Annotated in this window: 58 protein-coding genes (2 of these 58 cut by a window edge); 40 read left to right on the forward strand and 18 right to left on the reverse strand. The window is 52.2% G+C overall.

The window, feature by feature from the left end; all coding sequences use genetic code 11:
- Positions 1-39, reverse strand: the beginning of a protein-coding gene (gene ilvN / locus ACT53G_RS12780; RefSeq protein ID WP_018987330.1) for an acetolactate synthase small subunit. The gene continues 453 nt to the left of window position 1, outside the view; only the first 39 of its 492 coding nucleotides appear in the window; it begins with the start codon at positions 37-39; its stop codon lies beyond the left edge, outside the window.
- The gene (ilvB, locus tag ACT53G_RS12785) at positions 39-1802 is read right to left on the reverse strand and encodes a biosynthetic-type acetolactate synthase large subunit (protein WP_194749236.1); all 1764 of its coding nucleotides are present in this window, start codon (positions 1800-1802) and stop codon (positions 39-41) included. Before ilvB ends, ilvN begins: the two co-directional genes overlap by 1 nt.
- A 198-nt stretch (positions 1803-2000) precedes the next feature.
- On the opposite strand from ilvB, the gene ACT53G_RS12790 reads away from it, so the two are divergent.
- The 20 genes from ACT53G_RS12790 (at position 2001) to ACT53G_RS12885 (ending at position 20862) form a co-directional block, all read left to right on the forward strand.
- Positions 2001-2309 (forward strand): hypothetical protein, encoded by a 309-nt coding sequence (locus tag ACT53G_RS12790; RefSeq protein WP_194749237.1) that lies wholly within the window; start codon positions 2001-2003, stop codon positions 2307-2309.
- Positions 2310-2393: 84 nt separating this feature from the next.
- Entirely contained in the window at positions 2394-3011 is a 618-nt protein-coding gene (gene rpsD / locus ACT53G_RS12795; protein WP_275356595.1) for a 30S ribosomal protein S4, read from the forward strand.
- Between the two features lie 183 nt (positions 3012-3194).
- Positions 3195-3413 carry a hemin uptake protein HemP gene (gene hemP / locus ACT53G_RS12800; RefSeq protein WP_476169602.1) on the forward strand — a complete coding sequence of 73 codons (219 nt, stop codon included), beginning with the start codon at positions 3195-3197 and terminating at the stop codon, positions 3411-3413.
- 103 nt (positions 3414-3516) lie between these two features.
- Entirely contained in the window at positions 3517-4383 is an 867-nt protein-coding gene (locus ACT53G_RS12805) for an energy transducer TonB (protein ID WP_476145208.1), read from the forward strand.
- A 27-nt stretch (positions 4384-4410) separates the two neighbouring features.
- Positions 4411-5154, forward strand: coding sequence for a MotA/TolQ/ExbB proton channel family protein (locus tag ACT53G_RS12810; RefSeq protein ID WP_194749241.1), 744 nt, complete (start codon positions 4411-4413; stop codon positions 5152-5154).
- Positions 5151-5570, forward strand: a complete 420-nt coding sequence (locus tag ACT53G_RS12815; protein WP_379073468.1) for an ExbD/TolR family protein — start codon at positions 5151-5153, stop codon at positions 5568-5570. The genes ACT53G_RS12810 and ACT53G_RS12815 overlap by 4 nt, the downstream gene beginning before the upstream one ends.
- Positions 5571-5599: 29 nt before the next feature.
- On the forward strand, positions 5600-6736 hold the full coding sequence (locus tag ACT53G_RS12820) for a PepSY-associated TM helix domain-containing protein (RefSeq protein WP_476156543.1): 1137 nt from the start codon (positions 5600-5602) through the stop codon (positions 6734-6736).
- 103 nt (positions 6737-6839) lie between these two features.
- Entirely contained in the window at positions 6840-7079 is a 240-nt protein-coding gene (locus tag ACT53G_RS12825) for a hypothetical protein (protein WP_476156545.1), read from the forward strand.
- A 109-nt stretch (positions 7080-7188) separates the two neighbouring features.
- Entirely contained in the window at positions 7189-7704 is a 516-nt protein-coding gene (gene azu, locus ACT53G_RS12830; RefSeq protein WP_379073471.1) for an azurin, read from the forward strand.
- Between the two features lie 139 nt (positions 7705-7843).
- On the forward strand, positions 7844-8392 hold the full coding sequence (locus tag ACT53G_RS12835) for a HugZ family pyridoxamine 5'-phosphate oxidase (RefSeq protein ID WP_194749245.1): 549 nt from the start codon (positions 7844-7846) through the stop codon (positions 8390-8392).
- Positions 8379-9323 carry a heme/hemin ABC transporter substrate-binding protein gene (locus ACT53G_RS12840; RefSeq protein ID WP_476156547.1) on the forward strand — a complete coding sequence of 315 codons (945 nt, stop codon included), beginning with the start codon at positions 8379-8381 and terminating at the stop codon, positions 9321-9323. Before ACT53G_RS12835 ends, ACT53G_RS12840 begins: the two co-directional genes overlap by 14 nt.
- Positions 9320-10393 (forward strand): FecCD family ABC transporter permease, encoded by a 1074-nt coding sequence (locus tag ACT53G_RS12845; RefSeq protein ID WP_476169603.1) that lies wholly within the window; start codon positions 9320-9322, stop codon positions 10391-10393. The genes ACT53G_RS12840 and ACT53G_RS12845 overlap by 4 nt, the downstream gene beginning before the upstream one ends.
- A complete protein-coding gene (locus ACT53G_RS12850; RefSeq protein WP_476169604.1) occupies positions 10390-11223 on the forward strand; it encodes an ATP-binding cassette domain-containing protein in 834 nt (277 codons plus the stop codon). The genes ACT53G_RS12845 and ACT53G_RS12850 overlap by 4 nt, the downstream gene beginning before the upstream one ends.
- 56 nt (positions 11224-11279) lie before the next feature.
- The gene (locus ACT53G_RS12855; protein ID WP_476169605.1) at positions 11280-13442 is read left to right on the forward strand and encodes a TonB-dependent siderophore receptor; all 2163 of its coding nucleotides are present in this window, start codon (positions 11280-11282) and stop codon (positions 13440-13442) included.
- Between the two features lie 154 nt (positions 13443-13596).
- Positions 13597-15753, forward strand: a complete 2157-nt coding sequence (locus ACT53G_RS12860; protein ID WP_476169606.1) for a TonB-dependent siderophore receptor — start codon at positions 13597-13599, stop codon at positions 15751-15753.
- A 339-nt stretch (positions 15754-16092) separates the two neighbouring features.
- Complete coding sequence (locus ACT53G_RS12865) at positions 16093-18288, forward strand: TonB-dependent receptor (RefSeq protein ID WP_476169607.1); 2196 nt, start codon at positions 16093-16095, stop codon at positions 18286-18288.
- Between the two features lie 8 nt (positions 18289-18296).
- The gene (locus tag ACT53G_RS12870; RefSeq protein WP_476169608.1) at positions 18297-18977 is read left to right on the forward strand and encodes a Fe2+-dependent dioxygenase; all 681 of its coding nucleotides are present in this window, start codon (positions 18297-18299) and stop codon (positions 18975-18977) included.
- Positions 18978-18981: 4 nt separating this feature from the next.
- Entirely contained in the window at positions 18982-20028 is a 1047-nt protein-coding gene (locus ACT53G_RS12875; RefSeq protein ID WP_476169609.1) for an alpha-hydroxy acid oxidase, read from the forward strand.
- 13 nt (positions 20029-20041) lie between these two features.
- Complete coding sequence (locus ACT53G_RS12880; protein ID WP_275356608.1) at positions 20042-20320, forward strand: PepSY domain-containing protein; 279 nt, start codon at positions 20042-20044, stop codon at positions 20318-20320.
- A 26-nt stretch (positions 20321-20346) separates the two neighbouring features.
- Positions 20347-20862: a cytochrome b/b6 domain-containing protein gene (locus ACT53G_RS12885; RefSeq protein WP_476169610.1), complete on the forward strand. Its 516-nt coding sequence runs from the start codon at positions 20347-20349 to the stop codon at positions 20860-20862.
- Positions 20863-20877: 15 nt separating this feature from the next.
- On the opposite strand, the gene tfpB is transcribed toward ACT53G_RS12885, so the two are convergent.
- Together tfpB and nadC are read right to left on the reverse strand one after the other, a co-directional pair.
- Positions 20878-22668 (reverse strand): type IV pilus assembly ATPase TfpB, encoded by a 1791-nt coding sequence (gene tfpB, locus ACT53G_RS12890; protein ID WP_476169611.1) that lies wholly within the window; start codon positions 22666-22668, stop codon positions 20878-20880.
- Between the two features lie 958 nt (positions 22669-23626).
- Positions 23627-24496 (reverse strand): carboxylating nicotinate-nucleotide diphosphorylase, encoded by an 870-nt coding sequence (gene nadC / locus ACT53G_RS12895; protein ID WP_476169612.1) that lies wholly within the window; start codon positions 24494-24496, stop codon positions 23627-23629.
- Positions 24497-24660: 164 nt separating this feature from the next.
- Here nadC and ACT53G_RS12900 point away from each other — a divergent pair, with 164 nt between their 5' ends.
- The 4 genes from ACT53G_RS12900 to ACT53G_RS12915 all read left to right on the forward strand — a co-directional run bounded on the left by ACT53G_RS12900 (position 24661) and on the right by ACT53G_RS12915 (position 29008).
- Complete coding sequence (locus ACT53G_RS12900; RefSeq protein WP_275356612.1) at positions 24661-25284, forward strand: glutathione S-transferase family protein; 624 nt, start codon at positions 24661-24663, stop codon at positions 25282-25284.
- A gap of 244 nt (positions 25285-25528) precedes the next feature.
- On the forward strand, positions 25529-25726 hold the full coding sequence (locus tag ACT53G_RS12905; RefSeq protein WP_194749262.1) for a hypothetical protein: 198 nt from the start codon (positions 25529-25531) through the stop codon (positions 25724-25726).
- Positions 25727-25902: 176 nt separating this feature from the next.
- Positions 25903-26559, forward strand: a complete 657-nt coding sequence (locus tag ACT53G_RS12910) for a PEP-CTERM sorting domain-containing protein (protein WP_476156563.1) — start codon at positions 25903-25905, stop codon at positions 26557-26559.
- Positions 26560-26809: 250 nt separating this feature from the next.
- Positions 26810-29008 carry a TonB-dependent receptor domain-containing protein gene (locus ACT53G_RS12915; protein ID WP_476156565.1) on the forward strand — a complete coding sequence of 733 codons (2199 nt, stop codon included), beginning with the start codon at positions 26810-26812 and terminating at the stop codon, positions 29006-29008.
- 33 nt (positions 29009-29041) lie between these two features.
- Here ACT53G_RS12915 and ACT53G_RS12920 read toward each other — a convergent pair whose 3' ends face one another.
- From ACT53G_RS12920 to ACT53G_RS12940, 5 genes are all read right to left on the reverse strand, one after another.
- Positions 29042-29371 (reverse strand): hypothetical protein, encoded by a 330-nt coding sequence (locus tag ACT53G_RS12920; RefSeq protein ID WP_194749265.1) that lies wholly within the window; start codon positions 29369-29371, stop codon positions 29042-29044.
- Between the two features lie 94 nt (positions 29372-29465).
- On the reverse strand, positions 29466-30560 hold the full coding sequence (gene mnmA / locus ACT53G_RS12925) for a tRNA 2-thiouridine(34) synthase MnmA (protein ID WP_313985930.1): 1095 nt from the start codon (positions 30558-30560) through the stop codon (positions 29466-29468).
- Positions 30557-31012 (reverse strand): NUDIX hydrolase, encoded by a 456-nt coding sequence (locus tag ACT53G_RS12930; protein ID WP_379073765.1) that lies wholly within the window; start codon positions 31010-31012, stop codon positions 30557-30559. Before ACT53G_RS12930 ends, mnmA begins: the two co-directional genes overlap by 4 nt.
- Before the next feature lie 115 nt (positions 31013-31127).
- Complete coding sequence (locus ACT53G_RS12935) at positions 31128-31769, reverse strand: YchE family NAAT transporter (protein ID WP_379073488.1); 642 nt, start codon at positions 31767-31769, stop codon at positions 31128-31130.
- Between the two features lie 47 nt (positions 31770-31816).
- Positions 31817-33751: a peptidase U32 family protein gene (locus ACT53G_RS12940; RefSeq protein ID WP_476145189.1), complete on the reverse strand. Its 1935-nt coding sequence runs from the start codon at positions 33749-33751 to the stop codon at positions 31817-31819.
- A gap of 74 nt (positions 33752-33825) precedes the next feature.
- On the opposite strand from ACT53G_RS12940, the gene bioA reads away from it, so the two are divergent.
- The 5 genes from bioA to ACT53G_RS12965 all read left to right on the forward strand — a co-directional run bounded on the left by bioA (position 33826) and on the right by ACT53G_RS12965 (position 38016).
- Positions 33826-35142, forward strand: a complete 1317-nt coding sequence (gene bioA / locus ACT53G_RS12945; RefSeq protein WP_476156567.1) for an adenosylmethionine--8-amino-7-oxononanoate transaminase — start codon at positions 33826-33828, stop codon at positions 35140-35142.
- Entirely contained in the window at positions 35142-36551 is a 1410-nt protein-coding gene (dacB, locus tag ACT53G_RS12950; RefSeq protein ID WP_476169613.1) for a D-alanyl-D-alanine carboxypeptidase/D-alanyl-D-alanine endopeptidase, read from the forward strand. Before bioA ends, dacB begins: the two co-directional genes overlap by 1 nt.
- Positions 36552-36668: 117 nt before the next feature.
- The gene (locus ACT53G_RS12955; protein WP_412011208.1) at positions 36669-37082 is read left to right on the forward strand and encodes an FKBP-type peptidyl-prolyl cis-trans isomerase; all 414 of its coding nucleotides are present in this window, start codon (positions 36669-36671) and stop codon (positions 37080-37082) included.
- A 52-nt stretch (positions 37083-37134) separates the two neighbouring features.
- Positions 37135-37560 carry an OsmC family protein gene (locus tag ACT53G_RS12960; RefSeq protein ID WP_338656475.1) on the forward strand — a complete coding sequence of 142 codons (426 nt, stop codon included), beginning with the start codon at positions 37135-37137 and terminating at the stop codon, positions 37558-37560.
- Positions 37561-37608: 48 nt separating this feature from the next.
- Entirely contained in the window at positions 37609-38016 is a 408-nt protein-coding gene (locus ACT53G_RS12965) for a VOC family protein (RefSeq protein ID WP_275356625.1), read from the forward strand.
- A 47-nt stretch (positions 38017-38063) separates the two neighbouring features.
- Here the strand turns inward: ACT53G_RS12965 and ACT53G_RS12970 are convergent, their stop codons facing one another.
- From ACT53G_RS12970 to ACT53G_RS12980, 3 genes are read right to left on the reverse strand one after another with little or no spacing between them, the layout of a single operon-like run.
- Complete coding sequence (locus tag ACT53G_RS12970; RefSeq protein ID WP_194749278.1) at positions 38064-38381, reverse strand: DUF2322 family protein; 318 nt, start codon at positions 38379-38381, stop codon at positions 38064-38066.
- A 26-nt stretch (positions 38382-38407) separates the two neighbouring features.
- A complete protein-coding gene (gene coq7 / locus ACT53G_RS12975) occupies positions 38408-39049 on the reverse strand; it encodes a 2-polyprenyl-3-methyl-6-methoxy-1,4-benzoquinone monooxygenase (RefSeq protein ID WP_275356626.1) in 642 nt (213 codons plus the stop codon).
- 54 nt (positions 39050-39103) lie between these two features.
- Positions 39104-40531, reverse strand: coding sequence for a S41 family peptidase (locus ACT53G_RS12980; protein WP_194749280.1), 1428 nt, complete (start codon positions 40529-40531; stop codon positions 39104-39106).
- A 172-nt stretch (positions 40532-40703) separates the two neighbouring features.
- On the opposite strand from ACT53G_RS12980, the gene ACT53G_RS12985 reads away from it, so the two are divergent.
- A complete protein-coding gene (locus tag ACT53G_RS12985; RefSeq protein WP_275356627.1) occupies positions 40704-40991 on the forward strand; it encodes an Rdx family protein in 288 nt (95 codons plus the stop codon).
- 44 nt (positions 40992-41035) lie between these two features.
- Here ACT53G_RS12985 and ACT53G_RS12990 read toward each other — a convergent pair whose 3' ends face one another.
- Positions 41036-41590, reverse strand: coding sequence for a C40 family peptidase (locus ACT53G_RS12990; protein ID WP_194749282.1), 555 nt, complete (start codon positions 41588-41590; stop codon positions 41036-41038).
- A 174-nt stretch (positions 41591-41764) separates the two neighbouring features.
- Between ACT53G_RS12990 and ACT53G_RS12995 the strand changes: the two genes are divergently transcribed.
- Positions 41765-43711: a DNA repair helicase YoaA gene (locus ACT53G_RS12995; RefSeq protein WP_338656481.1), complete on the forward strand. Its 1947-nt coding sequence runs from the start codon at positions 41765-41767 to the stop codon at positions 43709-43711.
- Between the two features lie 19 nt (positions 43712-43730).
- A complete protein-coding gene (gene arfB, locus ACT53G_RS13000; RefSeq protein WP_194749284.1) occupies positions 43731-44132 on the forward strand; it encodes an alternative ribosome rescue aminoacyl-tRNA hydrolase ArfB in 402 nt (133 codons plus the stop codon).
- A 116-nt stretch (positions 44133-44248) separates the two neighbouring features.
- On the opposite strand, the gene argJ is transcribed toward arfB, so the two are convergent.
- Together argJ and cysS are read right to left on the reverse strand one after the other, a co-directional pair.
- A complete protein-coding gene (argJ, locus tag ACT53G_RS13005) occupies positions 44249-45475 on the reverse strand; it encodes a bifunctional glutamate N-acetyltransferase/amino-acid acetyltransferase ArgJ (RefSeq protein WP_476169614.1) in 1227 nt (408 codons plus the stop codon).
- 37 nt (positions 45476-45512) lie between these two features.
- A complete protein-coding gene (cysS, locus tag ACT53G_RS13010; protein ID WP_476169615.1) occupies positions 45513-46874 on the reverse strand; it encodes a cysteine--tRNA ligase in 1362 nt (453 codons plus the stop codon).
- 255 nt (positions 46875-47129) lie between these two features.
- On the opposite strand from cysS, the gene ACT53G_RS13015 reads away from it, so the two are divergent.
- The 5 genes from ACT53G_RS13015 (at position 47130) to ACT53G_RS13035 (ending at position 51499) form a co-directional block, all read left to right on the forward strand.
- Positions 47130-48287 (forward strand): nuclear transport factor 2 family protein, encoded by a 1158-nt coding sequence (locus tag ACT53G_RS13015; RefSeq protein WP_275356632.1) that lies wholly within the window; start codon positions 47130-47132, stop codon positions 48285-48287.
- A gap of 112 nt (positions 48288-48399) precedes the next feature.
- A complete protein-coding gene (locus tag ACT53G_RS13020; protein ID WP_313985977.1) occupies positions 48400-49647 on the forward strand; it encodes a L,D-transpeptidase family protein in 1248 nt (415 codons plus the stop codon).
- Positions 49648-49673: 26 nt separating this feature from the next.
- Positions 49674-50210: a peptidylprolyl isomerase gene (locus ACT53G_RS13025; RefSeq protein ID WP_476169632.1), complete on the forward strand. Its 537-nt coding sequence runs from the start codon at positions 49674-49676 to the stop codon at positions 50208-50210.
- A gap of 44 nt (positions 50211-50254) precedes the next feature.
- Positions 50255-50749 (forward strand): peptidylprolyl isomerase, encoded by a 495-nt coding sequence (locus ACT53G_RS13030; protein WP_313985980.1) that lies wholly within the window; start codon positions 50255-50257, stop codon positions 50747-50749.
- Positions 50750-50752: 3 nt separating this feature from the next.
- A complete protein-coding gene (locus ACT53G_RS13035; RefSeq protein ID WP_476169616.1) occupies positions 50753-51499 on the forward strand; it encodes a UDP-2,3-diacylglucosamine diphosphatase in 747 nt (248 codons plus the stop codon).
- Between the two features lie 99 nt (positions 51500-51598).
- On the opposite strand, the gene nusB is transcribed toward ACT53G_RS13035, so the two are convergent.
- From nusB to ACT53G_RS13050, 3 genes are read right to left on the reverse strand one after another with little or no spacing between them, the layout of a single operon-like run.
- Positions 51599-52069, reverse strand: coding sequence for a transcription antitermination factor NusB (nusB, locus tag ACT53G_RS13040; protein ID WP_194749292.1), 471 nt, complete (start codon positions 52067-52069; stop codon positions 51599-51601).
- A complete protein-coding gene (ribH, locus tag ACT53G_RS13045) occupies positions 52066-52515 on the reverse strand; it encodes a 6,7-dimethyl-8-ribityllumazine synthase (protein WP_194749293.1) in 450 nt (149 codons plus the stop codon). The genes nusB and ribH overlap by 4 nt, the downstream gene beginning before the upstream one ends.
- Before the next feature lie 60 nt (positions 52516-52575).
- The gene (locus tag ACT53G_RS13050; RefSeq protein ID WP_476169617.1) at positions 52576-54234 is read right to left on the reverse strand and encodes an OFA family MFS transporter; all 1659 of its coding nucleotides are present in this window, start codon (positions 54232-54234) and stop codon (positions 52576-52578) included.
- Positions 54235-54405: 171 nt separating this feature from the next.
- Here ACT53G_RS13050 and phoB point away from each other — a divergent pair, with 171 nt between their 5' ends.
- From phoB to ACT53G_RS13065, 3 genes are all read left to right on the forward strand, one after another.
- Positions 54406-55113, forward strand: a complete 708-nt coding sequence (gene phoB, locus ACT53G_RS13055; protein WP_194749295.1) for a phosphate regulon transcriptional regulator PhoB — start codon at positions 54406-54408, stop codon at positions 55111-55113.
- Between the two features lie 112 nt (positions 55114-55225).
- Positions 55226-56854, forward strand: coding sequence for an ArnT family glycosyltransferase (locus tag ACT53G_RS13060; protein WP_476169618.1), 1629 nt, complete (start codon positions 55226-55228; stop codon positions 56852-56854).
- A 45-nt stretch (positions 56855-56899) separates the two neighbouring features.
- Positions 56900-57171: the start of a glycosyltransferase family 2 protein gene (locus ACT53G_RS13065; protein ID WP_275356638.1), read on the forward strand. The gene runs 706 nt beyond the window's last position; the window shows 272 of its 978 coding nt (coding positions 1-272); the start codon lies at positions 56900-56902; its stop codon lies off the right edge, out of view.

Raw genomic sequence — 57171 nt, forward strand, 5'->3', positions numbered from 1 at the left:
TGCTTCGTTTTCCATCAGCAGTGAAATAATGTGACGCATTATTCTTCCCCTTTCAGGCGGCTGGCCGTGCGTGGGCTCAATACCATTTCTGACAGGCCCTTGCCGTTTTCAACCATCGGGAAGACGTTTTCTGTTTGGTCGGTTAAAAAGTCCATAAATACAAATTTGTCTTTTCTATCAAACGCTTCTTTAAGGGCGCCTTCTACATCCGCCGGATCGGTGATGCGCATGCCAACGTGGCCATAAGACTCGGCCAGTTTGACAAAGTCAGGCAGGCTATCCATGTAGGATTCTGAGTAGCGGTTCTCGTAGAAGAACTCCTGCCACTGACGCACCATGCCCAAGTAACGGTTATTCAACAGAATGACCTTGATCGGCAGGCCGTATTGCGCACAGGTGGACAGCTCCTGGATGTTCATCTGGATACTGCCTTCGCCGGTCACACAGGCAACTTGTGCATTTTTGTCGGCAAATTGGCAACCCATGGCGTATGGCAAGCCCACGCCCATGGTGCCCAAGCCGCCGGAGTTGATCCAGCGACGTGGCTTGTCGAACTTGTAGTATTGCGCCGCCCACATCTGGTGCTGGCCCACGTCAGAAGTCACATAGGCTTCGCCTTTGGTGACTTCCCATAACTTCTGGATCACGTACTGTGGTTTGATCACGGTGTCTGAATAGGCGTAATCCATCGACTGGATGCCGCGCCATTCATTGATTTGGGACCACCAGTCGGCGGTGTCTGTACTCTGGTTTTCTTCTTGCGCCAAAATTTCGTTCATGTCAGACAGCACGGATTGCACGTCGCCAACAATCGGCACGTCTACCTTGACGCGTTTGGAGATGCTGGATGGGTCGACATCAATATGAATGATGGTGCGTTTGTGGCTGCTAAAATGTTTGGGATTGCCAATCACGCGGTCGTCAAAGCGCGCGCCAACGGCCAGCAACACGTCACAGTGCTGCATGGCCATATTGGCCTCATAAGACCCGTGCATGCCCAGCATGCCGACAAACTGTTTGTCAGTGGCAGGGTAGCCGCCCAACCCCATCAGGGTGTTGGTAACAGGGAAATTCAACGCCTTAGCCAGTTTTACCAGCTCAGCCGCACCATTACCCAATACCAGGCCGCCGCCGGTGTAAATCATCGGACGTTTTGCACCCAGCAGCAGCTTGACCGCTTTTTTGATCTGGCCGCTATGGCCTTTCAAAATCGGGTTGTAAGAACGCATCTCTACCGTTTTTGGGTAGATAAAGTCAGCCACGTGCGCCGTGATATCTTTAGGGATATCCACGACCACTGGACCGGGACGGCCGGTTTTGGCGATGAAGAATGCTTTCTTGATGGTCGGCGCAATGTCTTTAACGTGCTTGACCAGGAAGTTGTGCTTCACGCACGGGCGAGTCACCCCCACCATGTCGACTTCCTGGAAGGCGTCCATGCCAATCGCTGGCACAGGGACCTGACCACTGATCACCACCAGTGGAATTGAATCCATATAGGCCGTGGCAATGCCGGTTACCGCATTGGTCGCACCTGGACCGCTGGTGACTAAGGCGACGCCAACATCCCCTGTTGCACGTGAGTAAGCATCTGCCGCATGCACAGCCGCTTGCTCGTGACGCACCAGAATGTGCTTGAAGCCATTCTGTTTATATAAAGCATCATAGATATGCAAGACCGCACCACCTGGATAGCCAAAGACGAATTTGACTTTTTCTTCATTCAGGCAGGAGACAACAATGTCCGCACCTGTCATGGATTTGGCGTGGGTGTCTGTCGCAGAGTGGGCTGAGGCGTCCATAAAACCTTGATTTTTCGGCTAATAAATGTTGAACCCTATACATTAACTTGCTTTACTAATTTGGTCAAGATTTCGCACTGACCGAGCCCGACTTTCAGTGATGCCGGGTTCAATATTGCAATCCCTGCAATCAATAGTTGACTTTATAAATGAGAAACATTATCATTTGCATAACAGTTAACGAGAGGCATACACGCCATGCAGAGTTTACAAGGCGCATCACCCAGCCAGTTGTTCGATCCTGACCTGCCGACCGCAAGTGCGGTGCTGGTTTCGCTGAGTTGTGTGGCAACGCGCTATGCCATGAATCCTTCGGAGGATTTGGCCTTGTTGGGTTGCAGTCTGGCCCAAACTTTGAATGCGCCTGAGTATGCAGAGAGTGGTTTGATTACCTCGGCGGCCAGGCAATTGTTGCGTGAATGGCAAGAGTTGTTGCAAGCGCATCAAACCTTTGCCATGCAGCAGGCGGTGTCTGAGTTTGTGACCCCGTCGGCCACCATGCAATGATAGGCGCAAGGGCGCAGGCGCTCGTTGCATTAAGTAGAGTACATCGCATACAAAAAACAAAAGATTAAGAAAGGCAGTATTGAAATGGCAAGAACCACCGGACCTCGACTCAAGATTATGCGCGCCCTGGGCGTGGAGTTGCCAGGGTTGTCACGCAAGTCGATTGAAGATAGACCCAATCCGCCTGGCCAGCATGGTCAGCAGGCTTCGCGTCGTCGTCGCTCGGATTTTGCCGTGAAGTTGGTGGAGAAGCAGAAGATCCGCTTTAACTATGGTGTGAGCGAGAAGCAAATGCGCAAGCTGATGCTGGAAGCGCGTAAAGGTTCGGAGCCTACCGGTGACAAATTGATGTCTTTGCTTGAGCGCCGTCTGGATAACGTGGTGTTCAGGGCTGGTTTTGCGCCTACGGGCATTGCTGCGCGCCAGTTGGTCAATCATGGGCATGTGTTGTTAAACGGCAAGTCTGTCAATATTGCTTCCGTGCGTTTGAAAGTGGGTGATGTGGTCACGCTCAAAGAGAAAAGTCGCAAAATTCCGATGGTGGCCGAGTCGATGGCGACGCCCAGTCTGACCATCCCCGAGTGGTTATCTGTGGATACGACGACCGCCTCGGCAAAAATTGGTCACTTGCCATCCATTGAGGATGTGCCGTTCCCGATTGAAGTGCAGCAAGTGGTTGAATACTACGCTAACCGCGTTTAATTTCGCGTGCAGGTGCAAGCCTGCAGGCCAATGAATTTGAGTGGTGCTCCTAACCCCAACATGTCACTGCTCAAATAGGCGTGTTTTTAATGCGCCAAATTACCCCTGGTAAGGGTGTTCCTTGAAATCTGATGCCGCAGTGCGCAAGCATGTAAGTCGGCTTTTTTTTGGACTGGATTGTAGATGATGAATCGCTTGCAGCCTGAGTTGAATCAAGGGCAAAATGCCGCCAACGCGACTCAGACCGGCGTGCCTGTGGTGGATGCCAATGAATTGCTGGGGAAGCGCGGCGTGGTAGCCATTATGCATGGTCGTGATGAGTACCGACTCACCCGGACCAGGCAAAATAAATTGCTGCTGACCAAGTGTCAGGACAATATAGGGCATGGCGTCTCTTCATGATTAAGAGCGCGTTGGGTGTGGTGAAATATCAATGTGAAGCAGGCAACCAGCAGGTTGCCTTCAGCACTTTAATAAACAGTCTTTTTGTAGGAGATGGACGCTAATGGCGCAACGTGAGTCTTTGCGTGGGTTGTCGTTGAAGCCCGCCCGGATGTCGGCTACCAGCTTGCCTGAGTTGAGTTTGCATAAGCGGCAGTTGGGCGAGCTGGCGGGGGTGTTCCGCTGGTCAGTATTGGCGACTGAACAGTTGCTCATGCGTGACCGCCGCCAGGGTTGGCATGCAGTGGGCATGCTGCTGGTGGTCGCGCTGCATGCGCTGGTGATCGCCAGTTTTCTGCTGTTTGAAGAGGAACTCATTGAGTTGCCCAAGCCAGAGCCGATCACGGTATCGTTGATTACCTTGCCTGCAAAAAAAGAGGAGGCGCCTGCGCCAGAGGTGGTACCCATCATCAAGCAGCAGCCGGTGGTGAAACCGGTGATCAAACCAAAAGAAACGCCAGTCAAGCCCATAGAGCGCCCGGCACCAGTGGTGGAGCGGATCACGGAAACCACGCCAGATCAGCCCAAGTTTGAAGCCAGCACCCAGCCTGCCGCGCCGCCGCTGGAAGCACCGCAAGCTGCTGCCCCTAGCAAGCCCGCACCTGCGCCTGCTGCGCCACCCAAGCACGAGGTGGAAGAAAAAGAGGAGCCGCCAAAGTTTGGCGTGGCTTACCTGAACAACCCGGCGCCGGAATACCCGCGGTTGTCACAGCGCGCCGGTGAAGAGGGGCGCGTGTTGCTCAGGGTGCTGGTGTCGGCAGAAGGTCACCCGGAGTCGGTAGAGATTTTTAAAAGCAGTGGCTATGAGCGGCTGGACAAGGCGGCACTCAATGCCGTCAAGCAATGGCGGTTTGAGCCAGCCCGCAAAGGCGGCAAGGCGCTCAGCGCTTTCGTCAATGTGCCATTGTCTTTCTCACTCACACAAAATTAAATCAGTTTTTATTGAAAGGAACGTTTGATGCAATCAACTAGTGGTTTGGCATTTATTACCGAGGGTGGGGTTGTCTCGGTCATCGTGGCGCTGGTGCTGCTGACCATGTCGGTCATGAGCTGGTATTTTATTGTGGTCAAGGCTTGGCAAGTCTTCAAGCACAAGCGCGAAGTCACGGCTTATGTTAAGCAGTTCTGGCGCAAAGCGACTTTGCAAGAGGCCCTGCAGGATACGCAGATGCAATCACCAGCGTTCCGCCTGGCGCTGACTGCCGTGGAATCTACCCAGCACCATCAGCAGCATGCCAGCCAGTCTCTGGGCGCGGCTTGCAGTCAAGATGAGTTTGTTGCACGCCAGTTGCGCCGTACCTTGTCGCAAGAGCAGGCAGGCATGGAGAGCGGGTTGTCTGTGCTTGCTTCTGTGGGCAGCGTGGCACCGTTTGTTGGTTTGTTTGGGACGGTGTGGGGGATTTACCACGCGCTGACCGCGATTGGCCAATCCGGCGTGGCGACCATCGACAAGGTGGCCGGCCCGGTTGGTGAGGCTTTGATTATGACGGCGATTGGTCTGGCGGTGGCGATCCCGGCTGTGTTGGCCTATAACGCCTTTATCAAGGCGAATCGCAGTGTCATGGCCGAGCTCGAGAATTTTGCGCAAGACTTGCATACCTTGCTGACTACGGGTGCGCCATTGATGATCAAGCAAGGTCAGAAACCTGCCAATGTGACTGAGCTGCACGCTAAAGTCGCAAGCAAAGGTGGCAACCTATGATGGGGCAAAATCCTTTTAGCGCGGGTGAACACACCCAGCCCATGAGTGAAATCAACACCACGCCACTGGTGGATGTGATGCTGGTCTTGCTGGTGATTTTTATCATTACTGCGCCCTTGCTGACGCATGCGGTCAAGATTGATTTGCCTCAGGCCACCTCGCAGCCACTGGAGGAAAAGCCGGAAGTCATTGATCTGGCGGTGGATGCAGACGGTAAGCTGTTCTGGAACGATAGCGAAATCCAGGCGCCAGAGTTGGCTGCCAAGTTGCAGGAAGAAGCAGGCAGGCAGCAACAGTCCGAGTTGCAGATTCGCGCCGATAAAAACACCCGCTATCAGGTGCTGGCCGAAGTGTTGGCCAAGGCGCAAACAGCGGGCATGAAAAAAATTGGCTTTGTCAGCCAGCCGCAACCTTGATTCAAATTCATCTGAGTTAACCATCGCATATGAAACAGCAAACCATCCGCCGCTGGGCATGGATCCATAAATGGAGCAGTCTGGTCTGTACAGCATTCATGTTGCTGTTATGCCTGACCGGCCTGCCCCTGATTTTTATGCATGAGCTGCATCATCTGCTGGGTGACCAGATTGAAACACCCGTGATCAGCCATGCCGGGCCCAATGCCAGCATGGATAGCCTGATGGTGGCGGCCAAAGCCCGTTACCCCAAGCTGGTGCCGCAATATATGTACCGCGAAGACGACGAGCCATTGCAGTGGGTGGTCCGCTTGGGTGCGACGCCGACTGACATCACGAATACCCACAACGTGGTACTCGATGCGCGTACGGCACAGGTGCTGGGTGAGCCCAAGGATGACGAAGGCTTTTTATATGTGATGTTCAAGCTGCATGTTGATCTGTTCGCGGGCTTGCCTGGCATGTTGTTCCTGGGTTTGATGGGCTTTTTGCTGTTGATTGCCCTTATTTCCGGCGTGGTGCTGTATGCGCCTTTCATGCGCAAACTGCCGTTTGGCGAGATCCGTCACCAGCGTGGCGACAAGCTCAAGCGCCTTGATATCCATAACTTTCTGGGCATCGTCACGCTCTGCTGGTTGCTGGTGGTGGGGGCGACCGGCGTGATCAATACCTGGTCGGATTTGCTGATTAAATACTGGCAATTTGACCAAATGGCGCAAATGGTCGCGCCCTATAAAAACCTGCCTCCACCGACAGCGTTTGCCTCACTGCAGCAGTCTTTGCAAGTGGCGCAGCGTGCCGAACCCGAGATGGAATTAGGCTTTATCGCTTTTCCCGGCACGCCTTATACCAGCCAGCATCATTATGGCATTTTCATGCGTGGCGATAGCCCGCTGACCAAGCGCCTGTTCAAGCCCGTGCTGATCGATGCACAGACCGCACAGCTGACCGATAGTCGCCCGTTGCCCTGGTATCTGGTGGGCTTGCTGGTGTCGCAGCCGCTGCATTTTGGCGATTATGGCGGCATGACCTTGAAGTGGATTTGGGCGGTGCTGGATATATTAAGTATTGTGGTGTTGTGGACCGGGCTCAAACTCTGGTGGAAAAAACGCCACCAATATGTACCGGATATTCAAACGCGCATCATACTCAGTGAGGCGAGTTGAGCATCCGGTTTTATGAATAGCGTTTTTTGTGAATATCGACACTGTTTGTGAATTTAAACCTCTGGGGTTTCAACGGCGATGTCTCAATAGGCGAACATGAATCATGGTCACACATCTGTTTATGCAAAGTAAATCACTGTCACAAATCTTTTTATGGCCGCTGGTCATTGGCCTCATCACTGTTCTGGGCCTGGTGACTGCCTTGCTGGTAGATGATGCCCGCGAATTGCTGTCGGATGCAGCGGTGGCGCTGCCGATTGTGATCAGCCTTTATTACTATCTTTGCAAGCCGCGCTTGCCTGCCCGTTTTTTGCCCGGCCAGCCTGGGCGCGCCCGCAAGTAAGTCTTTTTTTGATTGCCCCGCAAGCTGCCGGGCCGTCTTTAGTTTAGCCAGCCACCGAGTCGTCACTCCAGTAGCCAGCCAGTTTTTAAATTGGATGATTGGAGCATAGATGAAACTCACTTTTAACCCCCGCCTTTCCGCGAGCCAGCCTTCTTTTTCAGCGCGCTTATTGTTAAAAGCCGCGCCGCTCGCCGTGGTTGCCAGCACTTTATTACTACAAGCCAATGCGCAGGCCGCAGACCATTGTGAAGTCACGGTAGAAGCCACGGATGCCATGAGCTATAACGTCAAGGAAATTGCTGTGCCCAAAGCCTGTGCCTCTTTTGCCATTCGCTTGAAGCATACCGGCACCATGGCTAAAAACATCATGGGCCATAACCTGGTAATCAGCAAACAGGCTGATGAACAGGGCGTATTGCAAGATGGCATGAAGGCAGGCATCGCCAAGTCTTTTGTCAAACCGCAGGACAGTCGCGTGCTCGCCGCCACCCAGGTGATTGGCGGTGGTGAGAGTGCAGAGACCAGCCTTACACCCAAGCAGCTGGATGCATCAGCCAGTTATGTCTTCTTTTGCTCATTCCCCGGCCATGCCTCGATGATGAAAGGCACGCTCAAGCTGATCTAGTCCTTGCAGAACCTGCCTGCACCGGCAGGTTCAAATGGGCACAGGGCCCAGTTGCGGGCGGTCACTTTGTTTCTTACTGGCAGTAAAAGCAAAGCGTTACCGCGGCTAAAACATGATGAGTGCGTTTGAGGAGAACACGATGCAAGACACACAAAAATTACAGGCCGTTGGCACTGAAGCCAATGCGTTCCACCGGCAGTTTCAATCCCTGCAGTTAGCGACCACCAGTGACCAGGGATGGCCTGAAGCCAGCTATGCCACTTTTGTCGAGCACGAGCAGCGGTTTTATATTTATGTGAGTGAGTTGGCCGCCCATTGCGCCAATTTGCAACATCACGGTCGTTGCTCGGTGATGTTTATCGAAAGCGAGCAGGCAGCCAGCCATCCATTTGCCAGAAAGCGTCTGGTGCTGCAATGCCAGGCGCAAGAAGTGCCTAGGGATGAAGCTACGTTTGTATTGGTGATGGATCAGTTTCATGCCAAATTTGGCAAATTTATGGAAGTGATCGCCAAACTGACGGACTTTCACCTGTATGCCTTAACACCGTTAGAGGGCAGCTATGTGGCTGGCTTTGCCAAAGCCTATCGCCTGACCGGCCAGGATTTATCTGAGGTGGCGCACCGTAACGAACAAGGCCATCGTGCGCCAGATAGCGCCAGTCAGGCGGATCTGGATGCGTTGGTTTGATGGCATGGATAAGCAGAAAACACGTATTCATGCCATGAATGCTTCAGTGGCGGCCAGACGGCAATTTTTACAGCAAGCGGGTGCATTGGGAATCACAGCCCTATTGCCCCAGTCTTTGGTGTGGGCCGCAGACACCGAGCCCGCGAGCCAGCGCATCGTCAGTATCGGCGGTGCTTTGACAGAAATGATTTATGCACTCGGTGCCAGCCAGACCTTGGTCGGTGTAGATACCACTTCGCTTTTTCCGGCGGCGGCCACCAGGTTACCCAGTGTTGGCTATGCACGCACCTTGTCCAGCGAAGGGATTCTGGCATTGGCGCCGACCCTGGTAGTCGCCACTGAAGATGCCGGGCCCCCAGCCGTGCTAAGGCAAGTTCAGGCGGCAGGTGTGCCGCTAAGTATTCTGGCGGCGCATGACCGCTTTGAAGGCGTGGTAGATCGTATGCAACAGCTTGGGCATTTACTTGATCGTACGCCAGCGGCGACGCAATGCGTAGACAAACTCAAAGCCGACTGGCAGCGTGTGCGTGCGCCGATTCTGGCACGTAAAGGGCAGGGCCCACGTGTGCTGTTTGTGTTGTCACACGCCCCCGGCCAGGTCATGGTGGGAGGGCAGGGGAGCAGTGCCGAGGCCATGTTGCATTATGTGGGCGCACGCAATGCGGTGCAGGGCTTCCAGGGCTTTAAGCCCTTGACGCCCGAGGCCGTGATTGCGGCGCAGCCAGAGGTCGTTTTGTTCACAGAGCAAGGGCTGGCGGTGGTGGGTGGAGTCGAAGGCGCACTGTGGCTGCCTGGCCTGGCGCAGACGCCTGCCGGGGAGCATCGCCGGATTGTGGCGCTGGAAGCCATGTTCATGCTAGGGTTCGGGCCACGATTGCCGCAGGCCGTCGCCGCACTTGATCAATTGCTCGGCAAGGCCATGACCCTATGATCAGCGCAACCGCCTGGCCGGTCTTCTGCGAGCGCCTAACCACCCGTTTTGCAACATATCCTTCCTGGGGTTTGGGTCTTGTCTTGCTGATCCTGCTCGCATTGTCGGCCTGGGCGGGGGCCGTCCCCGTGACGTTGGCTGACTGGCGCATCGGCTGGTTGAATGACCCCTCTCATCCGCTCACAGGCGGTGCTTATGTGCTGTGGAATCTGCGATTGCCGCGCATTCTGTTTGCGGCACTGGTTGGGGCTGCCTTGGGATTGTCAGGCGCGCTCACGCAAGGCCTGTTTCGTAACCCGCTGGCCGATCCGGGGTTGCTGGGGGTGAGTAGTGGTGCCGCCTGCGCGGCGGCGTTAACGATTGTGCTGCTGGCTGGCTCGGGGATGGAGATTCCCATCGCTTTACGCTATTGGCTGTTACCACTGACGGCTTTTGTCGGCGCGGTAAGTGTCTGCTTTTTGCTGGATGGCGTGGCGCGCTGGCTCACGGCAGATTCGATTGCCGGATTGTTACTGACCGGAATTGCGCTCAATGCGCTGGCTACCGCCGTCATAGGCTTATGCACCTATCTGGCGACGGATGAACAGCTGCGTAGCCTCACATTCTGGACGTTAGGGTCGCTGGCGAGTGCCAGTTGGCGGCTGGTGTTGTTGTTGTCGCTGTTGTTAATCGCCGCGTTGGCCTATATGCAACGGCTGGTGAATGCCATGAATGCACTGGCGCTCGGTGAGGCGGCGGCCGCCCATGTCGGCATTCACGTGCGTCAATTACGCCGCCGTGTCATTGTGTTGGTGGCGCTATTGAGCGGGTTTGCCGTCGCCTGGTGTGGCATGATCGGTTTTATCGGCTTGGTCGCCCCACATATTGTGCGTTTATTGATCGGGCCTGATCAGCGTCGTCTAGCCCCTCTTGCCATGCTGGTTGGCGCCATCCTGTTGCTATTGGCTGATACGGCGGCCCGTACGCTGGCGATTCCCGCAGAAATTCCAGTTGGGATTTTTACGGCATTGCTGGGTGCGCCGTTCTTCTTGCTATTGCTCGGGAGCCTCAGAAAAGGCGGTCATCTATGAGCCATCGCGCTGCACAGTTGCTCGAGCTGCAAGCCGTGACGCTCAAATTGGGAGGCCATGTTTTTGGTCCGTTCTCGATGACCGTGCAGCCAGGTGAACGGATTGCGGTGCTCGGACCCAGTGGCGCCGGTAAATCCACCTTGCTCAAGTTGCTCGCGCGCGAGTATTTGCCCAGCAGTGGCCAAGTCAGGCTGCGTGAGCGCTGTTTGACAACGTGGTCACTGGTCGACTTAAGCCGCCAACGCGCCATCTTGCCACAGTCGCATGAGGTCGCTTTTGGATTGCCCGTCGAACTGGTGATTGGTCTTGGCCGGGTCGCCAGAATGGTCGATCCTGATTTAAATGGGATAGTGCGCCAGGCCGCAGAACTGGCGTGTGCCCGGCACTTGCTGCCGCGCCGGTTCGATACCCTGTCCGGTGGCGAAAAGGCGCGCGTCCATCTCGCCAGAGTGTTTGCGCAATTGTGGGATATCGAGCAAGGCCTGTTGCTGGTAGATGAGCCGATGGCGGCGCTCGACCCGGGCTTGCAGTGGCAACTGATGGCCGCCATGGATCAGTTTGCCCGCCAGCGTGGGCATGCGATTTTCGCCATCTTGCATGATATTAACCAGGCCTTGCAGGGATTCGACCGGCTCGTGCTGATTAAAGACGGGCGTCTCATGGGCGATTATCCACGCAGGCAAATTGCCCTGTCGACGCTGGCTGCTTTGTACGATGTCAATTTGGTCAGTGCGGTCACCGAGCAAGGCCAGACCCTGGTCGCTCCCGAGAGGCCCACAGTCCCATCTGTTGATTTTGTTAATGATAATTGTTATCATTTAATGCTTTAGTGCAAGCCAACGAGTGTTTTCTCCTGTAGCCAGCGATTGTTTGTCAGGGGAATTGCATGTCTCAATTATCTTTAATACATCACGCGCATTATCGCCGTTTGTTTGTTGCCTTGCTCATTGCGTTTCACGAGCCGGGGTTTGCTGAAGACCAGCATCAAAAGGGGGAAGTCGACGCCTTGCCAGAAGTAAAAGTCACGTCCAAAATCGCCCATGATCAGCCCTCTGAACAAACCAAGTCATACACTGTAAACGCGACGGCGACCGCCACACGGTTGAATACCAGTCTTCGCGACACCCCACAGTCGATCTCGGTCATTACACGGCAGCTCATGGATGATTTTCGTGCGTTGACCGTGAATGATGCGTTATCGCTGGCGACCGGGGTCCGTGTCGAGCAATTTGAAACAGACCGCAGCGAATATACGGCACGTGGGTTTAACATCACCAACTTTCAAATTGATGGATTAAGTACACCGATCACCTATGGCACGCAATATGGGGACCTGGATGTTGCGCTGTACGACAGGATTGAAGTGTTGCGTGGCGCAAATGGCTTGCTTACCTCCACCGGCAATCCCTCCGCGACCATTAACTTTATTCGCAAGCGCCCGACCAAGGACCTTAAAGCACAGATCAATGCCACAGCTGGCTCGTGGGATAACCGTCGGCTGGATGCGGATGTTTCGGGGGCGCTTAATGCGGATGGCAGTGTACGTGCCCGTTTGGTGATGGCACACCAGGACAAGAATTCTTATCTGGATCGCTATAGCAATGAGCGCAACGTGGCATATGGTGTGATTGAAGCCGATCTTTCTGACCGTACCAGCGTGGCCGTCGGCCACACCTATCAGCAGAATAACTCTAGCGGTAATAACTGGGGCAGTTTACCGTTGCTATACGCTGATGGAAGTCCTAGACATTATAAACGCTCAGATAGTACTGCCCCCCATTGGAGTTACTGGGATGTAGGCACCAATATCAGCTTCGCTGAAATGACTCATCTGTTTGCCAATGGCTGGAAAGCCAAAGGACAGCTGACCCACAAGCAGACTGAGGCTGATGCAAGACTGCATTACATTTATGGCAACGAAGTGCGTTCGACTGGCTTGGGTCTCTTAAGCTACCCAGGCCGATACCATACCCGTACGGAGGACAATGTCTTAGATTTTTATGCGAATGGTCCCGTAGAGTTGGCAGGTCGCAAACACGAATTGGTCTTGGGAACCACCTTGAGCAAGGCGGATGTACGCGACTATTCACGTTTTGGTGCCATTGGCACACCGCTGGCAAGCTTTGAGTCTGCTGCAGACTTCCCGCTGCCAACCTTTGGGCCAGAGAGCAAAGTGGCTGATTTTTCGACTCGCACCATCAATACCTACGCAGCGGCCAGAATCAATGTGATGGATGACCTGAAAGTGACTGCTGGCGGCAGCTTGCTGAGTTACGACTTGCAGGGGATCAGTTACGGTGTACCGCAGTCAGCAAAAGAGGATAACAAGCTTACGCCATATCTGGGGGCTGTATACGATATCAACGATCAGCATTCGTTGTATGCGAGCTATACAGGCATTTATAAGCCGCAAGCCGAGCTTGGCCGCGACTTTAAAGTCTTGCCGCCTTTGCAGGGCAAGAATTACGAGGCGGGGGTCAAAAGTGAATGGCTAAATGGCCAGTTAAACAGCACATTTGCACTCTTCAAAACTGAACAAGAACATTTGCCGCAGCAAGTTGGCACCCAAGGTGCAACCTCGATTTATGAGGGCATAGAGGCGATTAGCAAAGGCTACGAGTTTGATATTGCCGGACAGTTGACGGATCGGTTGAGCATGAATGCGGGCTATACGCGCTTGATGAGCCTGAAGAACTCAGACGGCAAAAATGTTAATCCTTACACCCCCAGGCATCAGATGCACGTCGCAGCAATGTATAAAGTGCCTTATGTGGAACACCTCAAGTTAGGGGCCAATCTTTACTGGCAAAGCGAAACGCATGTGGATATCACTTTGCAAAACGTGGGTACTTTCCGCTATCGCCAGGACAGCTATGCCACCCTCAATCTGGTCGCAAATTACAAGATTGACCAGCATTGGGACGCGGCGTTGAATCTGTATAACGTGACTAACGAGAAGTACCTCACCAGCTTACGTTATGCCTATGCGGGTCAGGCTTATTACGCCGCGCCCATCAGTGCTTTAGCCACACTTACGTGGCGTTATTAGAACGCCAACCTCTTAGCAATCCGGTATGTTTACTGGCCCCTGATAGGGAGGGGTGCTGAGGGTTTTGAAAATAAAAATCAGATTGATCTTGTTGTTTGCCAGCCATCGAGTTTCGCACTCCAGTAGCCAGCTTTATTTAATATGGGAGTGTTGTGTGACCGTGATTCGATTAAAAACAGTTTATTTGTCGTTGTTGTTAGCCTTGCCGATGTCGGCAGCCTGGGCGCAGGGGGAGGCTGGGAAGACTGCTTCTGCGCCAGCTGCAACAAACACTGATGACGATCAGCAAACTCTGGGTGAAGTTGAGGTATCGACCAGCCGTCGTCAGAGTTTTCACTCAAACACGGTACAGGTCGGGACGTTTAGAGACATGAATCCGCTGGACGTGCCCTTGACCGTGAACACGGTGACGCGTGAGGTGTTGGATGCGCAAGCGACCAACTCATTGTTTGGCGCATTGCGGAACACCGCAGGGGTTTCACGCTCGCAATTGAGTGGCTCGACCTATGACAATATTGCGATCCGAGGCATTCTGGTCGAGAACCGCGGAAACTACCGGCTCAATGGTTCGTTGCCGATTATTAACCTGATTGATACGCCACTAGAAAACAAAGAGCGGGTAGAAGTGCTCAAAGGGGCTTCGTCTCTGTATTACGGCCTGGTGCCGCCCTCTGGCATTATCAACCTGGTAACCAAGCGGGCTGGCAAGGTTGAAAACAAAAGCCTGACGCTGTCTACCAATGAATTTGGTGCGCGTAGCGCCCATGTGGACTATGGCAAGCGCTTTGGCGCTGAGCAGCAGTTTGGTGCACGTTTTAATGTGGTCACTGGCAGCGAAGATATTGGCATTGACCATTATGACGGCAGCCGTGGTCTGGTTTCAGCCGCATTAGATTGGCGTGCAAACGATAAATTGTCTTTCAAGCTTGACCTTGAGCATTACCGCAAAGATGTTTCAGAGCAGGCTGCAATTGCCGTACCGACAGCCGTCAACGGTAAAATCACGCTGCCACCTGTGCCGTCGGCGACGCAAAACCTGGCGGGCAAATGGCAGCACTATGATGCTGAGGCAACCAATATTCTGTTCAGGACCGATTATGCCTTGAGTGATGACTGGAGTTGGTTGTTTGAAGCTGGACGAGCCAAGACGGAGCGCGACCGTAACTTTTCACAGTTTCAGAACTTTAACCCGCTGACCGGAGAAGGGCAGCTTCAGGTGTCGTTTGTGCGTAATCAGGTCTTTACCAACACCAATTTTAGAACCGAGTTACTCGGCTTGCTGGAAACGGGCCCCATCAAGCATCAGCTCACCTTGGGGTACACCAGTAATCAGCGTGAAGGCGTGACACCCATGTTTGCCAGCACTTCTGTTGCTCAAAACTATTTCAATCCCAGAGTCGTTCCTGTGCTTGCGGCGGTTTCCAATAATCGTTTATCTGACCAGACAATTCTGGATCGAGGCCTGTATGTATTTGATCAAATGGCGTTGACAGACCAATGGACCCTCATGGCAGGTGCGCGGCAAAGTCGTTATGACACCGAGACCATTGCCACCAATGCAGGCACGGCAACGGCTACGCGCTTCAACGCCAAAAAAGTCATCCCCTCCGTGGCGCTGATGTACAAACTTCAGCCAAATATTTCTCTCTACGCCAGTTACATTGAAGGGTTTGAAGATAGTGGTCAGGCACCAGCTAACCGGGCCAATGCAGGCGAGTTGCTGAACCCGGCAAAATCAAGACAAAATGAAATTGGCGTAAAAACCCAATTGTTTAACCGCTTTTTGCTGCAATTGGCTTATTTTGATATTGAGCGCGCCGCAGCGTTTACCAATCCGGTGACCAATACTTTCAAAGTTAATGGGGATGCAAATTATCAAGGCTTGGAATTTGCTGCTACTGGCGAGTTGACGGAGAGGCTGTCTGTTGCCGCCTCTTTCCTGCTGATGGATGCAACCTTGAAAACACCTGACGCGGCTAGCAATGGCAATACGCCAGAAAATACACCAGAGAAAACTGCCAGTCTGTTTGGCGAATACCAGATTGCGCAGGTCCCAGGCCTGTTTTTGAGCGCGGGCTTGTTTTATAGCGGCAAGCAACAGGTGAATGCATTTAATCAAGCCAGCATAGATGGCTACACGATTGGGTCGGTAGGGGCCAGATATAAGACCCTGCTGGGCAAGCAAAAAGCCACTTTTCAGGTCGTGGTCGACAATGTCACGGATAAAGACTACTGGAGTACCGCAGGGAACAGCCTGTTAGGCGTCGGCCGACCAAGAACCTTGCAGGCCAATCTGCGCCTGGATTTTTAACTGGCCCCTGTCACACACAGCTAGCTTGATATTGGCGTCAGGCTAGCTGCCCTGATGCGGTTTGTGCCCAGAGCACAGGCCGCACCTACTTCGATTAAACGGCACCGCACAATTTGAGCTATATGACGCTTGGATTTCCACCAGCATTTACATTTGCACAAATAAATTCTCGCACAACCTTTCATTGCTTGTAAAAATGAGAATTGTTATCATTCGTGCTTATTCAATTTGCAAGCCAACGAGCATTGTTTCCAGTAGCCAGCAATTAACTCATTCAATCAATGACGGGAACTATTTATGCCATCCGGCTTTAATAAAAAAACAATGACGATAGCGCTGATGATGGCGCTTCCAGCAATTGCGATCGCGGCAGATGAAGAGAAAAAAACTGCAGACGCGACTCAGACCATGACCGAGGTGAAGGTCAAAACGCAACGAATTCAAGATGCGCCTAACAAAGGCTATCAAGCGACCAAGACCCGCGTCGGTAAAACCTATCAGGATCCGCAAGATGTGCCGCAGGCAGTCACTACGCTAACCAGAGAATTGCTGCATGATCAGCAAGTTGGCTCACTGCGTGAAGCCTTGCGGAATGTGGTTGGCTTATCAGTCAATGCGGCTGAAGGGGGCCGTGCTGGCGATAACTTTAACCTGCGCGGTTTTTATACCTTTGGCGACATTTACCTGGATAACATGCGTGATACCGCACAGTACAACCGTGAGACATTTAACCTGGAGCAGGTAGATGTCTTGCGTGGTTCTGCGGCAATGTTGTTCGGGCGTGGCCAGGCGGGTGGCGTGATTAACCAGGTCACCAAGATGGCTGAGTTAAATGACAAAAATACCGTGACAGGTAGCTTGGGCAATTATGATTACCATCAGGCGACAGGCGACTTCAACAAGAAGCTGACAGACACTGCCGCGATTCGCGTGAATGTGATGGACAGACATGAAGAAACCTATCGTAAAAACCCGGCAAACGGGGATCATCCTGAGATTGATCGTCAGGGGATTGCCGTCAGTTTTGGGGCTGGTATCGGTACCGAAAATGAGCTGTTCTTGAACCATGTCTATCTGCGTACGCGCGATGTGCCAGACTTTGGTATTTCATTTGTAAACAAACGGCCGATCAATACTACGATTGCAGGTAATAAAGTTGATGACTCCTCCTTTTACGGCGGAAGCCAAAACTTTGATAACAGTGATACCAATATCACTACCGGTATTTTTACGCACAAGTTTGATGACGACACACAATTGCGTACGCAATTACGACATGCTGATTATGAGCGCGCTTACTGGGCAAAAACACCAAGCGCTGCATTTGCACCTAACGCAACTTTGGCTGGCACTTCTGGTTTAGGATTGGGTGGTAACAATAACAATGATGTTACGCGAACTCAGCATTATGAAACCTACAACCTGCAATCAGATTTTAGTACCAAACTGACGCTGGCAGGTATGACACATTCCGTTTTGACTGGCGTTGAATACCTGCATGAACATTCCTATCGCAATTCATTGCGCAATTTGGGTACCAGCGCAGCCCCTGAGTTCAGTGAAGATGAGGAAACTGCAATCACGGCTGCCAATACACAATATGCAAGATTCAGTGCTAACAACTACGCGGTATATGCACAAGATAGCGTGGAGTTTATGCCACATTGGACGGCATTGGTTGGGATAAGACGCGATGAAATGAAGGCGGATTACACGACTAGCGCTGCACCACACCTTGATTATGGCCAAAACAGTTACAGAAGTGGACTTTCATGGCAACCAACCACAGACCAACACTATTACATTACCTACAGCAATTCATTTAGCCCAACTGCTGACCTGTATCAGTTGACGACAGTCAAGCAACCGCCCGAGCGCAGCCGTACATTAGAGATTGGTAGCAAGTGGTTGTTTATGGATGGTGATTTAGCTTTAAGAACAGCGATATTTACAACCACCAAGGATTGGGAGCGAAACACTGATTTGATTGCTTTTGGTAATAACTCTATTCTGACCAAGCGTCGTCGCACAAATGGGTTGGAGGTTGAGTTGACTGGTAAAGTCACCGAGCATTGGGATGTCTTTGCTGGTATCGCTTTATTGGATGCAAAGATTATCAACGCTGCAGAGAATATTAGTACTGCTGGTGTTCAAACTAATGCCGATACCCGGCTGGATGGTCAGCGGGCAAGAAACACGCCGCGTACTACGTTTAATCTTTGGACAACGTATGACTGGAGTAATGGGTGGAAAATTGGTGGTGGCGTTGAGGCGAAAGCAGACCGGTATGGATATAGCCCAACGACCACCAATGCGAGCACTTTGTTTGTTAATGGCACCTTCAAGCCCAATACTGCGCCTGGCTATGCACGCGTCGATGCGATGGTGGCCTACGAACAACCGAAATGGGCGGTGCGTTTAAATATCAAGAACTTGCTAGACAAAACGTATTATGATGCGATTTATGATAATGGTGCTTTCTTGACACCAGGCAACCGTCGCCAGGCTATCGTAACTACTGAGTACAAGTTTTAGGAGTTAATTTGCTGTTAAGTTTACCGGGGGTTTTGTTTGAAGAAGAGCTGCATACTATCCGTGCCTTGCTGAAGCAGGCGCAATGGGTGGATGGCCGCACAACCGCCGGTATTCAGGCAGCCAGCGTTAAAAACAACCAGCAACTGGCCGAAGACGACCCGTTGCTGGCACAAATCCGCAGGATCGTGTTGCAGGCATTGCAGCGCGATCCTTTATTTTTTTCGGCCGCTTTGCCAGACAAAATCTTGCCGCCTTTTGTGAATCGTTATGCTGGTGAGACCAATGCCTATGGATTTCACGTCGATAGTGCCATGCGTCACATGCCGGATGGCAGTGCGCGGGTACGGGCAGATGTTTCGGCTACCCTGTTTTTTAACGACCCGGATGAATATGAAGGCGGTGAGCTGGTGGTGCAGGATGTGTTTGGTGACCAGCGCATCAAGCTCAAAGCGGGTGCTATCGTCATTTATCCCTCTAGCTCGGTGCATGCGGTGACGCCGGTCACGCGTGGTGAGCGCTTGGCTAGCTTTATGTTTATTCAGAGCATGGTGCGCGACGCCGCGCGACGGCGCATGCTATTTGATATGGATATGGCCTTGGTCCGCTTGCGCCAGCAACAAGGGGAAACGCCAGAAGTGGTGCAGTTAACCGGCATTTACCATAACCTGTTGCGCCAGTGGGCGCTCTAAGCGAATGCAGTCCTTACCTTTGCTCCCCTATTTTGCCCAGCAAGCGCAAGCCAAATTGCCAGCTGATGTCTGGCATTATTTGCAGTCAGATGCCGGGAACGGGTTGCAATTGCAGGTCAACGAAACGGGCTGGCAAAGCAAGAAGGTCTGTCCACGTCCACTCCAATCCCTCCATCAGCCCAACACAAGTTGTAGCATTTTTGGCGAGCAATGGGCGCATCCCATCCTGCTGGCGCCAGTGGCTTATCAGCGCTTGTTTCATGCCGATGGCGACATTGGCACCGCTGTCGCTTGCAATGCCCAGCAGGGGCAGATGATGGTGAGCAGTCTGGCCAGTCAAGCCGTGAGCGAGATTGTGATGCAGGCGCAACAACCGCTCTGGTTTCAGCTCTATTGGCAAGGCGATCGTGAACGTACCCAAGCGTTATTGCATAAAGCCGTGGCAGCTGGCATTAGCGCAGTCGTGTTCACTGTCGATGCGCCAGTCAAGCAAGCTTTGATTGATTTACCCGAAGGGATTTCGGCAGTCAATCTGGCGCAGCCATTGGCGATGCGACCCTTGCAAGCAGGCCAAAGCCCGGTGTTCGATGGCTGGATGACGCAGGCGCCGACCTGGGAGGATGTTGCCTGGCTCAGGCAGCAAGTGAACCTCCCCCTGCTACTGAAAGGCCTAATGCATGTAGAGGATGCCCAACGGGCGGTGGAATGCGGCTGTGACGGCGTGGTCATTTCCAATCACGGTGGCCGCGTGCTTGATAGCACCCCGTCAGTGGCGGCAGTGCTGCCAACGATCGTGGCTGCCGTGGGTAGCCAATGCAAAATCCTGGTGGATAGTGGTGTCCGCTCCGGGCAAGATGTGTTTAAAGCGCTGGCGATGGGCGCCGATGCCGTTTGTATTGGTCGCCCTTACATCTGGGGCCTGGCTGCAGAAGGCGCGATGGGCGTGGCAAAAGTGATCCGCACTTTGCGTGATGAGCTGGAAATGACCATGGCGTTGACTGGCGTTTCGAATTTGGCAGAGCTGCGCCAGGTAGAATTGTTTGAATCATGAAAAGGACGTTTTGATGAAAAAAATTGGTTTTTCACTCTTGTTGGCAATCGGCCTGCTGCATGCACAAGCTGCGTTGGCCGCGGCGGATTGCAAATCCTATCCAAAAGAGGAGTGGGCTTCAGAAGATACCCTTAAAGAAGCACTGGAAGCAGAAGGCTATACCATCAAAAAATTTAAAGTAGATGGTAATTGTTATGAAATTTATGGCCGTAACAAAGAGGGTAAGAAGGTTGAGATTTACTTCGACATGAAAACGCTGGCGATCGTCAAAGCCATCGGCTTGAAAGACTAAGTGGGGAGATGTTGCAGCCATCCGCAATGCTTTGGCCCTGGTGGGTGCGTCTGAGTCACTGGCTGGTGGCAGCCGGGGTGATGGCATTGTGGCTGATGAGCCATGTCTGGTATGAAACGGATGCGCTGCATCGCACGGTTGGCTACGCTGTGCTGGCAATCATTATGATCCGCATCATGGCCGGGTGTTTTAGCGCATACCCAAGTGCGCGCTTTCATCTGCCCGGCCTGCGTGACATCCGCGCTCATATTGCAGAGGTGCGTCAAGCAACCCTGCCTGTGCATGCCGGGCACAATCCGCTAGGCCAATGGGCCGTGTATGTCATCTGGATGCTGATTGCCTTGCTGGCGCTGACTGGTTGGTTAAGCCGCACCGATGCCTTTTGGGGCGAAGAGGGGCCGGTTGTGATTCATGCGCTGTTGAGTTGGTTACTGATGGCCGTGATTGCATTGCATATTGTTGCGGTGATCTGGATTGGACGCTTGTCCAAGCAGCATTTAGTGCGGCAAATGTGGCATGGCCGCATTCACTTACGCAAATAAGCGGGCCTTGCGCCTTTAATCTACTTCAATCGGTGGGGCAACCTTGAGCACTTCGTCTACGGTTGTCAGGCCTGCCGCAATTTTCTCAGCACCGTTTAACATCAAAGGTTGCATCCCCGCTTGCGTGGCAGCCTGTCTGAGTTGGATCAAATCGGTTTCAGGCGTGATCAGTTTGCGTAAGGTCGGTGTGAGTGTCAGCATCTCATAAATGCCGGTGCGACCACGGTAACCCGTGTTGCGGCACTCCTTGCAGCCCACGGCTTTCATGATTTTTGCCGGTTTGGCGGCCTTGAACGGGCGCGTAACGCTGGCCCATTCTGCGTCTGAAATGGTGGCTTCTGTTTTGCAATGCGGGCACAAGGTGCGCACCAGCCGCTGCGCCATAATCCCCAGCAGGCTGGAATGTATCAGGTAGGCAGGCACGCCTAAATCCAGCAAGCGCGTGACAGCGGATGGCGCATCGTTGGTGTGCAGCGTGGATAGCACCAGGTGGCCGGTCAGCGCGGCTTGAATCGCCATATCGGCGGTTTCCTGATCGCGGATCTCGCCGACCATGATAATGTCGGGGTCTTGGCGCATCAGCGTGCGTATGCCTTCGGCAAAGCCCAGGCCGATATTCTGTGTCACCTGCATCTGGTTAAAGGCAGGCTCTATCATCTCAATCGGATCTTCTACCGTACATACATTGACTTCATCGGTCGCCAATTGCTTGAGTGTTGTATACAGCGTGGTGGTTTTGCCCGAGCCGGTTGGCCCGGTGACCAGAATGATGCCGTTGGGCTGGTGAGTCCACTGCGCCCATTGCTCGCCCTGACGCTTGGAAAAACCAAGTAACTGAAAATCCTGTACCAGTACGTCCGGCTTGAAAATCCGCATCACCAGTTTTTCGCCAAACGCGGTCGGCATGGTCGATAAGCGTAATTCAACCTCCTTGCCATCAGTGTCTACGGTTTTGACACGACCATCCTGCGGGCGGCGTTTCTCCACCATGTCCATCCGCCCCAGCAGCTTGATGCGGCTGGTAATCGCATTCATGATATTGCTCGGCAGCTGATACACTTGATGCAAGACACCGTCGATACGAAAACGCATCAAGCCCAGATTACGGCGCGGTTCCAGGTGGATATCACTGGCGCGCTGCTCGAACGCATATTTAAACAACCAGTCGACAATGCTCACCACGTGCTGTTCATTCGCATCCAGTTGGCGGTCTTTGCCCAGTTCGATCAACTGTTCAAAGTTTTGTACGCCGACAATTTGCCCGGCCTTGGCGGCATTGGCAGATTGAATCGCTGCAGAAAGCTGATACACCTCGGGCAAATAACGCTGCAAGTCCAGCGGATTCACCATGACCACTTCAATGCGCAACTTCAGCATACGCTCCAGATCATGCAGCCAGGTCTGGTGGAATGGATCGGCCGTCGCAATTGTGGCCACCCCATTCCTGACCGTAATCGGCATGATGCGCAGGCGCTCGGCATAGGCTTGCGAGACAATTTGCGCCGCGGCACTAAAGTCCAGTTTTAGGGGGTCGATTTGATAATAAGGCACTGCAGCCTGCTCTGCCACAAAGCGGCTCAGGGCCTCTACAGTCAATAATTGATTGGGGTTTTGTAAATCCGGCCATTTTTGCTCGGCCACAATCACAACCGGGTGAATTTTGGAGCTGTCCCGCTTGCGATCTTTATAAAGCTTTTCAGCCTGGACTTTATCTGCATGCCCATGAGCAACCAGCATGCGTAACAAATCCGAGAGCCGCAGGCTCTCTATGGTTTTGGGTAAGGAAACAGGGATTGGACTATTCATGTCACATGCTGGCTAGACTAGCTGCAAATGATGCAAGAGTCATGCCATCAGGAGGTGGCAGAAATGGTCATATTGGTTAGATTTGAAATGTGTTTAGTCTGGGTTTTCTAAAGGTTTTTTTAATTTGAGTCTGTCACTTATTGATGAGAGTTGTTAAGTTTTATTTAAGATAGAATCTTGAGTGATGTTTTTTAAAGATACATTTTTTCGCCTCTCGGCGAGTTACTTTCTGGTGCTTGTCCCCCAGAAAGTAACCAAAGAGGAGGACACCCAGCCATCACTGCCTTCGGCTGCCTTGCGTTGCTCGGTAAAGTGGGCTGCCATCAAAACTCGCCCTGGCGGCTTGCACAAACCGCAAGCCACTGCGGAACTCAAACAGTTGATGGCAGAAAGCTCCCACTTCATCTGCGCTACTCAGCGTGATGGGATGGGATTTATCTCGTCAAAGTCACACTGTTGAAGTTTGGACGCTTGCAAAAACCAATTCTTTTATTCAATCCACTGACCGTTACGCTCATCTGGTGTTCGGGGTCCCCCTCTGCCGCACGCTTTAATTAAAAGAGTGCAACGCAGGGTTGGCGTGAGCCTTCGGCCATCGGCTGTTCGAGTTCCGCAACAAGCCACGACGTGTGCGGCTTGTCAGGACGAGTTTCGATGGTCGCCCGGCAAATCGAGTGGCACAGGAAAGAAGCGGAAGCTGGGGTGTCTTGTTCTTTGCCTTCTTTCTTATGGACAAGCATAAGAAAGATTGGTCGCCGTAAAGGCGAAACAAATCGCTATTCAAACGAGCTCATGTTTCAGGTTTAAATCTATTTGTTCGAGCAAGTAAATAATAAAGTTACTCGCTTGAGACAGTAAGCTGAGGCTATAAAAGGTCTAAGCATCGGATTGCTACAGCAATACTCGTCAAAGAATAACTTTTTACTGCGTTATTTAAATCGTCTGCGCGGATGTTCTATCACTGCATCTGTATCCGCATACTCAAATCCACCGCCTGAATATTTTTAGTCAGTGCCCCAATAGATATTCTATCTACGCCTGTTTCCGCAATCGCCCTAACCGTCGTTAAATCCACATTGCCCGATGCTTCCAGCAATGCTTGCTTTTGATTGATTGCGACAGCTTTACGCAGGTCTTCCAGCGTGAAATTATCGAGCAAGATACTGGTGGCGCCGGCATCTAGCGCTTGCTGCAATTCATCCAGTGTTTCCACTTCTATCTGGATATTATCCGTGCTGCGCATGGCGAAGGCGACTTCAAGCACGGCGGCAATCGAGCCTGCGGCGGCGATATGGTTTTCTTTGATCAGGATACCGTCGTACAAGGCCAGCCGTTGGTTGGCGCCACCGCCAGCGAGCACGGCATATTTTTGTGCCAGGCGCAGGCCAGGCAGGGTTTTACGTGTATCGAGGATTTGCGCTGGCAAACCGACAATGGCGTCCACATAGCGGCGGGTATGTGTGGCTACGGCAGAAAGCGTTTGCAAAAAATTGAGGGCCGGGCGTTCGGCACTGAGCATGGCGCGTGCGTCGCCATGAATATGGACCAGCGCTTGATTGGGGACGACGGGGTCACCGTCTTTTACCAGCCATTCGATCTGGATGCTGCGATCCAACTGCGCAAAGCACTGTTGCGCCCAGGCGCAGCCGCAGAGAATGGCAGCCTCACGACTGATGATGGTCGCGCTGGCCTGGGTGCCGGCAGGGATGAGTGCAGCGGTCAGGTCGCCTTTGCCCAGGTCTTCTGCCAGGGCCGATTGCACTTGCGCCGCTATCAGATCGGCATTTAAGTAGTCGGGCAAGTGTTGGTAAAGTGATGCAGTGGTCATGAGCAGCTCAGTCAATTTAAAATTTATGCAGATGAGCGTTCTAAGCCCATGGCAAAAGCTATTATAATAAAAGCACCCCAAGACCAGCGAGTTTTGTACCATCGTATTGCGTCATGGGGTATTTTTTCGGTAAAAGTACTCTTCAATCCGGCTCACATCACACTATGCAGCTTTTATATACGGTTAACAGTCCCTATGCACGTAAAGTGCGTATCGTCGCCATTGAAAAACATATTGACCTGACTTTGACGGAGGTCGTGCTGTCTGCGCCGGATTGTCCCGTGAGCCAGCACAACCCGTTGGGTAAGGTTCCTGTGCTGGTGCTGGATGATGGCGACGCCTTGTATGATTCACGCGTGATTGTCGAGTATCTGGATCATCGCACGCCGGTGGCCCACCTGATTCCGCAAGACCACTCAGCCAAAATCAAGGTCCGTCGCTGGGAGTCACTTGCCGATGGTGTGTGTGATGCTGCCGTGGCGGTGATCTTGGAACAACGCAAGCCAGAGGTGCAGCAGTCTGCACCATGGATAGAAAAGCAATTTGCCAAGGTGACGGCTGGCCTGACCGTGCTTGATAACGACTTGCTAAAGAAAAAGTGGTGTGTCAACGAAACGTTCAGTCTGGCAGACATTGCCCTGGGCACCGCGCTGGGCTACATAGACTTGCGTTTTAAAAATGTGCAATGGGAAGGCAAATACTGGCAAGAGAAGTTTCCTAATCTGGCCAAACATTACGGGGTGCTGGTAAAGCGTCCCAGCTTCAAGCAAACCATGCCACAGCCTTAGGGCACCTTATCTCAGCATTCCGTCCTAAGCTGTCGGGATGCTGTCTTGATTTTCTCCAGTTGATCTTCAGCCGTTCACCTTGTGATGCGGCGCTTTCCCCTTGTCTGCCTTCTTTTTCATTCTGCCTTTTGGCCTCACTGCATCTATCCACTTAAGCTTAATCATAGATCATATTTTTACGTTGCAAAACTAAATGATAATTGTTATCATTTAAGAATACTCAAAAACATGATCAATACATGCTATGCAGGCAATGAATGCACCCGTCAAAAAAAGATTGCTAGAACTGCTGGATGAGCTCATCGCTCATGATGGCTTCGGTAGCATCAAAGTGGATATACGCCTGCTCAAGCGGGGACAGAAAGAAGTCATTATTGATTGCGGCAAGCAGTACCGCTATGTGGTTGATTTTGAGTCCAGGCAGGAGAAGCAAGGCGCCTGACCAGGCGTGATTAAAACAACATCACTTTTATTTTTTAATTTCAATTTTATTGCCATGCGCAAAGCGTGGCGATTGAAATACTCAACGGTGTGGGTCCGTGAGACTTCATTTTAAAAAAATGGCGCGATGGCCTTCGAGAGGAAGGGGCACAAGCGCTCGTTGAGGAGAAATAAATCATGAAATTTTCAGCTTTGGCATTCACCTTAGGCATGCTGTTCAATAGTTCCGCGTTTGCGAGCCAGGCAGTATGGGACACCGCCAATCCCTGGGGGAGTCTGACACCAGCGAGTTATGCTGAGTGGAACGTCTTTAACAGCACCAATGACAATACACCAGATGTCGCTGTGACTGCCGGGATCACCGCTTCTGTGCAAGAAACCACAGGCGGTGCTTTTATCACTGGCGGGGGCAATATTTATAGTTTCTCTGGCGCTACGGCATTCACCGCGACCTTGAGCGGTGCCAGCACAGGCCTGTTTGATGTCTATCTGCGTATTGGAACCTTGGGCACCCTGGCCAACAGTTCAGCAACCTTGAATGGCGTTACAGCGACTTCCGTGTTGCAGTTTAACGAAGATCAAGGCACCGTGATGGGAGGGGCAACTGCTGAACAAGAGTTGTATTGGAAATGGAGCAATGTCGCCGCTTCCAGCCTGTATACCTTTAAATTCAATGCCAATTCATCCAGTATGAGTTTGGATCAATTGGCATTGGCCGCCGTGTCCGTGCCCACTGTGACACCGGTGCCTGAACCTGAGGCCTTTAGTCTGATGGGCTTGGGACTGGGTTTGATGGCATTTGTCGCGCGCCGCAACGCAAAAAAACAAGCCTGATTCCCATTCGGCTGACCATGGCAAAGGGGCTGTTTAGCCCCTTTCTTGCGCGCCTACTTATTTTCGTTAAATGAACATCACCGTTTTAAAGCGGGCTCGCTCTCTTGCGATCCTCTCCAGTTGCCTGCCTGAAAAAAGCTTCATTCGCACAAGGTTAACCTTGTCTGTGGGGCTGTGTTGGCTCGCCTGTTTTTTTTGGCCTCACGCCGCCTGGGCTGAGCAGCTCATACCAGACGTGGAGGCAACGGACGTGCAAACGCCCCCTGCGTCTCCAGCACCCACGATAAAACAGCCAGGGGCCGAGGAGGTGGATACGCTGCCTGAGGTCACCATCCAGGAAAAGAAACAAAAAGCGCCCGAGACTGGGATCAATCCAACCTTGCCGGTTACCACCATTACCAGCGAACAATTGCAACGTGCCCAGCCCAGCAATATTTTTGATGCGGTCAGAGCCGTGCCAGGGGTGTCTATTTCTGGCGGACCACGGCCGAGTGGCATGACGTTTGGGATTCGTGGCTACGTGGACAATGAAGACGTGCTGGTGAAAGTGGATGGCGTGCCCAAAGGATTTGAGAAATACCGCATGGGCGGCACGTTTATCGAGCCTGAGTTATTGAAAAGCATAGAAGTACAACGTGGGCCGCAGATTGCGAGTGGTTCCGGTTCATTGGGAGGCACTGTCAATGCGACGACAAAAAATGCCGAAGACTTTTTAAAGCCCGGTCAGAAGTATGGTGGCAAGGCCAAGTTTGGCTATGGCAATAACAGTGATGAATATTCACGCTCCTATCTGCTGTATGCGCGCCCCGATGAACGCGTGGATATTTTGTATAACTATTCCAATCGGCAGGCCAATAATTTGACCTTGGGCGATGGCTCCAAGCTACAAAGTTCTGCGATTGAATCTATTTCACAGTTGCTCAAGGTCAGTGTGTTTCCAACCGAAGACTTGCAGTTGGTGACCTCTGTGGTGAAGTTTGAGGATACCGGGCTACAACCCTATGATGCGACAGGCGGACAACCCGGTTTCTTTGGCAATGTGGTGCGTTCGGTGGATGATCTCACCTGGTCAGAGACAGTGAACTACGATCCTCAACACCCGTGGATCAACTTTAAGGGCACTATCGGCGCCGGGCATACGCATTTGCAAGATGTGATTGGTCAGGGTGCGCCGTTCAATTCCACGTTTAATGCCTTGCAAAGGCAGTGTCAGGGTGTCATCAATACGACAAATCCCGCGGATACCACGACTTGCCGCGGCAATTTGACGGATACGTACGAATATAAAACAAACACCGTAGACCTGAGCAACCGGGCAATCTTTGCTGAGAAAGATCTATGGTCTGTTTCGTTACTGACGGGCTACCAATACAACGCCAGCGAACGTGAAATTACCCGCTTCTTCGACAATCGGAAGACCGCGTTACAAGCGCTTTATCCCGACGGCTTTAATGCCTCAGCGCCGCCAGGGCGCAAGTCATTTCATGCCGTTTATGTGCAACCAAAGTTTGAGTTCGGCGCATTTTCAGTGATCCCGGGCTATCGCCAGGACCGTTATCAAGTAGAGGCTGATGGAGGGACTTTGGCCTTGCTCGCCCCGTATGGCCAGGCAAGCACCATCAAATTCAAACAAGAGACCTGGAGTCTGGGCCTGGCCTATGATGCCTTAGCCAAACAAAACCCCGACAAACTAACCTTTTACAGCAATTACGGGCAAGGCTTCAGGCCGCCCCTGATTGATGAATATTTTACGCAGGGGCCGTTCAGCCGTTGTCGTGCGCAAGTCATGACAACCAAGGGGCCGAAGTCGCAGATTTGTGGGGATTTGTATGTGCCGCAGCGCTCTGAAACCACCGAGGCCGGGGTGAGTTATCAAACACCGCACTTGTTCAATAGCACTATCTGGTTTTCAGGCAAGCTGAATTTTTATCACACCTATACCTCGCATTTGCTGACCTCATTGCGTGAAGATGCCAATGGCAATCTTGCGCAAGATGGTTGGGAGCGCAGAAACGGGGTTGAGGTTGAAAGCTTTTTGCAATATCGTGGGTGGTATCTGCGTAGTGCGTATTCCAGAATCAATGGTGGGATTAATACCGGGCTGGTCAGTGCGCCGTTGTATACCGCGCCAGGCAATACCTTCAATGTGCAGCTGGGCGCCGTGCTCTCAGAGGCAGTCGATCTGAACCTCAGTTACCGCAAGGTTTCTGACCGGGATATCCTGTTAAGTGGGGATGGCACCACCGCCAGCCCTTACCGGTTTGGGACACAGGACGGCTATGCGCTTTGGAATGCAGGTGCCCGTTGGCAGGCGAGTAAACATGTGACGTTACGACTGATCGGTGAAAATCTCAAAAATACGCTGTATCGCCTGGATGGCACCATGGGCGGCCTGGGTATGTACGGCCCGGGCCGGAATGTGAAATTTCAGGTTGAGCTGACCTACTAGCCAAGATGGGACATTGGCGGTTGACGACCGCTGCTAGAGTGGGCCCAAATCGTCATCGCCCAGCAAATGCAGCTTGTTTTTGTGACGCAAGGTTTGACGCTCGTTCAAGCGTTTTTGTGCGGGGCTCGGGAAGTCGGTAAAGCTGATCAGGTTACGCTCAATCAAAATGCCAATCAGGTCTTCAAGCACGCGCGCGAGCTGAATGTCACTCTCACGGAAGGTGTGGTGCCTTTTGAGTTCGTCATCCAGAAAACACAAATACTCTGTGTCGGTATTATCTATTTCCACCCAGTCCGCAGCCACTTGCGTATCCGGGCTGGCCGCAATAATCGCACCTTGGTTATTTTTTAAGACGTAGGCCATCAGGTGTCATTCCTTGTCACTTGGCAGTGTATTTTGATTAAATGGTGTAAACAAAAGCAATAACCATGCCTCGCGCTTGCGATCTCAACCCGGGTTAAAGCGCACCCGTGATGATGCCGCCGCCCAGACAGACGTTGCTTTCGTAAACGACCACACTTTGCCCCGGTGTGATGGCCCATTGATGCTGACCAAAGCGAATAGTTGCCTCTTCTGCATTCACCGCATCGACCTCGCAAGGCGCATCCGGCTGGCGATAACGGGTTTTGGCAGCATATACCCAGTTGGTACGCGGCTCTTCGCCACTAATCCAGTGCAGTTGTCCCGCTTTCAGCCCGTCGGATTTCAGAAGCGGGTGATCATGGCCTTGTACCACAATCAGCTCGTTATCGGCCATATGCTTGGCGGCGACAAACCACGGCTCGCCATTGCTTTCACGGCTACCGCCTATCTTGAGCCCCTGGCGCTGACCAATGGTGTAATACATCAAGCCTTCATGCTCGCCCACCACTTTGCCTTCGGGCGTACGCATCACGCCAGGATGACGCGGCAGGTAGCGCTGTAAAAACTCCTGAAACGGCCGCTCGCCAATAAAGCAGATACCAGTTGAATCCTTTTTCTCGGCATTGGCCAGGCCATGTTCACGCGCGATTTCGCGTACTTCACGCTTGAGGTATTTGCCTAACGGAAACAGCGTTTTTGACAACTGCGCCTGATTCAGGCGTGACAAAAAGTAACTCTGGTCTTTGCTGCCATCATCGGCTTTAAGCAGTTGAAAATTGCCTGGCTGGATCGGGTTTTCACGCACTTGAGCATAATGTCCCGTGGCGATTAAGTCTGCGCCCATACCCATGGCATGGTCCAAAAACGCCTTGAACTTGATCTCGGCGTTACACAAAATATCCGGGTTAGGCGTACGGCCCGCCTGATACTCCTGTAAAAAGTTAGCGAACACTCGCTCTTTATACTCGGCGCTAAAATTCACGGTTTCAATGTCAATACCAATTCTATCGGCCGCAGAAACCGCATCAATCAGGTCCTGGCGAGAAGAGCAATACTCATCCGTATCATCGTCTTCCCAGTTCTTCATGAATAAACCGGTGACCTCATAGCCTTGCTGTTTCAACAACAAAGCGGTCACGGAGGAATCAACGCCGCCGGACAACCCGACGATCACATGTGGCTTACTCATAATGCTTGGCCCAAATGCTTCAAAATGTCTAAAGAATAACGTTTACCCGCCAGGTAATCCTGCACACACAACAGCACTTGCGGGCTGCGCATCAACTCGCCTTCGGCCGCAATCTCGGCTTCAGTTTTCCATACGGTGCGAATAATGCCATCGTCTAATGCTTGCTCCGGATAATGTGCACCCAATTTGCCGGTAAAGGCAAAACGCAAGTAGGTAATGCCATTGAGCGGATGCTGCCAGTGGTAAATGCCCACCAGTGCCTCAGGGGTGAAATCATAAGCCGTCTCTTCCAGCGTCTCACGAATCGCAGCTGCAATAATCGTTTCACCTTCTTCCAGATGCCCAGCCGGCTGGTTAAACCTGTTACCGCGGTCTGTGGTTTCTTCTACCAGCAAAAATTTGCCATCTTTTTCAATGATGGCTGCAACGGTGACGTTAGGTTTCCACTGCAGGGAAGATTTGGATGGATTTGAAACGGTGGAATTCAAGATTTGCGGGTTTCGTTAAAAACGCTATTTTACCGCTAAGTGATTGATTGGGGGAGGCTTAATTTACCCCGCCTTGGCACTATGCGGCAGTGATCAGTTGTGGAAACAGGCCAGACAAGCCATGCGCAATAAACTCAACAGCCATGGCGGCCAGAATCAAACCCATCAGGCGGGTGACAATATTGATACCGGTTTTACCCAAGTAGTGCGTAATGCCATCTGCGAGTTGTAACAGGCCCCAGATGAACAACGAAATCAGCGCAATCGGAACCACCAGGCTAAGGTGCCCCCAAAAGCCGGGGTGCTGTTGCGCAGTCAGGATCATGCTCGAGATGGCACCTGGGCCAGCTAATAATGGAATGCTGAGCGGTACAATGGCGATAACTTCACGCTCAGCCATGTCATGAGCTTCTTCGGGAGTTTGGCGCGTAGCACTCTGTTTGCCATGCATCATGGAGATAGAAATTAGCAGTAATAAAATACCGCCTCCCACCTGGAATGAGGGGATGGTGATGCCAAAAAAGTCGAGAATTTTGTCACCGATAAAGGCGGAGACGCATAAGACTATCATTACGGTGATAGCCACTGTACGAGCGGTACGTGCTCGCTCAGCTTTGCTCCAGCCACTTGTGGCGCTGATAAAAATAGGCAGGCAGCCGATGGGGTTAACGATGGCGATCAGGGCGATGGCGACTTTGAGCAGATATGCGTATTCGGTCATGCTGTTTCAGACTCCCAATCGTGCGGCTGGTTGCGTGGTAGGTGGACTTATGCCGGGCGTTTATCGAAAAATGCAATCGGTTGTGGTGGTGGCATTTGCAAGATGTGTTTGCGCACTTTGCCCATCACATGCATTTCGCAAGGTTTGCAGTCGAATTTCAGCGTGTATCTGTCGTTACCACTGATCAGCGTCATGGGCTCAGCCGTCACCGTGCCTTGTACACCGATGACGCCTTTGGCTTCTTTGGGGCATAGGCCGTGGCTAAAACGCAGACAGTGCTTGGTAATCATCACCGGTACTTCATCTAGCTCTTCATTGGCCTCATAAGCGCTGGCGATGAGTTTGACGCCATGCTTGTGATAAAAGTCGCGTGCTTTCTGGTTATAGACGTTGGCTAAATAACTCAGGCTATCTTGCGGATAAATGGCGGGTGGTTCGGCTGCTGCACGCAATAGTGGACGCTCGTAAGCTAGTGTTCTGATATCGACCAGTTGCTCAACGGCATCACGGCGCAGTTGATTGACTGTGGACGCTGGTAAAAACCAGGGCTGGGTCAGCTCGAGACCTATATCTCTGGCAATAAAATCGGTATTGCCTAGTTTTGCCAGGTTTTCACGCAAGCTGGTTTCCGCTTTTTCGACATCATTGGCCAATTGTTTTTCTGCACTGCATTGGGAGGTCGCGCTGAAGCCTTGTTCATCGGTGAGTGTTAAGGCAAAGCCATCAGGCGTTTCGTAAAAGGCAGCATCAATCGCAATTTTGCGCGAGGCTGAATCTTTTTCCAGCAAACGCATAAAGGCATGGTCTCGGTTGCGGTAAAGCTGCGTGTTGTTGCGAATATCCGCTGGCATTTCGTTTGGAAACAGGCGGTAGGTGTATTTATCCAGCGCTTGCACCGTGTTTACGCGCAGGCCAACCAGTTCTTTGTGTACATCAAAAAAGCATACACCGTCACCGTTGTGAAGTTCTATGTCGGTCGCCACATCAATAAAATCTTTACCCACCTTACGCACTTTACCCAGTTCTTCGCCGGCAAATTTGGGTGTATCAAACGCGCCGATATCGGCCTGGCGGCCATTGGCGAAATAATCGGTGGAACTGCGGTTAAAAGTTTTTTCCGGTTGCGGGGTAAATGTGTAGGTGGCATGTCCGGCGGAAGACTTCGCGTATTCCGGCATTTCTTTCAGAATTTCATCAAGCAGTTGGCGGTAATGCGCAGTGGCATTTTTTACATATGGCAAGTCTTTGTAGCGGCCCTCAATTTTAAAGCTGCTGACACCGGCGGCGATCAGGGCGCGTAAGTTGGCGCTCTGATCATTGTCTTTCATCGACAGGTAATGTTTGTCTTTGCCGATAATGCGACCTTTCTGGTCTTCCAGTGTGTAAGGCAAGCGGCACTCTTGTGAGCATTCCCCACGGTTAGCACTGCGGCCGGTATGCGCGTGGCTGATAAAACACTGGCCACTAAACGCGACGCAAAGTGCGCCGTGAATAAAATATTCCAGGTTGGCAGCGGTGGCATCGGCAATTTTCTTCACCGTGGCAATATCCAGTTCGCGTGCCAGTACGATCTGGCTAAAGCCGACTTGATCCAGAAACTGTGCTTTTTCAACGGTACGGATATCGGTTTGTGTACTGGCATGTAGTTGGATCGGTGGCAAGTCGAGTTCTAGTAAACCCATATCCTGCACGATCAGCGCATCGACACCGCTGTCGTATAGCTGATGCACCAACTGGCGAACACCTTCGAGTTCGTTATCATGAAAAATGGTATTTAAGGCGACAAATACCTCAGCATGAAAGCGATGCGCATGCTGCACTAACCTGGCAATATCCTGAACGGTATTTGGTGCTTTGGCACGCGCGCCAAAGGCCGGGCCACCGATATACACGGCATCGGCACCATGGTTAATGGCTTCAATACCGAAATCGGCATTTTTGGCCGGGGCGAGCAGTTCGAGATGTTTGCGGGTTTTTTGCATGCAGAGGTAAGAACTTGATTTAAGACGCTATTTTAAACCAAGCATGCTATTTACGCTTGGTTTAAAATAGCACCATGAGTGGAAATCAGGATTTATTGCAGCGTAGCCTGCGCAGCGTGTGGCATCCATGCACGCAAATGAAACATCATGAACGTTACCCTTTGGTGCCAATTGCACGTGGCGAAGGGGCCTGGTTGTTTGATAGTGAAGGCAAGGGTTACCTCGACGCCGTCAGCAGTTGGTGGGTCAATTTATTTGGGCATAACCAGCCAGTCATTAAAGAGGCAATCAAAGCCCAGCTTGATCAGTTAGAGCATGTGATGCTGGCCGGCTTTACGCACGAACCCGTGGTGGCGCTTTCAGAACAGCTGTCGGCATTAACTGGCTTGGGTCACGCCTTTTATGGCTCAGATGGTGCCAGTGCTACCGAGATTGCACTGAAGATGAGTTTTCATTACTGGCGCAATATCGGGCAACCGGAAAAAACTAAATTCATTAGCTTGCAAAATAGCTATCACGGCGAAACGCTGGGTGCACTCAGTGTGACCGATGTCGCCATTTTTAAAGACACCTATGCACCCCTGATTTTGCAGTCGGCGCAAATGCCTAGCCCGGATAGCCGGTTGGCTGAAGCGGGTGAGTCTGCCGAGGCCTACGCCTTACGTTGTGCTGAGGCGCTGGAAGCCTATGTGGCCGAGCATCATGCCACCCTGGCTGCGTTTATTATCGAGCCTTTGGTACAAGGCGCAGCAGGCATGGCGATGTATCACCCAGTGTATTTGCAACGGGCGCGTGAAGTTTGCAGCCGTTACCAGGTGCATTTGATCGCCGATGAAATCGCCGTTGGTTTTGGCCGTACCGGCACCTTGTTTGCCTGTGAGCAGGCAGGTGAAAAAGTGAGTGAGATTGCAGATTTTATTTGCCTGTCTAAAGGCATCACCGGCGGTTACTTACCTTTGTCCGTGGTGTTGACGACGGATGAGGTTTATCAGGCTTTTTATCACGACCAGACCGTCAAAGGCTTTTTACATAGCCATAGTTATACCGGTAATCCGCTGGCTTGTAGTGCCGCGTTGGCCACATTGGCGCTGTTTGAAGCTTCGGATGTGCTGGGGCAAAACCGTGAGACAGCGCAGACTTTGCTGAGCGCCGTTGAGCACTATGATTTTGAAATGCAGCATGTTCGCCAGCGCGGCATGATTACGGCTTTTGAGGTCGTGACGCAAAACCCGCAGTTCGCGCGGGATTGTTATGCCGCGGCCTTGAAGCATGGCCTGCTGTTGCGGCCAATCGGCAATACCGTCTACTGGATGCCACCCTATTGCCTGACGCAATCAGATCAGCAGCATCTGGTGGAAGCTACACGGGCAGCGGTGATGGAGAGCATGTAATGCGCTGGTGGCTACTGTTTGCCAGTCTGTGGCCGGCGCTGGTGCAGGCGGCCTTGCCCGCCAGTTTGCAAGACGCACTCGCCAAAGCGCAGCTGCCGCTTGAGAGTGTAGCAATTGTTGTACAGCCGGTGGAAGGCGGGCCGCCTTTGATCAGCCATCATGCGTCCAAAGCCATGAATCCCGCCAGCGTCATGAAGCTGGTCACCACCTATGCTGCGCTAGAGGCGCTGACGCCTGCCTATCGCTGGAAAACCGAAGTCTATCGCAATGGGCCGCTCAATCAAGGCGTGCTTGAGGGTGATTTGATCATCAAAGGCGCAGGTGACCCGGCACTCAATGTTGCAGAGTTCTGGCGCTTGTTGCAACAAATACAGCAACAAGGCGTGCGCCAGATCAAAGGCAATCTGCTACTCGATTTAACCCTATATGCGCCTGAAGTCAGCCAACGGCCCGTGCTGGATGATGAACCTTGGCGCGCCTACAACGCCAACCCCAGTGCGCTATTGCTCAATGGCCGCAATACCAGCTTCCGTTTTTCGGTCAGCAGTCAGGCGAATAAGCCCGCCGTGCTCATCGCGCAAGAATTTGAGTTGCCGAATATCCATATCATCAACACCATGCAAGCGCGCAAAGGGGCCTGCAATGACTGGCGCAGTGACTTGCATTACAGCGTCACCCCGCAGCCGGATGGGGTCACCGTGGCCTTTAGTGGCACACTGCCCGAGCAGTGTGATGAGCGCTACCTTGAGTTGAGTGTGCTGTCTGATACGCAATATGTGTATGCCACGTTTAAAAAACTGTGGGCGCAATTGGGCGGGCAGTTTAACGGACAATTGGCACTGGCTCCGGTCACGGATGCGGCGATCCCGCTCACGACCTGGTCATCGCCACCGCTGGATTCGGTGGTGCGCGACATCAATAAGTGGAGCAATAATGTCATGGCGCGCCAGGTGATGCTGACGATTGCGCAAGATGCCGGGTTTACGCCCGCGGATGAAGCCGGAGCTGCTTTGGCACTCAAGCAGGTTTTGCGTCAGCGTGGTTTGGTGTTTTCTGAGCTGGTGCTCGAAAATGGCTCTGGTTTATCGCGCAATGAGCGCATCAGTGCGGAACATTTGGCGCAGTTGCTCGTCACAGCCTATCAACGCCCGGTGATGCCGATGTTCATGGCTTCTTTGCCGATTTTGGGCATGGATGGCACGACTAAAAAGCGGTTGGCCGATAGCGCGAGCAAGGGCATGGCTTATCTCAAAACTGGTTCGCTTGAAGGCGTCAGCAGTCTGGCTGGCTATGTGCAGGATCAGGCGGGCAAACGCTACGTGCTGGTGATCGTAGCCAATCACCCAAGGGCCGCTGCTGTGCGCGGGGTGCAGGATTTATTACTTAAACAATTGATAGAAAGTCATTAAAAAGCGCATGCAAGAATTTATGGATAAAAGCGCGTAAAATGACGGACGTTTTCTGGGAGCACATACATGAAATCTGGAATGAAATTAGTCGGTTGCAGCTTATTGATGCTGTTGACCATGACGGGTTGCCAGGCGCAATCCAACACTGCAAAAACAAAGGAAGCCACACAAATGTCAGCCCAAGTCACTGAATTACAAAAAATTGATACTGTCGTGGGGACTGGCCGTGAAGCTGAAGTCGGTTTTAACGTCACCGTGCATTACACTGGCTGGCTGTATGACGCCAACAAGGAAGATCACAAAGGTCAAAAGTTTGACAGCAGCCTGGACCGCAACTCGCCGTTTAACTTTTTTCTTGGCGGCGGCCAAGTCATTGAAGGCTGGGATACGGGGGTGCAGGGCATGAAAGTAGGCGGCAAACGTACCTTGATTATCCCATCTGACATGGGCTACGGTGCCCGGGGTGCAGGTGGTGTGATCCCGCCAAATGCGGCATTGGTATTTGATGTCGAATTGCTGGGCGTGAAATAAAGATTACGCGTGTTGCTGTATATGTTTTTATCCTTGTGAAATGAGAATGTAAATGCAAGTCCAGGTGAAGTGGATAGATGGGGTCAGTTTTGTCGGTGAGTCTGAAACAGGCCATGCCGTGGTACTCGATGGTGCACCAGAAAATGGTGGCCGTAATATTGGCATGCGTCCCATGGAGATGCTGCTGATCGGGATGGGCGCATGCACTTCATTTGACGTGGTGACGATCCTGAAGAAAGCCCGTCAGCCCATTGTCGACTGTGTGGCGCAGATTCAGGCAGAGCGTGCTGATACGGTGCCCAAGGTGTTTACCAAAATTCATGTGCATTTTGTGGTGACGGGTGAAGGCCTGAATGCGTCCCAAGTGGAGCGTGCGGTAAAACTGTCTGCCGAAAAATATTGCTCGGCCAGCATCATGCTGCAAAAAGCCTGCGAGATCACACACGGCTTCGAAATCAAGGCGCCGACCTTTGAGTAATCTATGCATGATGACACTGGCTGACATGATCAATCAACGGAGCGTGGCATGAGTATTCCAAAAGGCATGATAGGCATTCGTCACGTCGCGCTGTTTATCAAGGAGCTGGAGTCAGCCGTTGATTTTTATACGCGGGTAGTGGGCATGCAGATCGAGTGGCAGCCCGACCCTGACAATGTGTATTTGACCAATCATGGCGATGTGTTTGCCTTGCACCGCGTCAGTTATACACCGGACCCGATGCAACGGCTGGATCATATTGGCTTTGTGCTGACAGATGCGCAGGCGGTGGATGACTGGTATGCGCATATGGTGGCGCATGATGTGCGCATTACAGAAGCGCCAAAAAGCCATCGGGACGGCTCTCGTGGCTTTTACTGCCTCGACAGTGTCGGCCATTTGCTCGAGTTTATCTATCACCCGCCCATCGTCCGGCATCTCGCGGCGATTGCGTGATTGGACATTAAAAAAGCCTCTAGTGTTAGAGGCTTTTTTGTTTGGTGCTACTCGGTAATGAGCTTGATATTGAGCGTTAGCTCTTTATCTAACACATTGAGCAAGCGGTCAATATTGGGATGCTTGCCTGGATGATCTTCCGCATCCTCGGTATGTTCGGCGTATAAGGCCAATCCCTCTACCGCTGCATCGGTGTTAATTTCACCAAAGACTTTGAACAGATGATGGTAAATCTTGATGGAGCCTTGGGTGCCAGGTTTGTTCTCGATGATCCCGGCAGGCTGATTGCTTTCATCATACAGTTCAATGCGTTTGACGTGATCCGCACTGTCCAGCATCAGAAGATTGTCACTAAATTTTTGCATGGTTGACTCTAGGTTACTACAAATCATTACAAGTGATACGCGGTGCGCGTCATCACTTTTGAAGCCAGCCGCATGGCCAGTTTGACTGGTGCTGGCAACCTGGCGCCGCCCAGTTGCTCTGCGGTATGTGCATGGTGCTCTTCGTCTTCTTTCATTTGCGCCACAATCGCTTTGGATGCGGTATCGTGAGCCGGGAGCTGTTGCAGGTGACTTTGCAAATGCGCAGAAACTTGATGTTCTGTTTCCGCCAGAAAGCCCAGATTCCACTTGTCGCCAAGCAGGCCGGCTGTGATACCCATGCCAAAACTGGCACCGTACCAGAGCGGGTTGAGCAGACTCTTGCGCCCCCCCAACTCTTGAATCCGTTGTTCGCACCAGGCAAGATGATCCACCTCTTCACGAGACGCTTGTTTAAGTGCTTCTACATTGGCCGGATCACGTGAAACCAGGGCTTGGCCACTGTACAAGGCTTGTGCACAGACTTCGCCGACATGATTGATGCGCATGAGTGCCGCAGCATGTTTGCGTTCACGGTCACTTAACGTGTCGGGGGTGGTTTCCGCGGGTGGGTAAGGGCGGCTGGAGACTGCCGGGCTGAACACCGTACGCAAACCCATATCCATGACGGCGATGGCTTTGTCTAGTGTCAGCGGCGGCAAGTTCAGCATAGTGGTGTCTCAAGTAAGGCCTGTTTACACCTGTGGGTGCAAACAGGCAGAACATTATGGTTTGGTTGCGCTTACTTTAGCAGGTTCTGGCGCTTTTTGAACAGGCAAGCCTTTGAGTAAGTTCATGGCCTGAACAAACTGGAAGTCATCCTGAGTGGCTGGCTCAATCGGGCCACGTGTTTCAGCATGTTTTTCTTCCTTGAGTTTTTCGGCAGCCGCACGTGATTTTGCCTCGTCAACGGATTTGCTGTCAGTCGCATTCTTGCCATCGGTCGGGTTGGACAAGTGCCGCTTCAAGTCTGCTTCATGCAGGCTCAGGCTAGGATCGGAACCATCATCCACCGTCACGTCCGGCACAATGCCCTTGGCTTGAATCGAACGGCCATTGGGCGTGAAATAGCGCGCTGTGGTCAATTTGATTGCGCTGCCATTGTTCATCGGCAATATGGTTTGCACAGAGCCCTTGCCAAAGCTTTGGATGCCCATAATGGTTGCTCGTTTGTGGTCTTGCAACGCCCCAGCCACAATCTCTGAAGCAGAGGCTGAGCCGGCATTGATCAGCACGACGATAGGCACCGATTTAAACTCTTCTGGCAAATCTTTAAGGTAATCAGACTTGCCGCGACGCGCATAATCCAGAGGAGTTGCATTCAGGCGCATCTTGGAATCAGCAACACGACCTTCGGTGTACACAACTAAGTCATCCTTGGGCAGGAACGCGGCAGAGACGCCTACGGCCGCATCCAGCAAACCGCCTGGGTTGTTACGCAGGTCGAGCACCAAGCCTTTGAGCGGGCCTTTATTTTCTGCACGCAAGTTTTTGAGCGCTCTGGCCAAATCTTCACCAGTGCGTTCCTGGAACTGGGTGATACGAACATAGCCGTAACCTTGTTCAATCCATTTGTTCTTCACGCTTTGTGACTTGATAATGGCGCGTGTCAGGGTGAAGGTCAGCGGTTTGTCCTCGCCTTTACGAATCACGGTCAATGTAATTTTGGTGTCTGGAACGCCACGCATGCGTTTAACTGCATCATTCAGCGTCATGCCACGTACTTGGGCATCATCCAGTTTCATGATCAGGTCACCAGACTTGAGACCTGCTTTATAAGCCGGGCTATCTTCAATCGGCGTAACTACTTTGACCAGGCCGTCTTCCATGGCGACTTCAATTCCCAGTCCGCCAAACTCACCTTGCGTACCTGCTTGCAGCTCTTTATAAGCATCGGCATCCATAAAGGTTGAGTGTGGGTCCAGGCCTTGCAGCATGCCGGACAAAGCTTCGTTGATCAGCTTCTTGTCCTCTACAGGCTCAACGTAATCAGATTTTACTTTGGCAAAGACTTCGGCGAAGACGCGTAATTCATCAATAGGTAATTGAGAGACTGAGGTCCGGTCTGCCCATGCAGAAATATTGATACTGACCAGAATCCCTACAAATACGCCTGCACCCAGCAAGCCGAACTTTTCTAATTTGGAACGCATACCATGCCTTGTGTGATCAAATAAGCGAAGAATATTACTTCATTCAGAATCAGGATGCATCAGTTGATGTCAGCCTGTTGCAGAGAGTAGATAGAACGCTGTTAAGTTCATTTTCCGCTATTTCAATAAAATTGACTATACTCTTCTAGCAAATAATTGTTTAGAGAAAAACATGCAAAAGCCTATCGTAGAAATCGAGTTTTGTACACAGTGCCGATGGTTGTTACGGGCTGCCTGGCTGGCGCAGGAGCTGTTAACCACGTTTGATGGCGATTTGAAGTCAGTCAATCTCGTCCCTGGAACTGGCGGTATTTTGGAGGTGCGCTGTGATGGTGTGGTGATTTTTTCACGCAAAGCCGCAGGGCGCTTTCCAGAAGCCAAGGAGTTGAAACAGCTGATCCGTGATGTGATTGATCCCGAGCGGTCGCTCGGGCACAGCGATACGCCAGTCAGTCCTTAAGCGGGTTAGGAGGGGATACAAGCCGTCTATATAATTGACGACGGTTATTGAGACGCTTCTACCTCAAGTCGCTTGGCACCGTTATAGCGCGATTTCCAGTAGCGCTCATCCATGTTTTCAATGCGTACCTTTGCCCCCGCGCGTGGCGCGTGGATAAACTGGTTATTACCAACATAAATGCCCACATGCGAAAACGCAGATTTAAGGGTGTTGAAAAAGACCAGGTCACCGGGTTGCAATTCCTCACGTTTGACGGTGTTGCCCATTTCGCTAATGGTACGGGCTGAAGGGGGGAGCGCAATCTGCGCAGCGTTCATGAACACATACTGTACAAAGCCGCTGCAGTCAAAGCCGGTCTCAGGGCTGCGTCCGCCATATTTGTAATTGACACCGGTCAGGCTTAAGGCGCGGATCATGATTTCCTCGACCTTTTCAGACCAGCTGCCAGAGACGCCGGACTGACTCTCCATCACCTGCGCTTGAGAGTAGCTGTAGGCGTTTTGCCAGCGCTTGTCATCCCCGGGCGCGGCAACGCTTTTGCACTGGCAGAGCAGTACACTCACGAGTAAGGCTGCCAGCCGGAAAATGGATTTATTCATCACAATCAAGGGCTTGTTATATTGAATTTGAAGCGGTTTAAAAAGTTTTACAGGCTAAACCATGCCATATTTTATATTGATATGCAAGTATTTGGCGCCTTTTGTACGTTGCTTGACTGACTGGAAGTCGCAAAAGTGCTGTCTGTTTTGGCGATGCTCATGGGATAATTACGCATGTCTTTAGCGCAGCAAGTCAGTTCGGCATTTTCAGAAAACGGGTCTTTGGCACAAGCCATGCCCGATTTCCGCAGCCGCCCGCAGCAACAGGAAATGGCGCTGGCCATCGCCGAAGCCATTGAGCAGCAACAGCAGTTGGTCGCCGAGGCTGGCACCGGCACCGGTAAAACCTATGCTTATCTGGTGCCTGCGCTGTTGTCGGGGGGCAAGGTCATTATTTCTACTGGCACCAAAACCCTGCAAGATCAGCTCTTTCAGCGGGATTTGCCAGCGGTACGCGAAGCGCTCAAAGTGCCCGTGTCTGTTGCCATGCTCAAAGGGCGCGCCAACTATCTCTGCCATTATCACTTGCAACGTGCCAGCCAAGAAGGGCGCTTTCAGTCGCGGGAGGACGCACAATATATTCCTATCCTGCAAAGCTTTGCTGAACATAGCCAGACTGGTGATAAAGCAGAGTTGGTCGAAGTGCCGGAACAAGCCACCGTTTGGCAACAAGTGACCTCCACCCGCGACAACTGTGTCGGCCAGGATTGCCAGTTTTACAAGCAATGTTTTGTCATGGAAGCACGCAAGCAGGCATTGGCGGCCGATGTGGTCGTGGTCAACCATCATTTGTTTTTTGCTGATGTCATGTTGCGCGATGAGGGCGTGGCCGAGTTGTTACCCAGCGCCAATACCGTGGTGTTTGACGAGGCGCATCAATTGCCTGAGGTGGCTGGGCTCTTTTTTGGCGAGGATATCTCCACCTCACAGTTGATGGATCTGGCGCGGGATAGTCAGATGGCTTACCTGAGCCTGGCCAAGGATTGTGTTGCGCTGAGTGAAGCGGTGCCGCCGTTGGAAAAGGCTTGCCGTGATTTCAGGCTGGTGTTCCAGTTTGAAGGTTCGCGTATGCCAGCACAAAAGGCGCAAACCATGAAAAATTTTGATGAGGCTTTTCAGCGCATGCTGGAAACACTCGCCGCCCTGACCGCGGTACTAGAAACCCAAGCTGGACGTGATCCGCTGCTGGAAAAGTGCTGGCAACGCGGTGAAGCATTGCTCGCCCTGCTGCAAGCCTGGCTAAAAGGCAATCACGCCAATCTTGTGCGCTGGGTCGAGGTATTTAGCCAAAGTGTACAGTTACATGCGACCCCCCTCAGTGTGGCGGATGGCTTTGGCAAGCAACTCAATGCGCAGCCGCGTGCCTGGATTTTTACCTCTGCCACGTTGGCCGTCAAAAGTGATTTTAGCCATTATCAGAGCCAGATGGGCTTGCTGGCGGCGCAAACCCGGCATTGGCAAAGTCCGTTTGATTACGGTCAGCAAGCGTTGCTATATGTGCCTACGGGTATGCCTGAACCGAATAGCAGTGCTTATGCCGCTGCCGTTGCCGCTGTCAGTTTGCCTGTGCTGCAAGCCAGCCGTGGCCGCGCGTTTGTGCTGTGTACTTCACTTAAGGCCATGCGCGAAGTGCATGCGTTGCTCAAAAATGCGTTTGAAGAACTTGGCCTCAATTACCCCCTGCTGATGCAAGGCGAGAGTAACCGCACCGAATTGCTGGATCGCTTCCGCAGTCACGGCAATGCCGTCCTCGTCGGCTCGCAAAGCTTTTGGGAGGGCGTGGATGTGCGCGGCGAGGCCTTGTCCTGCGTCATTATCGACAAGCTACCGTTTGCGCCGCCCGATGATCCGGTCCTGGCCGCCCGCATCGACAAAATGAACGCCGAAGGCAAGAATGCCTTTATGGAGTACCAGTTGCCCTATGCTGTGATTACCCTCAAACAGGGCGCCGGGCGTTTGATTCGGGATGAGCAGGATGTCGGGGTATTGATGATTTGCGATCCGCGCTTGGTGGATAAACCTTATGGACGCCGTATCTGGCAAAGTCTGCCTCCATTCAAACGCACACGTGTGCAACAAGAGGTGGAAGACTTCTTTGCACTGATCAATGGGGTTTCTTGATTTGTGAGGATTGCGCGCCATGCTTGAGATTGCCGCTCACGAATATACCCTCACTGCCATTCGCGCCCAAGGCGCAGGTGGTCAAAACGTCAATAAAGTTTCGTCTGCCATCCATTTGCGGTTTGATATCCAAGCCTCCAGCCTCAGTGAGGCCGTGAAAGCCCGCTTGCTCAGTCGCAAAGACCAGCGCATCAGTGCAGAAGGTGTGCTGGTAATCAAGGCGCAACAATACCGCACGCAAGAAGCGAATAAACGCGATGCGATTGCCCGGTTGCATGCGATTGTCGAAGCGGCGAGTCATGTGAACGCGGTACGCCATGCGACCCGGCCAACACTGGCTTCGAAAAAAAGAAGGGTGACCGGGAAGTTGCTGCGTGGGGTCGTTAAACAGGGCAGGGGCAAGGTGCTGGATGAGGCATAAACAAGACATGCCTTTGCTTGGCCGCTGTCTGTTTCAATAACAAAGCCATCACCAGCGGCTGGAGATGGCTTTGTGGTTGCGATGGCCTCACTTGGTGAGGCCGGAGTCAGGCGCTATTAGGATCTGTAGTCGGCATTGATCTTTACATAGTCATAAGAAAAGTCGCAGGTCCATACAGTCGCATTCGCCGCACCGCGATTCAATACCACACGTACCAGGATGTCACTTTCTTTCATGACTGCCGCGCCTTGTTCTTCGACATAGCTGGCTGCACGGCCGCCTTTTTCGGCAACCAAAACATCGCCCAGATAGAGTTGCATGGTGTTGACATCAAGGTCTTCGATGCCTGCGTAGCCGATGGCGGCCAGAATCCGGCCCAGATTAGGGTCTGAGGCAAAAAAGGCTGTTTTGATCAACGGGGAGTGGGCAATCGCATAAGCGACTTTGCGGCATTCCGCTTCATCTTGACCTGCTTCAACCTGAATCGTCATGAATTTGGTGGCGCCTTCGCCATCACGCACAATCGCTTGTGCCAGTTCAATCGCAACGTCGGTCAGGGCGGTTTGCAAAGCCGCAAACTCAGGGCTTTGTTCTGTGATCATGGCATTGCCAGCCTCGCCGGTAGCCATCAGAATCAGGCTGTCGTTGGTGCTGGTATCGCCATCGACGGTGATGCAGTTAAACGATTTGTTCACAGCATGTTGAATGATGCTGTCAAGGGCTGATTGTGCGATGGCCGCATCGGTCGCGATATAGCCAAGCATGGTTGCCATATTGGGGTGGATCATGCCAGAGCCCTTGCTGATGCCAGTGATGGTGATCGGCTTGCCGTCTATGGTCAGTTGGCGGGAAGTACCCTTGGCCACAATGTCGGTGGTCATGATCGCTTCGGCTGCATTTAACCAGTTATCTTCCTGTAAGTTGGCGACTGCATTCGGGATGCCACCTAACAAGCGGTCCATCGGCAGCGTCTCCAGAATCACGCCAGTCGAAAATGGCAGCACTTGTTCCGGGCTGATATTGAGCGCCTGCGCCACACCAATACAGCTGGCGAGTGCATCATCCAGCCCTTGCTGGCCCGTGCCTGCATTGGCACAGCCGGTATTCACCAACAGGGCGCGAATGCCTTTGTTGAGTGTCAGATGCGTTTTACACACCGTCACTGGCGCCGCACAAAACCGGTTCAGGGTAAACACCCCTGAGACGCTGCTGCCTTCAGGCAGGGTCATTACCAGAATGTCTTTACGGTTGGGCTTGCGGATATGTGCCTGGGCAAAGCCAAGTTTGACGCCTTTGACAGGCAGTAAGGTCCCGGCAGCGGGAGCAGTCAGTTTAACGGGCATCCAAGTTCCTTCGTGATTGCTAATGAGTTGTTTTTAATCAGGCACGACGCCAGGTGGTGCCTTGAGGCGTATCTTCCAGAATCACGCCCGCTTCAGACAGGGCTTTGCGAATCCGGTCGGCCTCGGCATAGTTCTTGGCTGTTTTTGCGGCGATGCGTGCACTGATCATGCCTTCAATATCCAGGCTAGTGTTGTCGGTGTCGCCTTGCATAAAGCTTTCCGGGTCACGTTGTAGCAAGCCGATAATCGCAGCCAATTGTTTCAGTAATGCGGCGGTGGTCGCAGATTTATCTTTATTGAGATCGTTGGCAAGTTCAAACAAGGCGGCAATCGCCTCTGGGGTGTTGAAGTCGTCATTCATGGCTGCCTGGAACTTGGCCGCTTGCGGTTGTTGCCAGTCGATCTCACATGCATCGACCTTAATCCCGCGCAAGGCCGTGTACAGGCGGGTCAACGAGGCTTTGGCATCATCCAAGTGCTTGTCAGAGTAATTAAGCGGGCTGCGGTAATGGGCGCGCAGAATAAAGAAACGTACGACCTCTGGGTCATATTTTTCCAGCACTTCACGGATGGTGAAAAAGTTGCCCAGCGATTTGGACATTTTTTCGTCATCGACCCGCACAAAGCCATTGTGCATCCAGTAGTTGGCCATGGTGCAGTCGTGGGTGGCTTCGGATTGGGCAATTTCATTTTCATGGTGCGGGAACTGCAGGTCCTGCCCGCCACCATGAATATCAAAGTGCTGGCCGAGATGGGCGGCACTCATGACCGAACATTCAATATGCCAGCCGGGACGGCCATTGCCCCAGGGGGATTCCCAGTAGGGTTCGCCAGGTTTGACGGACTTCCACAACACAAAGTCTAGCGGGTCTTGTTTAAAGCTATCGACTTCAACGCGTTCACCCGCACGCAGGTCTTCCAGGCTTTTGCCGGAGAGCTTGCCGTAATCATTAAAACTGCGCACTTTGTAAAAAACATCGCCATTTTGTGCCTGGTAAGCAAAGCTTTTGTCTATGAGTTTGCTGATCATGTCCAGCATGCCTTGCACATGTTCGGTTGCGCGTGGCTCGAGGTCGGGGCGTAAAATGCCAAGCTTGGCCGAGTCCTCGTCCATGGCGGTAATAAAACGCTGCGTCAGACTTTGGATGGTTTCATTGTTTTCGTTGGCACGCTTGATGATTTTGTCGTCAATATCGGTGATATTGCGTACATATGTCACTTGATAGCCAGTGGCACGCAGCCAGCGCGCCACCATGTCAAACACCACCATGACGCGGGCATGTCCCAAGTGGCAAAAGTCATACACGGTCATGCCGCAGACGTACATCTTTACCTGGTTGGGCTGAATCGGCTTGAAATCTTGCTTGCTGCGTGTAAGGGTGTTGTAAAGTTTTAGCATGCGAATGAAATTGAAGAAGGATGGATGCGTGATAAAATTAGCAGAAATAGTCTGGTGTTTAATTGGTGTTAAGCAGGCAGGCTGCATGTTTTGCCTAAAACAGTCCATTGCTTGATCAGGTTGTTGTGGTTGGGCCGACGCCAAACACAAAATGATGTGTAATTCGTCTGCATATTCACCTAATTTTGCACTGTCTCTAGTACAATCCGAGTATAACATACTGATAAAAATCAACGATTACCCAGGTAATAGCTCATGAACGCAACATTAAAAAAATATTTACTCGTGCTTGGCGTCTTTTTAAGCCAGGCGGCATTCTCCGATACCGTGCTGGCCGGTCAAACCAATGTCGAGTTGCGCGAAATCAACCAGCTCTCTGAGCAGGGCAATCAGGCAGCAGCGCTGGATCGCGTGAACAACTATTTGGCAGCCAACCCGAAAAATGCCGAAGCCATGTTTATGCGTGGCGTGATTCTGGTCGAGCTGGGCAAGCGGGACGAAGCGATCAAGGCTTTTACCGAATTGACTGACAAATATCCTAGCCTGCCTGAGCCTTATAACAACCTGGCCGTGCTCTATGCGGATCAGGGGCAATATGACAAAGCGAGAAAAGCGCTGGAGTCTGCCATCAAAACGCATCCAAGTTATGCCACGGCCCATGAGAATCTGGGCGATATTTATGCACGTCTGGCCTCTGAGGCTTATGACAAGGCGCTCAAGCTGGATACTTCAAATAGCCGTGCGCAGAATAAGCTGGCCATGATTACGGATCTGTTCGGCGGAAAGCGTGCGCAAGCGCGTCCAGCGACAGCTGTACCACCTGCCGCGAGCGTATCGCCTACGCCGCCCACCAATAATGCGGCTGTGAATCCACCGGCAGCGGTGACGCCACCGGCTGCGACCGCCCCTGTGACCAATAATTCTCCCGTGACAGAGACTAAAAAACCGGTCGTAACTGAAGTAAAACCGCAGGAGATCAAGCCGGCTGAGCCAAAACCAGTAGAGTCCAAGGTCGCTGAGTCCAAGCCAACAGAGTCTAAATCTGCCGACAGTAAATCATCTGCACAACTCGAGCGCGCAGTGTTGGATGCGGTAAACGCCTGGGCGGATGCTTGGGAGGCACAAAATGTAGAGCGCTATCTGAACAGCTATGCCAAAGATTTTAAAACACCCGCAGGTGAGCCGCGCAAACAGTGGGAATCCACGCGTCGTGATCGCGTGAGCCGGCCAAGTAAAATTTCTGTCAAGTTGAGCAATATCGATGTCAGGATGGAGGGCGACAGCAAGGCAAAAGTCACCTTCCGTCAGGCCTATAAAGCAACCGGCCTGGATGCAAACTCAAACAAAACACTCAATATGGTCAAAGAAGGTGGTCGCTGGTTGATTCAGCAAGAGCGTGTAGGCAAGTTTTAAATTGGCGCACTTGCCTCTGGGGGCCTCTTGCATGATGCATGCTGGTGTTCTTGAGGCGGGTCACACCAAAGCCGCACTGCGGCCCTGAGCACACGGGTTTTTACTGAAACAATTGTATAATCATGGTATGAGTCGGTTGAGAAAGTACTGTTGTATTGCGTTTGTCAGCGCTGCGCTTTTGCCCTGGAATGCAACTGCGGTTAACCATGAGGCGTTAACTGCCAGGTTGTTTATGCAAAGCAAAAACACCAATGCGGTAGAGCGCATGTTGGTGCAGACTTTGCAGTCTATTAAAGAAGGCCATTTGCAACAGGCGCTGGATTATGTCGATCAGTTACTCGCTATCTCACCCAATTTTGCACTGGCGCACTTGATTCATGGCGATCTCTTATCCGCCAAAGCCAGAATCCTCCATGGTTTTGGCGATGCGCATGTCGCCGACGTCAGCCGTATCCAGGACTTCAAAGAAGAAGCCGAGATTCGGATCCGTAATTACTTTGACCGCAATCGTGGCTTGACCCAACCCAATCTGCTGGTTGAGTTGTCCGAAAAACAAAGCCATGTCCTGTTTGTCGATACCGCACGCTCTCGTGTCTATGTCTACGAAAAAGGCAATGACAATGAGCTCAAGTACATGGCTGACTACTATGTCACGATAGGAAAAAATGGCATCGGCAAAAAAGACCAGGGCGACAAACGCACACCTATTGGTGTGTATTTTGCCTCGCGCAAACTGAACCGTCCCTTACCAGATTTGTATGGCGATGCGGCTTATCCGCTCAACTACCCGAACGAAATAGATAGCTACGAGCGTAAAACAGGCTCGGGGATCTGGATTCATGGCACGCCACGCGATACCTACAGCCGTCCGCCAAGGGCCAGCGATGGCTGTGTTGTGTTGTCCAATCCTGACATGCAAGCGTTGCAAGGTATTTTGCAAGCTGGCAATACGCCCGTGGTAATCGGGGTGGATTTTCAATGGGTGACACCCGAGTCCGCCCGTCAGCAAGATCGTGCCAAGGCTGATCTCAAACAGGCGATCGAGCGCTGGCGTAAAGACTGGATGGCGCAAAATACAGAGGCTTATCTGTCGCACTACACGCCTGACTTCTTTTACTCTGATGGTGATTTGTCTAAATGGGCCAGTTACAAACGCCAGATTCAAGCGTCCAAGCCCAAGGTCAATATCAATTTGTCTGATGTCAGCATGTTCACCTATCCGAACGCCAAGCGCAATATGGTGGTCGTAGACTTTGAGCAGGAATATATTAGCGCTGCGCTCAGAAATGTCATGAAAAAACGGCAGTACTGGGTGCAGGAAAACGGTGAATGGAAAATTCTTTACGAAGGATCAGCTTAATGCGTGTGTGGTCAAAATTAGTAGGTATGTGCTTGATGTTGGCTGTGAATCTGGCCGTTGCAGCAACACAGGTCATGTTTGAAACCAATCAGGGTAATTTTACGGTAGAGGTTTATCGTGACAAGGCACCTAAAACCGTGGATAACTTTTTGCAGTATGTGAAAGACGGTTTTTACAGCAATACCATTTTTCATCGTGTGATTGGCCGTTTCATGATTCAGGGCGGAGGCTTTGACCGTGACCTCAACGAAAAACCGACCCGCGCACCCGTCGTCAATGAGGCAGCCAATGGGTTGATCAACCAGACTGGCACGATTGCCATGGCCCGTACACCAGACCCTAACTCGGCCACCGCCCAGTTTTTCATCAATGTTGCAGATAACCAGTTTTTGGATTACACCAGCCCGGAACCAGACCGTATCGGCTACTGTGTCTTTGGCAAAGTGGTGTCTGGCATGGATGTGGTATTCAAAATCAGCAACTTACCGACAGGTAACCAGCGCGGTTTTTCGGATGTGCCCTATCGTACGGTCATCATCAAACGTGCAACGATAGTCAATTAATTGAGCTTATTGATTGTCGCAACCTTTAATCAACGGAGAATATTTTGGTCAAACTGACGACTAACTTTGGCGATATCACGCTAGAACTCAACGCAGAAAAAGCACCGATCACGGTCGCTAACTTTTTGAGCTATGTAGAAAAAGGCTTTTATGATGGCGTGATTTTTCATCGCGTGATCAAAGACTTCATGATTCAAGGCGGTGGCTTTGATGTCGACATGAAGCAAAAACCAACTGACGCGCCGATCAAAAATGAAGCCGATAATGGCCTCAGCAATGATAAATATACGATTGCCATGGCACGTACCATGGTGCCAGACTCAGCGTCTGCCCAGTTTTTCATCAACGTGAAAGATAACGACTTCCTCAACTTTAGCGCACCCACCACTCAAGGTTGGGGTTACTGCGTGTTCGGTAAAGTGGTCGAAGGCATGGACGTCGTGGATAAAATCACAGCAGTCAAAACAGCTAGCCGCGCTGGTCATCAGGATGTGCCGGTTGAACCTGTGGTGATTGAAAAAGCAGTTTTGGTTGCCTAGGGCATGACCACCTGGATCATTTCTGATCTGCACTTGAGTGCGCAAAGGCCTGCGGTAACGCAGGCTTTTTTGCATTGGCTAGACACCGTGGTTAGTCAGGCCAACGCATTGTATATTCTCGGTGATTTTTTTGAGGTCTGGGTGGGTGACGACCTGCTGCAAGACGCCGAGTATGGCCGAGCATTTTTGCCAGTCGTCCAGGCGCTTAGGGCTTTATCAGCACAAGGGATTCAGCTTTATTTCATGCATGGCAACCGCGATTTCTTAATCGGGGATGCCTTTGCTCAAGCCTGTGGCCTCACTTTACTCCAAGACCCTGCACGCTTGCAGATGGCAGGCAAAAGTATTCTGTTGAGTCATGGGGATGCGCTATGCACGGACGACGTGGCTTATCAGCAATTTCGTCAGCAGGTGCGCAGTCCGGCCTGGCAACACGCTTTTCTGTCGCAGCCGTTGGCAGCTCGCATTGCCTTTGCCCAACAAGCGCGTAGCCAGAGTGCGCAAAACAAAGCCAGCCAAAGCATGCAGATCATGGATGTGAATGGTGAGGCGGTCAACCAGCTGATCCGCGATAATCACTATCCGGATGTGTTGCTGCATGGCCATACACACCGGCCAGCGATACATCCTTTGCTGGTCGATCAGCATGCCTGTGAGCGTTGGGTGTTGGGGGATTGGCACGATACCGCAGTGGTGGCACGTTTAGATGCTGCTGAAATGCGTTTGGTGACGTTATCACTTGATGCGTAATTGCTATTTTTTGTGACTTACTCACTCCGCACATAAAAAAGACAGCGCTTTTAAGCGCTGTCTTTTTTATGTCAGATCCAGGTTCAAACCGTCAAAGAATTACTTTTTGACTTGTTGACCAAATTCATGCGGACGGACTTGCGCGGCGACTTTATCCAAGACGCCATTGATGTATTTATGGCCGTCTATGCCACCATAAGCTTTGGCGAGCTCCACGCCTTCATTGATCGCGACCCGGTACGGGATGCTGACATCAAACATCAGTTCATAACCTGAAATACGCAAAATGGCATGCTCGATTGGACTCAGTTCTTCGAGTTGACGGTCAATAAACTGGCCGATCATGGCGTCGATTTGCTCGGTCTGCTCGAGTACCCCGGTCAGCAGTTGCTTGAAATACGCTTCATCCGCTTTGAAATAGTCTGGGTCATCCAAACTGTCCAGGCGCAGTTGTTTGACGTCGCCCGCATTCATACGGTTTCGATACAGGGCCTTGAGCGCCAGCTCACGCGATTTGCGGCGGTTTTTACTGCCTTTGCTTTTGCTGGGTGCTGCCTGATCAGCACTCATAGTGCATTCACCAGATTGGCCATTTCAATCGCCACTTGTGCAGCTTCAGCGCCTTTGATGGCCATGCGTGCTTCGGCTTGTTCGTCGTTTTCGGTGGTCAGGATGGCGTTGGCGACGGGCACGCCAGTGTCACGCTGTACTTCGGAAATGCCGCGCGCGGACTCGTTGGACACCACTTCAAAGTGGTAGGTCTCGCCGCGGATAATCGCGCCCAGGGCAATCAGGGCATCGAAGTTTTCTGACAGCGCCATGTGCTGCAGAATCAGGGGCGTTTCGAGCGCACCAGGGACACTGGCAAGCGTAATATCTTCAGCAGCGACGCCCAGTTTGAGCAGTTCTTGTTCGCAGGCGTTAAGCAAACCTGCACCGATATTGTCGTTAAAACGGGAAAGAACGATACCGATTTTTTTACCGGTACCGTCCAGATTTTGGGCAATTTTGTTCACTTTGAGTCCGTGGATTAACACATAAAAGTACTATTTTAACCCAAACGGCTGCTTTACGGATTATGCGAACAATGACCAGGCTTTTTGTACGGTCATCCAGATGCCGTAACTGATGGGGATCAGTACTGCCAGCCAGGCCAGTTTTACCAGTATGGCAGGTGTTGGTGTATCCGCGTTAACAAGGCTGACTGCGTTGTCTGCCGGTTTTTTGCCGCTTTGCTGTTCAGCCGCCAGTTCGCTGTCGGACATGAAGTATTTGTCTGCCACTGGCCGGACCAGCAAATTGGCCGTGAAGCCCACCCCAAGCAAAGCCGCCAGCGTCATGAATATCGGCGCATAAATGTCTGCATACGGAACATGAGCCTCCAGCCTCACATCGTGCATGTAGTTGACGATGACGGGCCCCAAAATCCCTGCGGTCGACCAGGCGGTTAACAGGCGGCCATGAATCGCACCAACAAACTGCGTGCCAAACAGGTCTGCCAGGTAGGCGGGAATGGTCGCAAAGCCGCCGCCGTACATGGAGGCGATCACACAAAACACCAGTAGGAACAAGGCTAGCTGATGATGGTTGGCGGCATAGGTGCCGCAGACATACATCATGATACCCAGCACAAAAAAGATAAAGTAAGTGGTTCTGCGCCCCAATTTATCGGAAGAGGTGGCCCAGCCGATACGGCCAAAAATATTGAACAGCGAAATGAGACCGACAAAGCCTGCGCCAACCGCGGCTGCTGTGGCGGTTAATGCTTCGTCTGCCTTGATCTCGGCAAAGCCCAGTTGTGGCTGGCCTATCAATACGCCACCAAAGGTCTCTTGTAACATCGGCGCTGCTGCGCCAATAATACCGATGGCTGCGGACACATTCATGCACAAAATCAGCCATAACAGCCAGAACTGTGGCGTTTTATGGGCATTTTTCAAGTGTACATGCCGGGTGGCTACCAGTCGGTTGTGTTGTACATCGGGTGGCGTCCAGCCAGCAGGTTTCCAGTTGGCGGCTGGGACACGGTAACCCAGCGAACCACAAGTCATGAATACCGCGTAAATCAGCGCCAGCACCACAAACGTTTGCCAGACACCAGGGTCTGTCGGTGTGGCAAACATCGCCATCAGCTTAGTCGCCAGAGGTGAGCCTATCATGGCGCCCCCGCCAAAGCCCATAATCGCCAGGCCGGTCGCCATGCCGCGCCGATCTGGGAACCATTTAATCAGGGTGGAAACGGGTGAGATGTAGCCTAGCCCCAAGCCGATGCCGCCGATGACGCCGCTACCCAGCCACATCATCCAGAGTTGATGCTGGTGTATGCCCAGCGCCGAAATCAGTAAACCACCGCACCAGCAAAGCATGGCTACCAGGCCGGCTTTACGTGGTCCTGCCCGTTCCAGCCAGCCGCCCCAAATGGCCGCCGAGCAGCCAAGTAAGACAAAAAATAAGGTATACATCCAGCCCAGATCAAACTGGGTCCAGTTACAGTCGGTGGCGGTCAATGCTTTTGCGGTGCCGGCCAATTTGTCGGCGAAAGTGGATGCGCCTGCAGCACAGGCGGCAACAGGTTTGCCGTCTGGTCCGGTCAATGCATTGCCTAACGGTTTCCAGAACACGCTGAAGCCATAGGCCATGCCTATTGAAAGATGTACTGCCAATGCGGCTGGCGGTACCAGCCAGCGATTAAACTGATTGCCGGCTGTAATGTGTTCTTTGGAAAGATTAATCAAGATAAAGCCCCTCATTTACGTCTGTTACATATTGTTACAATTTGCCCCAAAAGGCAATAACAGTCTTGATTAAATTTATGTGATGTTGTCATTAAAATGTCATAATTCATTCATAAACTGGCGAGCATTCAATTAAGTAGTTTGATCTCAATATTGCTCGAAGGGAGTGTCATGGCTGCAGCGAATATTTTGGTGGTAGAAGACGAACCGGCGATCCAGGAATTGCTGGCGTTGAATATCAAACAGGCGGGGCATCATGCTATCCGTGCCACCAGCGTTGAACATGCACAAATGTTGTTACGCGAAACGATGCCAGACCTGATTTTACTGGACTGGATGTTGCCTGGCATGAGCGGGATCGAGTTTGCGCGCAGGCTTAAATCTGACAGCATGACCAAAGAAGTGCCGATTATCATGCTCACTGCCCGCGGCGATGAGTTTGACAAGGTGCGTGGTCTAGAAGTGGGTGCGGATGATTATGTGACCAAGCCATTCAGCCCGCGTGAATTAAATGCACGCATCAAGGCCGTGTTGCGCAGACGTGCGCCGCAGATGACAGATGATCCGATTGAAATTGCCGGCTTGCATCTAGACCCGACTACCCATCGTGTGACTGGTCATAATGTCCATATTCCACTGGGCCCTACCGAATTCAAACTGCTGCATTTCTTCATGACCAATCCGGAGCGTGTGCATAGCCGTACGCAACTGCTGGACAAGGTGTGGGGTGACCGTGTCTTTGTTGAAGACCGTACCGTGGATGTGCATATCCGTCGTTTACGCAACGCACTGGTGGCCTCCAATCATCAGGAAATGATTCAGACTGTCCGCGGTTCAGGCTACCGTTTCTCCGTGCATACCGATCCTGGTACGCAATAAGCATTCTTCCTTAATTTGACAAAATACGAGCAAGACCATGGGTCTTGCTCTACCATCCGGCAGGGTGTCGTGATACGCTTGCGCCTGTTTCATTTTTTTAATGGCAAGGCCCATGAACGCTGCTGCAAATGCTTCCTTGAATGAGTCACTTTACCGCTGGTTGATCCGGCTGTTTTGGCTTGTACTGGTCGCATGGGTGGCGTTGACCTTCCGTCAGCATGGCATCAGCAATGATGAGTATGTGCAGCATACCTATGGCCAAATGCTGCTCGACTGGTATCAGTCGGGATTCAAGGACCAGGACGCTTTTCATTACCGTAATCTTTATCTCTATGGCGGCCTGTTCGATATTATCGCGGCCGCACTCGACCCCTATATCCCGGTCATGATCTGGGATATCCGACACCTGCTCTCGGCCTTGTTTGGCTTGCTTGGTTTTTATGGTGTCTCGCAATTTGGCCGGTTGCTAGGCGGCCCCCGTCTGGCACTGTTGGCAATGACCATGTTGTTTTTGACGGTGTCGTGGTCAGGCACCATGTTTACCCATACCAAAGATGTTCCGTTTGCGACCTGCATGCTGTGGGCGCTGTATGCCACCGCCTTGGTGGTGCGCGACATGGAACTGGTGAGTGGCAGAGTCATTGTCCTGCTTGGCTTTGCGGTCGGCGGTGCGCTTGGCTTGCGCGTGGGCGGCGCCTTTGCCGTGATTTACCTGGTTTTGCTGGTCATGCTGCGGGCCTGGCTCGATCACAGGCAACTGCATACCCCGATATTTTCGCGCCTGGTGCGTATGGTGTGGGTGTTGCTGCCTGCGGCAGTGCTGGCGTTTGTGTTTATGGCCATGTGCTGGCCGTGGAGCGTGATCGAGGCCGACAACATGCTGGAGGCGGCCAAGTCGTTCTCCCATTTTGACTTTAATATGCAAACCATCGCCAACGGGGTGGTGTATAACATCAGCGAAGTTCCACGCAGCTATTTGTTCCAGTATCTGGCGGTGAAGTTGCCTGAGGCAGCGCTATTGGCGTTTGCCGGGGTTGTCCTGCTATGGCTGCTGAATAGACGGTCACTGCGCCTGGCCGACAACGCAACACGCATGGCTATGTATACGCTGTTGATGGGCATCCTGTTTCCGCTGGTCTTTGTCATGGATGACCGTCCAGCTTTGTACAATGGTGTCCGTCACTTTACCTTTATCTTGCCCTTGCTGGCCATCTTGTCTGCCTGGTCTGTGCTCGCGGTTTGGCAGGCCTGCGCGCAGTGCACATCGTCCTTGCATTATCACGCACAGGCACTGTGGGCGGGGGTTATCGCCGGGCTCATGCTGGTGACGCTGGTGGATATTGTGCAAATGCATCCGTATCAATACGTCAGGTTAAATCGTCTGGTTGGCGATCAGGCACAAGCACAGTTCAAATGGGAGGGCGATTACTGGTCCAGCGCCCTGCGGGCGGCTGCGGCCCAACTCACCGCCCTGCATTTGCCCGCGCGCAGCCAGCCTTATTGGGTGGCTGCCTGTGTGGATACGCCACAAATTGAGCCCTATCTGGATGGTCGCTTCAGTGTCACCCGCCGCTGGGAGGAAGCAGATTTTTTCCTCTCCACCACCAATATGCATTGCCACGAGGTCATGCAAGGCAAACTCATCAGTGGCATCCAGCGCGAAGGCATGTGGCTGGCAGTAGTCAAAGACCGTCGTCACTTGCAAGGGGCGGATCGCAAAGCGACGCCAGCCAAAAACTAACCGCAATCCGCTACAATAGTCCCAGTTATTTTTGAGTATGACGCCATGACCACTGCTGTTAGCCATCGCCAATCTGCCCAGCCGCATATGACGGTGATGGTGCCTGCTTACAACGAAGAAAAAAATATTGCAAAAACCTTGCAAAATATCCGGCAAGATTTGCAGCAAATGTCGCCCAACTGGGACATTGTCGTGGTGGATGACGGTAGCCGTGATCAGACCTCACTCGTGGTGCAGTCGCTGGTGGACGAGTGTCGTGTGACCCTGGTCAAGTTCTCCCGCAACTTTGGCAAGGAAAACGCCATCAGCGCTGGCCT

The organism is Methylophilus sp. DMC18, from assembly GCF_056314005.1.

Excerpts from the sequence above, each read along its gene's own strand:
- ilvB (WP_194749236.1), bottom strand. The coding sequence starts at position 1,802 with ATGGACGCCTCAGCCCACTCTGCGACAGACACCCACGCCAAATCCATG.
- ACT53G_RS12790 (WP_194749237.1), top strand. The coding sequence starts at position 2,001 with ATGCAGAGTTTACAAGGCGCATCACCCAGCCAGTTGTTCGATCCTGAC.
- rpsD (WP_275356595.1), top strand. The coding sequence starts at position 2,394 with ATGGCAAGAACCACCGGACCTCGACTCAAGATTATGCGCGCCCTGGGC.
- hemP (WP_476169602.1), top strand. The coding sequence starts at position 3,195 with ATGATGAATCGCTTGCAGCCTGAGTTGAATCAAGGGCAAAATGCCGCC.
- ACT53G_RS12805 (WP_476145208.1), top strand. The coding sequence starts at position 3,517 with ATGGCGCAACGTGAGTCTTTGCGTGGGTTGTCGTTGAAGCCCGCCCGG.
- ACT53G_RS12810 (WP_194749241.1), top strand. The coding sequence starts at position 4,411 with ATGCAATCAACTAGTGGTTTGGCATTTATTACCGAGGGTGGGGTTGTC.
- ACT53G_RS12815 (WP_379073468.1), top strand. The coding sequence starts at position 5,151 with ATGATGGGGCAAAATCCTTTTAGCGCGGGTGAACACACCCAGCCCATG.
- ACT53G_RS12820 (WP_476156543.1), top strand. The coding sequence starts at position 5,600 with ATGAAACAGCAAACCATCCGCCGCTGGGCATGGATCCATAAATGGAGC.
- ACT53G_RS12825 (WP_476156545.1), top strand. The coding sequence starts at position 6,840 with ATGGTCACACATCTGTTTATGCAAAGTAAATCACTGTCACAAATCTTT.
- azu (WP_379073471.1), top strand. The coding sequence starts at position 7,189 with ATGAAACTCACTTTTAACCCCCGCCTTTCCGCGAGCCAGCCTTCTTTT.
- ACT53G_RS12835 (WP_194749245.1), top strand. The coding sequence starts at position 7,844 with ATGCAAGACACACAAAAATTACAGGCCGTTGGCACTGAAGCCAATGCG.
- ACT53G_RS12840 (WP_476156547.1), top strand. The coding sequence starts at position 8,379 with ATGCGTTGGTTTGATGGCATGGATAAGCAGAAAACACGTATTCATGCC.
- ACT53G_RS12845 (WP_476169603.1), top strand. The coding sequence starts at position 9,320 with ATGATCAGCGCAACCGCCTGGCCGGTCTTCTGCGAGCGCCTAACCACC.
- ACT53G_RS12850 (WP_476169604.1), top strand. The coding sequence starts at position 10,390 with ATGAGCCATCGCGCTGCACAGTTGCTCGAGCTGCAAGCCGTGACGCTC.
- ACT53G_RS12855 (WP_476169605.1), top strand. The coding sequence starts at position 11,280 with ATGTCTCAATTATCTTTAATACATCACGCGCATTATCGCCGTTTGTTT.
- ACT53G_RS12865 (WP_476169607.1), top strand. The coding sequence starts at position 16,093 with ATGATGGCGCTTCCAGCAATTGCGATCGCGGCAGATGAAGAGAAAAAA.
- ACT53G_RS12875 (WP_476169609.1), top strand. The coding sequence starts at position 18,982 with ATGCAGTCCTTACCTTTGCTCCCCTATTTTGCCCAGCAAGCGCAAGCC.
- ACT53G_RS12880 (WP_275356608.1), top strand. The coding sequence starts at position 20,042 with ATGAAAAAAATTGGTTTTTCACTCTTGTTGGCAATCGGCCTGCTGCAT.
- ACT53G_RS12885 (WP_476169610.1), top strand. The coding sequence starts at position 20,347 with ATGCTTTGGCCCTGGTGGGTGCGTCTGAGTCACTGGCTGGTGGCAGCC.
- tfpB (WP_476169611.1), bottom strand. The coding sequence starts at position 22,668 with ATGAATAGTCCAATCCCTGTTTCCTTACCCAAAACCATAGAGAGCCTG.
- nadC (WP_476169612.1), bottom strand. The coding sequence starts at position 24,496 with ATGACCACTGCATCACTTTACCAACACTTGCCCGACTACTTAAATGCC.
- ACT53G_RS12900 (WP_275356612.1), top strand. The coding sequence starts at position 24,661 with ATGCAGCTTTTATATACGGTTAACAGTCCCTATGCACGTAAAGTGCGT.
- ACT53G_RS12905 (WP_194749262.1), top strand. The coding sequence starts at position 25,529 with ATGCAGGCAATGAATGCACCCGTCAAAAAAAGATTGCTAGAACTGCTG.
- ACT53G_RS12910 (WP_476156563.1), top strand. The coding sequence starts at position 25,903 with ATGAAATTTTCAGCTTTGGCATTCACCTTAGGCATGCTGTTCAATAGT.
- ACT53G_RS12920 (WP_194749265.1), bottom strand. The coding sequence starts at position 29,371 with ATGGCCTACGTCTTAAAAAATAACCAAGGTGCGATTATTGCGGCCAGC.
- mnmA (WP_313985930.1), bottom strand. The coding sequence starts at position 30,560 with ATGAGTAAGCCACATGTGATCGTCGGGTTGTCCGGCGGCGTTGATTCC.
- ACT53G_RS12935 (WP_379073488.1), bottom strand. The coding sequence starts at position 31,769 with ATGACCGAATACGCATATCTGCTCAAAGTCGCCATCGCCCTGATCGCC.
- ACT53G_RS12940 (WP_476145189.1), bottom strand. The coding sequence starts at position 33,751 with ATGCAAAAAACCCGCAAACATCTCGAACTGCTCGCCCCGGCCAAAAAT.
- bioA (WP_476156567.1), top strand. The coding sequence starts at position 33,826 with ATGAGTGGAAATCAGGATTTATTGCAGCGTAGCCTGCGCAGCGTGTGG.
- dacB (WP_476169613.1), top strand. The coding sequence starts at position 35,142 with ATGCGCTGGTGGCTACTGTTTGCCAGTCTGTGGCCGGCGCTGGTGCAG.
- ACT53G_RS12955 (WP_412011208.1), top strand. The coding sequence starts at position 36,669 with ATGACGGGTTGCCAGGCGCAATCCAACACTGCAAAAACAAAGGAAGCC.
- ACT53G_RS12960 (WP_338656475.1), top strand. The coding sequence starts at position 37,135 with ATGCAAGTCCAGGTGAAGTGGATAGATGGGGTCAGTTTTGTCGGTGAG.
- ACT53G_RS12965 (WP_275356625.1), top strand. The coding sequence starts at position 37,609 with ATGAGTATTCCAAAAGGCATGATAGGCATTCGTCACGTCGCGCTGTTT.
- ACT53G_RS12970 (WP_194749278.1), bottom strand. The coding sequence starts at position 38,381 with ATGCAAAAATTTAGTGACAATCTTCTGATGCTGGACAGTGCGGATCAC.
- coq7 (WP_275356626.1), bottom strand. The coding sequence starts at position 39,049 with ATGCTGAACTTGCCGCCGCTGACACTAGACAAAGCCATCGCCGTCATG.
- ACT53G_RS12980 (WP_194749280.1), bottom strand. The coding sequence starts at position 40,531 with ATGCGTTCCAAATTAGAAAAGTTCGGCTTGCTGGGTGCAGGCGTATTT.
- ACT53G_RS12985 (WP_275356627.1), top strand. The coding sequence starts at position 40,704 with ATGCAAAAGCCTATCGTAGAAATCGAGTTTTGTACACAGTGCCGATGG.
- ACT53G_RS12990 (WP_194749282.1), bottom strand. The coding sequence starts at position 41,590 with ATGAATAAATCCATTTTCCGGCTGGCAGCCTTACTCGTGAGTGTACTG.
- ACT53G_RS12995 (WP_338656481.1), top strand. The coding sequence starts at position 41,765 with ATGTCTTTAGCGCAGCAAGTCAGTTCGGCATTTTCAGAAAACGGGTCT.
- arfB (WP_194749284.1), top strand. The coding sequence starts at position 43,731 with ATGCTTGAGATTGCCGCTCACGAATATACCCTCACTGCCATTCGCGCC.
- argJ (WP_476169614.1), bottom strand. The coding sequence starts at position 45,475 with ATGCCCGTTAAACTGACTGCTCCCGCTGCCGGGACCTTACTGCCTGTC.
- cysS (WP_476169615.1), bottom strand. The coding sequence starts at position 46,874 with ATGCTAAAACTTTACAACACCCTTACACGCAGCAAGCAAGATTTCAAG.
- ACT53G_RS13015 (WP_275356632.1), top strand. The coding sequence starts at position 47,130 with ATGAACGCAACATTAAAAAAATATTTACTCGTGCTTGGCGTCTTTTTA.
- ACT53G_RS13025 (WP_476169632.1), top strand. The coding sequence starts at position 49,674 with ATGTGCTTGATGTTGGCTGTGAATCTGGCCGTTGCAGCAACACAGGTC.
- ACT53G_RS13035 (WP_476169616.1), top strand. The coding sequence starts at position 50,753 with ATGACCACCTGGATCATTTCTGATCTGCACTTGAGTGCGCAAAGGCCT.
- nusB (WP_194749292.1), bottom strand. The coding sequence starts at position 52,069 with ATGAGTGCTGATCAGGCAGCACCCAGCAAAAGCAAAGGCAGTAAAAAC.
- phoB (WP_194749295.1), top strand. The coding sequence starts at position 54,406 with ATGGCTGCAGCGAATATTTTGGTGGTAGAAGACGAACCGGCGATCCAG.
- ACT53G_RS13060 (WP_476169618.1), top strand. The coding sequence starts at position 55,226 with ATGAACGCTGCTGCAAATGCTTCCTTGAATGAGTCACTTTACCGCTGG.